The following is a 57671-nucleotide window of genomic DNA, read 5'->3' on the forward strand; positions in this document are numbered from 1 at the left end:
TAAAAATATCACATTCTACACCATAGATAGCATCGGGATTTACCGCTGTCGCTCCCAATTCTTTTACCACACGTTCCACATTCTGCTCATTAATATCAGCTACAATAAGATTCGCACCTTCTTGATGCAGATGTTTAGCCAGATAATAACCCACATGACCAAGTCCTTGAAGTGCCACAGTCTTCCCTTTCAGCTGTTCACTTCCCCAAACCTCTTTAGCACAGGCCTGTATGCCTTTTAATACTCCAAAAGCAGTGATTGGAGAAGGGTCGCCGCTGGATCCAGCTATCGCTCCTACGCCATTAACATGCTTGGTTTCCTGGCTCACAATGTCCATATCCTCTACACAGATCCCTACATCCTCCGCAGTGATGTAACGTCCATTGAGACTTTCAACAAATCGGCCGAAAGCTCTAAACAATGCCTCACTTTTATCTTTTCTTGGGTCGCCAATAATGACTGTTTTTCCTCCACCAAAATTAAGACCTGCTGCTGCATTTTTAAAAGTCATGCCACGCGCTAGTCGCAATGCATCGATAACAGCTTCTTCTTCACTGGTATAGGGCCACATTCGCGTCCCGCCCAATGCTGGCCCCAGCGTCGTATCATGAATCGCAATAATGGCCTTCAAACCGGATGCCTTATCCTGGCAAAAGACAAGCTGCTCATAGTCATAATGCTCCATAGAATTTATAATTTCCATACTGGTTCCTCCTTAGAATAATAATTTAAATTTTCTAACTTTTCCAAGTGAATTGCAAGAAACATGCCAATCAGATTTAATTCATCCTTATAGCAAAATCACTATACATCAAAGCACAGGCCTGACCAATGGCTCTGCAATATTTAGCATGCCTGCAAAATATTGCAGGCATGCTCTTGCAGATCCATAGCCAATACATCGCCTGTATTGCATCTTATCAATGGGAAATATTACGTTAACCGCAGGGAACGAATATAGAGTATAATTTACTTAACTGACTAAAATCTATAATGAGTAAGGATGAATAAATGAAAAGACAGCTACGATTGCCTCTTACGTTTATAGCTCTGCTGGTACTTGGCATGATCTTAACCTCTATGACAGCTAGTGCTGCTGCGTATGGTTTCCAGAGTCAGAAGATCGATGCAATTCGGGAATATCAAAACAAAAAACCCCTCAAGAATAAAGTGATCGTTGTTGATCCTGGACATGGAGGCAGTGATGCTGGTGCTATCGGTCCTAACAATGTTGCCGAAAAAAATGTTACTCTGGCAATTGCTCGCGATTTACGTGAATTACTTTCTGCCGGAGGAGCAACTGTCATTATGACTCGGACATCTGATCGGGATGTTGCCATAGACGGATCTTCAGACATTGACGAACTGCAAGCTCGCGTCGATATCGCCAACCAGGCAAATGCTGACTTGTTTGTCAGCATTCACACCGATGCATTTGCTGAACACGGAACTGGTACAACAACCTATTTCTGCCCAGGCAGTAACAGTGATCTTGCCCGTTTCGTTCAGGACAATATGGTGAGTCAGTTAAAGTTGTATGATCGAGGCTCTCAGCCAAGCGATTTTTATGTTCTCAAGAATACGAACATGCCAGCCATACTAACAGAAGCTGCTTTTATTTCTAATCCAAAAGAAGAAAAACTGCTTATCAATCGTGATTTTAATAAAAAGGTAGCTATGGGAATTTACAACGGGATTAAACAATATTTTATACAATAAAAAGGAACTTTAATAAGTTCCTTTTTATTGTATCGGAAGGGGAAATTAGTTTTCTGATCTTGAATGTTTGATCCAATTCGAAAGAAGACTCAGCCTCTTCATAAAATTGATAGGATGGTTCTGAAAGAATAGAAAAATAATCGGAATAATAAGCAGCGTAAACACGGTTGAACTTAATAAACCGCCAATTAGAACCCATGCCATACTGACTCTTGTCTCCGAGCCTTCTGTTAATGCTAATGCTGTGGGCAGCATACCAACAACCATGGTAATGGTCGTCATTAAAATTGGTTTTAATCTTGTTTTACCGGCTTCAATGATAGCATCAAAAGCCCCAACGCCTCGCTCCATTAGCGTTATTGTATAATCCAGGAGCAAGGTTCCATTTTTGGCAACCAAACCATCCATGACCAATATACCAATGAGAGAGTATAGATTGATGGTATTATTGGTAATCAGTAAGAATAACAGCGATCCTATCATCCCTAGCGGAAGAGAAAACATACGAATAAATGGAGTTAAAAGCGACTCGTATAGAACAGCTAGCAACATGTAAACTAATATAAGGGATAAGCCTAGTGCTTGAAACATTTGTCCAAAGGTATCACTCATACTATTTGCCTGGCCCGTATAGCGATAGCTAATACCGGTACCTAGATCTTTGGGGGTCAGTTTCTTTGTAATCTCTTGCAATACTTCATTTAAAGGGCGATCGGTTATATTGGCTTGTATTGTTATGGAACGCTGCTTATCTACCCGCTGCAGCATGACTGGCCCTGTACCTTCACGTAGAACAGCAATGTCTCCTAAGGATATTTGATGGTTGCCAGCCATAATCGGCAGTGACCGAATGTCCTGCATTGCAAAACCATCACTTCCTTTAATGCGAACTGTAATATCTGTATCTTGACCATCGTTAAATGGATCATTGGCATACACACCAGCCTGTTGTCCAGCAATTGCAGCATGAAAAACATTGGCAACTTCAGCTACTGAACTATTATAAAAATTTAATCTGTCACGATCAATCGTCATTTGGATTTCAGGCATCCCCTCTGTATAAGAACTACGGATGTCTTTTATTCCCTCTATTTGCGAAAGGATGCTTTGGGTTTGATAAGAAGACGCAACTAAATTATCCATATTAGAGCCCAGTAATTGTATTTGTATGGGAGCCCCGCCCCCTCCTCCTCCGCCTGAAACTCCAGCTACGGAAGATTGTGATTCATTCACTCTTACAATGACGTTGGGGAAATTTTGCTTTGCATAGGCTCGTACTTGATCAGTAATTTGCCAAACTGTCCGGTCACGCTCTTTGCGATCAACCAATTGCACACTAAGAGAACCATTGTTACTGGAAGGTCTGCCCGTACTGGACAGATAATTTGTTACTTCAGGAATGGTTGATAAATATTCTTCTAATTCTTTTACGACAAGATCTGACTGCTGAATGTTTTGGCCGACAGGCAGCTCTACTGAAACACGAAAACTGCCTTCATCTGTGCGGGGCATATATTCTGAACCAATAACCCCTAAGGGAATTAAGGAAATCGTTACAAAGAATAAAATCAGCACACTGGCAATGACTTTTTTACTATTACGTAAGCCCCAGCGTAAAACCGTCTCATATCTAGTAATTGCACCTTGTTCCATTCGATCCATAAAATTCCAGACTACACCGCGAGGCTCGGTCAATCCCCCCTTAAAAAGGCGCGAAGCAAGCATTGGGGTAAGGGTGAAAGATACAAGCATAGAAAATAAAGTGGCAAAAACAATTGTTAAGCCGAATTGGCGAAAAAATTGGCCCGTCATTCCTGTCATAAATGCGATCGGCATAAATACAACAACATCACAGAGTGTAATAGCAATCGCTGCCATACCAATCTCATTACGGCCATCTTCAGCCGCACTGACTGCATCTTTGCCCATTTTTAAGTGACGATGGATGTTTTCGAGTACAACAATAGAATCATCGACTAAAACACCAATGCAAAGAGCCATTCCCATTAACGACATCATATTGAAGGAAAACCCTGCAATATACATGATGAAAAATGTAGATATCATCGATGTAGGAATGGCAATTATTACGGCAATTGTAGATCGCCAGCCACGCAGAAAAAGATAGAGTATAAGCCCCGTAGTAAGTAAGCCTTCTATCAGGCTTCCAAAAGTATTATGTAAAGAATTGGTAACATATTTTGATGCATCTGTAACAACTGTAAATGTATAATCCGGATATTCTGTACGCAGTGTTTCCAATTGCTGTAGAGTAGATGTTACCGTATCGACAAGACTGGCATCACTATTTTTATAAACCGATAATGAAACTGCATCTGAGCCATTTACACGGCTATAACGACTGACTCGCTTATCTTTTTCTTGAATGGTTGCAACATCTTTCAATTGTACAGGAATGCTATCCCCATTGGTTACTTGCAACTTGGTGATTTCATCAGGGGTTTTATATTGAGCAAGCAAACGTACATCAGCTTGTGTCTTATCATTGAACACGCTGCCAGACGGCAGCAGGGTATTTTCACTTTTTATTTTGCTTACAATCTGGTTAATTGCAACATTGTAGAAACGAAGCTTATCTTTATCCAGCTCCACAGAAATTTCTTTATCTCTGCCACCATACAATTCAACTTCAGAAACCCCATCCCCTCGCTGCAAACGTTCTTTAAAAACAGAATCAGCTTTGGTGTAAATTTCAGCTAAAGGCTGATTGGATGTCACTGCAATTTCTAAAATCGTAGTAGCATTTATATCTCGTTTTACAACAACTGGTTCATCAACCCCATCTGGCAAACTTCGTCGTACCAAGTTCACCTGCTTTGTAGCATCAATAGAGGCAATATCTGCGTTTGCTGTGAAATCAAATTCTAATACAATATTAGCATTTTCTGGCCTGGCAGTAGATGTCATATGTTTTAAATGGGCAACGGAAGACAGCGAATCCTCTAGGGGCTTAATAACTTGTTGCTCCATTTCTTCTGTTCCTGCACCATCATAATGAACAGAAACAGTAACATAAGGAGTATTAAGGGCTGGCAGCAGTTCAACGCTAATACTCTGAAGACTATATAAACCAAGTACAACAAAGAATAAAATTATCATCGTAATGCCAATTGGTTTTTGTATGGATAATTTTGTAATATTCAAAATAACACTTCCTATCTGATTCGACTATTCTGCAAGATTATTTGGTGTAATAGCAGTACCTGTTTTGAGTTTTGCTAAATTACTAACAGCAATTGTCTCGCCCTCTTGCATGCCGCTGATAATTTCAATGCTCTTATCATTACGTAAACCTAATTGTACGATGCGTTCTTCCACTTGATTGCTGCTGTTCACAACAAAAATGCGATCTTTACCATTTAAGGACAAAACAGCTTCTTTTGGCACGAATAAGGTCTGTGACCTTAGGATTGTATTAATCTTGGTACGGGCAAACATTCCGCTTCGAATACTGTCTTCAGGCTTGTCAAGGATCATCCGAATGGTGAAGGCTTGCGTTTTACTATCTATGGATGGGCTGATGTAAATAATCTTTCCAGTAAATGACTTACCCAAAGATTCAATCTCAATAGTCGTAGGTAAGCCTAGAACCACTTGCCCGATATCTTGCTCTGATACGGAGCAGTCTATATAGATATTACTATTATCAACAATAGATAAAACGATCTGACCAGCTGATACGATGTTGCCTACTTCTGCCTGCCGGAAACCAATCATCCCGGATCGAGGTGCTCGCAGAGTAAGGTCATCTTTTTGATTCTTTAATGCATCAATAACACTTTGTGCTTTATCTCGACTGGCTCTTTTTGATTCAACTGAAGCTGCACTTCCTGACATGAGCTGTTTTGACCAGGATTCCATAACTGATTTGGATGAAATCAGCTGCTGTTCTGCATTATCAAGTACTTCTTTTGAAATAGCCCCTTGAGAATATAAAAGTTTATATCTTTCATATGTAGTTACACTGTGCTGATAATCCGATTGTGCTTTTTGGTAATTTGCCTCAAAAGCAGCGTTACTTTCAATAGCATCTGCATTCGCCTGGCGAAAACTTGCATTATTCTCCTCTATAGAAATATCAATATCACTGCTGTCTTGACTCAATAATACTTGCCCCGGCGTGACATGCTGTCCTAGCTGAACATTGATCTGAGTAATTTTCCCTGTATATTTTGCAGCAATATCAACTTGGGATTCAGGCACCGTTTGCCCTGTTAAGTCAATTGTCTTAGTCATATCTTTGCGCTGAATCGTCAAAACATCAACTAGCGGTTTCGTATCTTCGGAATGTTGTCCCTTGGCTGTATTTTTCGAATAAAGTCCTTGATAAGCTGAAAACAATAACGAAAAAGCTGTAATTGCAATAATAGCTACTATTTTTTTATTATTTGCTAAACGTTGTGCCACTTGTTTCACTCTCCTGTGAATTCTTTTCTACATTAAAAAATACAGTGATCATAAATGCAATAATTTGTAGTTTTTTTCGCATGAAGCCTCAAGTAATATAATAACAGAGTAATAGTTGCACATACAACTATTACTCTGTTATTATATTTAAGCCTTTGAGACCTCATTTCATTTTAATTGTAAGCATAACATGAAAATGTGACAAAACTATGACAAGTGTTTTGAACAGCTGCCGGGTAAAAACTTTTTAGTTACGCTGCTAAAAGTTTCTCAAACTAGATAAAACTGCAGTTTCAAGATTTTCTTATATTGGTTAGCACATCCGGTTTGTGAAACATAAACTATAGCAATGCTAAGAAGCTTTTCTGCCTATTATTGTTCCTTATACGTATCAGTTATGTGAAAGTCAAAGGAGGTTAATGATTCGTATGAACGATATCATTATTTTGAATGGATCTGACCCTGCTGGTGAAATCATATTAAATAAAAATAAAGTATACCGAGGCATTAATAAAGATTTCGTAGTAGAATATACTATTATTTATTATATATGCTTACAAAATGATTTATTGGGACGTTATATTATCAATACCAAAATTGCAGATGATTTTCTTTTGAAGTGATGTTTAACTAACAAATTGAAAAAAGACAGGGATGCGCTCAGCGTATCCCTAATAGTTCCATAGCCAGTTCACGCAGTTTATATTTTTGGATCTTGCCGCTGGCCGTTATCGGATAGTCTTCTACGAAGGCAATATACTTAGGTATCTTATAACGAGCTATGTTCTCTCGGCAATACTCCTTAAGTTCCTCTTCTGTAATTGAATTTCCTGGTTTTATTTGGATAAATGCCATGACTTCCTCTCCATATTTTTCACTAGGTACTCCTACAACTTGCACATCTTTCACTTTAGGGTGCGTATAAATAAATTCCTCAATTTCACGTGGATAGATATTTTCTCCGCCGCGGATAATCATATCTTTTAATCGTCCTGTAATTTTACAATAACCATTTTCATCCATGACTGCTAGATCTCCGGTGTGCAGCCAACCATCATTATCAATAGCTGCAGCAGTCGCTTCGATCATTTTATAATATCCCTTCATCGTGTTGTAACCTCGACAGCAAAGCTCGCCCTGTGTATTTACAGGTACTTCTTTTCCATTTTCCGGGTCAATTATTTTCACCTCTACATTAGGCAGAGCTCGCCCTACAGTAGTCACCCGCAATTCCAGCGGGTCATCGGTTCTAGTCATGGTAATGCCCGGCGAGGCTTCAGTCTGACCATATGTGATGGTGATTTCTCTAACTCCCATCTGATCTACAACTTTCTTCATTACCTCAATAGGACAAGGTGATCCAGCCATAATACCAGTCCGTAGAGACGAGGTATCATATTTGTTTTTTTCCATTTCTTCTAGCTCCATTATGAACATCGTAGGTACTCCATGAACGGCTGTGCAACGTTCTTTTTCAATTATTTCAAGCACTTTGATGGGATTGAACGCTACGATTGGAACCATTGTGGCACCAGATACTACACAAGCCATTGTTCCCAGTACACATCCAAAACAATGGAAAAAAGGAACAGGAATACATAATCGATCTTTTTCCGTGAAGTCCATACATTCTGCAAGACTGCAGGCATTGCCAATCAAGTTATTATGAGTGAGCATAACTCCTTTTGGAAAGCCTGTCGTCCCCGAAGTATACATCATACTAATCACATCATCCGAGTCTAGAGAATCTTCACGAACTGCCAGTTCCTCATCCGTTACTGTGCTTCCTATTTCAATTAGTTCATTCCAGGTAAACATACCAGGATAGATATTTTCATCAATTACTATAATATTTCTCAAAAACGGCAATTTCTGTGATTTAAGTTCTCCTGGTTTGCAGTTATGAAGCTCAGGGCAAAGTTGATACAGCATACTGATATAGTCTGAGCTCTTCGTCCCTTTAATTAAGATAAGGGTAGTCGTATCCGACTGTTTTAATAAATACTCTAATTCAAATATCTTATAATTCGTATTTACTGTTACTAATACGGCTCCCATTTTGGCACTGCCAAATTGAGTAATCACCCACTGAGGCACATTTGTAGCCCAGATGGCAATATGCTCTCCTTTTTGCACACCTAGTTTCATTAAACCTTTAGCAGCCTGATTGCAATCGTGACGGAAATCGTCGTAATTATGCCGTAAATTAAGATCAGAATACACTAAGGCTTCTGTCTTCGCATTTTCTTTTGCCCTCAAATCAATTAACTGGCCTATGGTAATCTTGCCAAAATTTCTCACTATTATCTCCCTCCAAAGCTAAGAATAAGTTCCTTCCATCTATAAAAAAACCCCATCCTAAATTCAGGATGAAGTTTTTTTCTCTTAGCATCCAAATTATTTAAGTTATATTATTCTATTCCACTTATTGTTTTATGTTAAATACTAATCAATATAAAAGAGCTGCCACTTTTCAAAAATCAGTGGCAGCTCTTTGCGCTTTCTTCAATTGTAATCGATCTCCAGAAAAAATGGGACACCAGGAAGCAACAACGCTTCCCTTTGGGATAAATCCAGAAGGAGGACTCCATCTTTCGCCGCGAGTATGCATCGCTACTAATTGCTCTACATTAACTCTACTGCAGAATTCTTTCACCCCAATTGACCGATACTCTTCTAATCGACTATCCACAGGAAAGAAAGCCACATCCAATTGCAAGCCTTCTAATTTATCCATTTCTTTTTCAAAAAGATTCTGAGCTAACACTTGATTATATTTATGGTCCCATTTCCAATGCCACCAATTTAAGTCACCAGCATGAAACAATCGCCATCCATCCACTTCAACTAAAAAAGAAACTCCCAGATCAGTAGAACCATAAGCTTTAACTTTCAAATCCCCATGAATACTTGTTTCGTAAGGTCGCAGCCAAACAATTTTTTCAGGACGAATACCTACATTACCAATATCATCACTTAGAAAAAACGCGGCTACCTGATCCTGCCATGTACTTATGATCGGATTAAAATGATCATGATGACTATGAGAAGAAAATACATGAAGAAGCTTTCTCTTTTGTAACAGTTTGGCAATGGTATCTGAAGTATCTTGATAATAATCAAAAACCAATGTATGTTGTGCAGTTTGTACAACAAAACCGCTATTTTCCAAATAAATTATATCCATTTGCAATGGCATCCTAATTTCCTCTCGTTTAATCCATAAGCAGCCTAGTTTTGCAACATTACTGCTTCTTTCCGTCCATTTATTTGATGTAACGATCAATTGCCTCCTGCAAATTCTTCAAGAACTTCTCCTGCTCGCCTTCTTGGACGGCATGAATCAGGCAGTGTTCCAGATGATCCTTAAGAATAAGCTTTGCAGTGTTATCAAGAGCTTTGCGCACAGCAGCAATCTGCAGCAATATTTCAGGGCAATCACGTTCTTCAACAGCCATCTGTTTCACGGCTCTAACATGACCTTCTATTCTAGCTAGTCTATTAATAATTTGCTTCTGATGAACATGTTTGTGGTTTTGCATAAAATACCCCTCCATGCTTTTTATTATATCTCTCATAGGGGGAATATCTCAAGAAAAATATAATATATGTTCTAAATCCTCTAATTTCAAAGGAAAAACAAACTTTTTGTAGAAGTTAAAACCTAGTTAATCAAGCCATAAAAGGAGTGCTAAATCTATGAAAAAGTTGATGATGTCAGTGGTATTACTTTGCCTATTCACTTTAGTAACTTCTAGTGTAAATGCTGGACCAGCCCCAAATCTATCAAGTATTCAGATTACGCACGTTGGTGCTGAAAATACGGATTGGATAGAAGTCCGAGACATCCCCAAAACAACCTTATATGGACAAAATTTTTATATGGCGGTTCGTTTTATTGGCTATCCTGATCCTAATCGCATTTTTTTATATCAAAATGGTAGTAAAATTCCAACAACTCTAGTTACCGAACCTTTTGCCAGAGAGGGCATTGGTAATCCTTATACTGGATGGGTATATCAATTTAAAGTCCCCATTTCCTATGGAAGTGGAACTATTGTAGTACAAGCTGACGGTATACGTGGCGGTACGTATTATAGCACTATTTATGGAGTTAAATCTGTATATCAACCTTAAGCTTATCAAAAGTAAAAGCTTAAGACTCTTTTGAAGAAACGACTTTCATGTGTTCTGTCTTTAAGCTTAAGGTCAATAGTAATCCCATAAAATAAATCAATGCACCAAAGCAATACGCAGATGCAAAACCTCCATGATACTCAATCATCCATCCTGCAAGCCCTGGACCTAGCATTTGTCCTACAGCATAAAAGGCAGAGATAAAACCAATTGCCGCTGAAATATACTTTTGAGGAACCTGATGGGATGCCTTCACTTGAATTAAAGCAAGGATTCCCCCTATGGATGATCCCCAAATGACAGCAGATACAATAAAACTCACCACGTTGTGAAACATAAGAGGAATAAGATCTCCGGCGATAGCCCAAAGCAAGGCTGTAATTAAGGTCCTTTGTGATCCTATTTTATCTGAAATTATTCCCCAAACCGGTCCTCCTGCAATGGCAAAAACTCCTGCTACTGCAAAAATGCCTCCCGCAATGTTATCAGGAATGCCAAGTTCTATCATATAAACAGTTTGATACAAAATTGGAATTAAATATCCTACTCCTACAAGAAAATACAGCCAGGCAATTTTAATCAATTCCTTATTGTGCAGCCATTTTGGTTTTTCCTCGCTGCTGTCTTTTTTATTTGTATGATTAGGATTCTTTAAAACCGGAATAGCAAGTATAATCACACCAAGAGAAACTGCCCCAAACAATAGCCATACTGCACGCCACCCCAGTTCAAGAAATTGTTTAACTATACTCGGAACCAAAATGCCATTTAAAAACATGCCAATTCCTGCCCCGCTCAATAAAATACTCTTTCGGATTTACACCAAATTTTTTCCTGCTTTTAACTAAAAAACTCTCACCTGCTAACATTCCTAATTGCGTTTTCATTCCTTGGAATGTCCATTGAAAGCCTTCTTCAAAGCAAAAAAACAAGTCAATATGAGGTGTCCGGGATATCCCCTGCACTTCCATTCTCTGCGAGAAATTCATATCCGCTGTTTTCAAAATTATATATTCTCCCAAATCCTTCACATACAGGACAATTTTCGTCCATTACATTTATCATTTCATATGGCTTCATCTGCATGTCAAACATTATCATCTCACCCTTTCAGAAATGTACTGCTAAACTTCCTATGAGCTATAACTAATTCAGGAGCCTTTAATCCTTATCTTAATTTCATGTAATTATTAATACTATGATAAGTAATTGATATTAATTATCATATAGATAGTAACAATCTTTACACTGAAAGTCAATAAGATAACGCAATGGATTTATACTTTGGCATTTGTATAGTTTGTATTCTCTTATTATAAGGTTTCCAGCTTTTTCACATATTTTTATTAAGAATGTACAAACTTTATAATAGCTGTTATTACTGTGTTTCCCAAAATTAGGTTAATAGAAAATGGAGGCTTATCAATGGCAAATCATGATACAAAAGCTTATCTTGTTGGGGCTGGTGTCGGTTCTCTGGCGGCCGCTGTTTATTTGATTCGAGATGGTTATTTCCCAGGAAAAAATATCCATATTTTCGAAGAAATGAACATTACAGGCGGAAGTTGCGATGGAACTGGTTCAGCAGGAAAGGGATATGTCCTGCGCGGAGGCAGAATGTTAAACGACGAAGCTTATGAATGCACTTGGGAACTTTTAAAGTTTATTCCTTCTATTACTGACCCTCAAATCTCTGTGAGAGATGAAATCATTGCTTTTGATAAAAAAGTACAAACCCATGCTAAAGCTAGGTTAGTCGATGAAAATGGCAAAATAATAGATGTCAGTTCTATGGGTTTTAGCAACAAAGACAGAATGGATTTAATGAAACTTACCATTAGTCCGGAAGATGCTCTTAAAACCTACACGATTGAACAATGTTTTTCACCTTCCTTCTTTAAAACCAATTTTTGGTACATGTGGGCTACTACTTTTGCTTTTCAGCCTTGGCACAGTGCTATCGAATTTAAGCGTTACCTCAATCGGTTCATGCACGAATTTCCTCGTATTCATACGTTAGCAGGCGTAACTCGAACCCCCTACAATCAGTATGATTCTATTATATTGCCCATTATAAAATGGCTTGGAGGACAAGATGTCCATTTTGAAATGAATTGCAAGGTAACAGATCTTGATTTTAAGCCGTCACAAGAGGAAAAAACAATTGAGCGTATCCACTACTTAGATGCAGGAAAGCAAAAAGAAATAACGGTTCATAATACTGACTTGGTTTTTGTTACAAATGGCTCTATGACAGAAGGCTATAGTCTCGGATCTATGACCTCAGCCCCTCGCCTTGGATCCAAAGGTGCATCTTTTACATTGTGGGAAAACATTGTAAGAAAACAGCCTGATTTGGGTTCTCCATCTGTCTTTTCAGATCATATTGATAAATCCTTGTGGGAATCCTTTACGGTCACTTGTAAAGATCCTATATTCTTTGATTTAATGGAAAAGTTCTCAGGTAATTCATACGGTACAGGCGCTCTAGTAACTTTTAAAGATTCCAATTGGTTTATGTCTATTGTCTTAGCCTATCAGCCGCATTTTATCAATCAGCCTGAGAATATTAAAGTCTTTTGGGGCTATTCTTTATTTCCTAACAACATTGGTAACTATATACCAAAAAAGATGTCTGAATGTACAGGTGAGGAAATATTAATTGAATTATGTTCTCATCTTAGATTCCACAAGCATATTCCCTTAATTCTTAAAACCTCTAACTGCATTCCCTGCATGATGCCATTTATAACCAGCCAGTTTATGCCACGGGTTAGAACAGACCGACCGGAAGTTATACCGAAAGGCTCAACCAATCTCGCTTTCCTAGGTCAATTCGCTGAAATGCCTGACGACGTTGTTTTTACTGTAGAATATTCTATTCGCTCAGCACAAATGGCCGTCTATTCTCTTCTCAAATTAAATAAGGAAGTTATACCTATCAACCAACATCAATATGATGTGAGAATATTATTCGACACTTTTATCACTTCCTTTCGATAAAAAAATGACTATGTAAGCAGATAATCTGCAATTACATAGTCATTTTAATTGTGTCTAACTATTTTAGCATCCTTAAACTTAAAAAGCGGAAACTGATCGTGAGCGTTGTTCATTTATTCTCCTAGTTCTTTAATATTTCAACTTTATTTATTTTATTATTAAGAATTACATCCTTATATTCGATTTTATCTTGGTACCTCCTGTATTCACTTAGCATACAATAGAGTAAGTCACAAGGCTAAGCATGAAAAAGGAGGAATACTTATGGGCTTCGGTGGTTTTGGTGGTAACGGACGCGGTGGTGGTAGCTTCATTATTATTATAGTGATCATTTTGCTATTCTTTTGTTGTTCCAATGATGATTGTTCCTCTAGTTGTTAATCAATTAAAAAAACTCATTCAACAAACTTCATCCCTCTTGCAACCACGTTACTATAAGCGTGGTTTTTTTTTGCTAAAAAACGTTCAACGAAACCCCATACTACAATCAATATTAATGATTTTTCTCCATGAAATTCAAAATCAATCAAAAAAATGGCACCTGCTGTATGCAGGTGCGGATAATTCTTAATGCAAATTATTAACGATTTTCTTGTCGATATCCTCTCACATGATTTACATAAAATATAGCAAGAGGAATGATAACGATGAAACAACTTCCCAAATACATCATCGGCAAACCAACTGAACTTGACAACATCCCTAGAAAAATGGCTCCACACCCCACACCCAAATCAAAAGCAGTCATTATTGTGCCATTTGCAACGCCACGCTGTAAAGCCCCTACTTTATTAATTGCCATTGTCAAGGCTGTTGGCTGGATTATACCAAAACCTACGCCAAATAAGACTGCAGACATCATAAATAAAACAATTCCATTTGCAAAGAATAGCGATAAAAAGGATGCTGCTAATGCAGCAAATCCGATTGACATAATCTTTACAGGACCTTGCTGATCAAGAATTTTCCCTGCATAGGGTCTGCTAAGAAAAAGAGCAGCAGCAAAGGCCAAAAAGTAGCTCCCTGGGTTTGCAATACCGATTTCTTTTCCGAAAAGCACAATGAAGGAAAGCACCCCGCTATATAACCCAGCTACAAAAAACATTATACTGGCAAAGGAAAAGACCTTGGGTTCAAATAAAATAATACTTTTCGTATTTGCCGATTTATTTACAGCCTGATGCTCAATCCCCCAAGCACATAAAAATCCAACTGCAGCAAAACAAAAACTGATAATAAATAATATAGAAAATCCAAATCGTTGCAATATTTCTAACCCCAGCAAAGGACCCACGGCCATAGCAACGGTATTAGACAATCCATAATAACCGATTCCTTCCCCACGCCTAACTGCCGGAACAAGATCCGTTGCTGTTGTTCCAGAGGCGGTGGTAGCAAATCCCCAGAATATCCCATGAATCCCTCTCAATATAAACAATAACACTAAACTTGTCACCCAATTGTATGCGAACATAGCCAAAGTCAAAAGAAGTAATGATAAGCGTAATATGGCTTTTCTCCCTAAGGTATCTAGTAAATGCCCAGCTAAAGGACGCGACAACACTGCTGCTAGAGCAAAAACGCCAAAAATATAGCCTACTATTTTAGTATCACCAGCAAGAACATCAGTGATAAATAAAGGCAGCGTCGGTAATAAACAGTAAAAACTCGTAAAGATAAACAAGTTGGACAAACAAAGTAAAAGAAAACTTTTCGTCCAAAGCTGAGGCGCTGCTGCTTCCTGTTTTATTATCATCCACTCCCCTCTTCCTATGGAAGATGCATGTATTCACAATATTTACTAAGAAGAATTTAATTCGCGGCTAATGGCTTATTCTCCTGCATTTTAACGATCTTTGCCTTTTCCTATGAATCATACCCAATCATTTTCGAAAAAATGGAAATAGAATACATTTAATTAGCGTTTCAAGGCAGGATTCATCTAGATTTTAACGAAATGGAAAATAAAAGTATCTGAGGGGATATTTTAAAGAAAATTTAAGGAGTGATTGTGTTGTTATATAGAAAGTATGGAAAGACAAATGAAATGGTTTCTGTTCTGGGATTTGGCTGTATGAGGCTTCCTATAATCGGCGGTGATCCTACTAACATTGATGAAGGACAATCAATAGCAATGATTCGCCATGCAATCGATGAAGGTGTAAATTATATAGATACCGCATATCCATATCATGGCAAAGGTATGGCTTATGGTGGAGCTAGCGAACCTTTTGTAGCAAAAGCATTGAAAGATGGCTATAGAGAACGTGTAAAATTAGCTACGAAACTTCCTAGCTGGCTAATCAAAACACGGGCTGATATGGATAAATACTTAAATGAACAATTAAAACGTCTTGAGACAGATACCATTGATTTTTATTTAGTCCACTCACTTAGTGCTTCTACATGGCCCATCCTAAAAGAAGCAGGAATTAGTGAGTTCTTGGATCAGGCAATTCAAGATGGCAGAATCAAACATGCAGGATTTTCATTTCATGAAAGAGTTGGCTTGTTCAAAGAAATCGTTGATTATTATGATTGGTCATTCTGCCAGATTCAATATAATTATTTAGATGAAAATTATCAGGCTGGCAAAGAAGGATTGGAGTACGCAGCCAAAAAGGGATTGGGCATTGCTATTATGGAACCACTGAGAGGTGGAAAAATTGCTGAAAATCTTCCCAATGATGCTCTTTCCCTTTTTAATCAGGCAGATCAAAAAAGGACGCCTGTTGAATGGGCACTGCGCTGGGTATGGAATCATCCTGAAGTATCAATTGCTTTAAGCGGCATGTCAGCTATGGAGCATGTTACAGAAAACCTTAAAATAGCTCAAGACGCTCATGCAAATTCATTAACCGAAAAGGAAATCAACATCATCAATCAAGTAAAGTCTATTTTTAAAGAACGAATAAAAGTTAATTGTACCGCTTGTGCCTATTGTATGCCTTGTCCTGCTGGCGTGAACATTCCGGGGTGTTTTACAATCCTCAATGATAATTTTATCTTTGGTGATAGTCCCGCAGTTAGAGAACGGCATAAATTTCTATATAATTTTCGCCTTGGATCACCAGCACATGCATCTAACTGTATAGAATGCGGTAAGTGTGAAAGCCATTGTCCTCAAAACATATCCATCCGCAAGGAATTACACACCGTTAAAGAATTATTTGAATCCGCTTAACCTTACTTAAGAATTAAATTACTACTAGAACAAGCAACTACGATAGCATTGGTCTGCTATTTTAGTTGCTTTTCTTTCTTCATATCATATCGATTTTAATACAAATATATTCATTTATAAAATTCATGATTGTAAGGATTTTAGGGTATCTTAAGATATTATAAAGAATCTTTAATGGAGGTCTTGCTATGACTAAAAATTTATCTAAGAACCAAATTCATGAACTAACTATGCTCGTTTTAAACCAACTGGATTTTCAAGAAGCAAATGAAACATCATCAGCTACGAATATAGCCGATGATGTTGTTCAAAAATATGCTGAAGTTTATGAAACTATTCAAAAAAAGAATACGCCACCGAAAGTCACAGTTTCTAATAATAAGTAAGCAAAAAAATAAATTGCTTCTCAACAGCCCCTCTGATTTCATCTGAGGGGGCTTCTGTTTTTACCCATAATAATATAGATAAATATATTATTTCATCTAGAAAGAAACTTTATATATATTCTAAATGAATTTCAAACAAAAGAATACGATATAAATTGTGTCCCCCATGTTATCAGCAATATCTAAGAAAGGAGTTTTTGAAATGTCAATATCAGCCGTAAATGCAAGCATGAATAATCAATATTTAACGAACTTTCAAAAAGCGAATAAAACCGCTATACCTAAGGAAATTCCAAAGTTTACAACAATAACGCCTCCAAACAAAACCTTTGATTTCAAAGGCTTAACGCTCAAGGAATAACAGCATTCCCCAATACTCTATTTATGAATATCGTTAATATATACTTCCATTAAAAAGGAAAGTGTATATTAGCGATATTTCTCTAGTAACTCTGCTGAAATTCTCCTCAAACTGGAAAACTATTCATTTGAATTCTATTTTTCCTTATATTTTATCATAAGCGATATCACTAATAGACAAATAAACATCCCCACAATCAGACCAATTCCAAAGTCGGCCAGATGAGTAATCATTTATTTAATCACCTCATTGCATTTTCCGTTATGCATGGCTTCCAAGATTCAACAACAATAATTTTTAGTCAAGGCAGAACGCTTCATTCTTTATGTGGATGCTTTGAGCCATAACTCGGTTATCTTTGCCAGATATATTCTAATTATAAAGAAAATGTATTACAGTTTTGTTACAATATTTTCACATCCATTATCTTTTATCCAATTGATCTTATTTTAATACATCAAAATCGCTCCTACACCTAAAACATGATTGCATAAAAAAAGGATTCTAGCATATCGCTAGAATCCTTGTATTTCCTCAAACCTCTCCGATGTTAAGTATTTATGTTGGCAAATCATTTTTAACTAGTTTTATATCCTTTTCCCTTTCTAGTCATTGGCGAAGACTAAGGAACAAGTTAAGGTATAGCTTATAACAGTCAAATCCTATTTACTATTACCTCGCATATTCTCTTTCTCCGCTTTTTTAACTACATTCTTGGCGTAAACCCTAGCGCGATTACCTACCTCCGAGGCTTTAGGTGAATATAGAGCAATCACTGCCTCTATTGACTGACTAGAATAACCTTGCTCTAACATCGTCTGCGCTATTTCACAATCAACTTTGGCGTTCACTTCACTTCCCACATTTCTTGCGATAAAAAGGTTTAGACGATATTGATATTCTTGCATTGCCAGACTCTCTTTATCTTGCTGCGATACTACTGCTGCATTGCCTTGCTCCTTAACAGAGGTTTGCCAAGGAGAGAGATCCAATCCTTTTACATCCGCTGCATTAACATCATAGAGCTTAGATTTATCACTAAATTTCGCCTCAGAAAAATCAGCATTAATTAAACTTACGTTTCTAAATTCATTAAGACTGCTTAAAGTAACCGCTCTAAAGTCAACGCCGTCTAAATTGCAGTCAGCAAAACGCCCATACGCAATTTCAGATTGTTTAAAATCCATATTCTCTAAAGTACTCTTTTCAAAAGTAACATTCGTAATTTTTGCTTTAGCTAACACAGATTCTTGCATTTCACAATCCTTAAATGCCACTGAGTACAAATCCGTATTTTCCAAAGAGGCATTCATAAATTTACAACCTTTCATTTGGCTCTCAATAATAGAAGCTTCATTAAAATTGGCGTGCCTAAAGTTAACATTTTCTCCATAAAACCAACTAATTTTTGATCCACTCAAATCAGCATCACTTAAGTTGACATCTTTAAATACATTTAAATCACTAAATTCAACATTCGCACTCTTAAAACTTGCATTTGCAAGGTTGCTCTCTTTAATACCTACGCCTTCGATTCTAACATGGGACAAATTCACTTTTTGCATTGCGCAGCCAGTAAAATCCACGGTAGATAAATCTGCCCTTTCAAAATTGCCACCAATCAAAAGACCATTTTTAAACTCACCTTGCTTAATTATTGTATCACTAAAATTAGCACCACTTAAATTACACTCTTCAAAATTAACACTTTCAAATTTCCTGCCAGATAAGTCAAGTCCACTTAGATCACAATATTTAAAATTAATTTGCAATCCATCCTGTTGTTCCTCAATGATTTGGTTAAAATCCTCTTGGGTCATTTTTTTAAAAATTCCCTCTCGTCCCATCTAACCTAAAACCTCCTTGCCTTCGTATCTCCATCATTCTACTTATTTATTAGACGAGCTTATAATCTTAGTGCAACACTATGTAAAACAATAAACCATTTCTCTCTTACCATAGTTGAGAGTAAGGGAGTAGGAGTTATACAAAAAGAAGGTAGTTACCTCCGCCTAGCTTAAGAATTCACTTACTCGAAAAAGCTAGTTTCCCTGTTTATATTCGCTATTGCACGATAATATCCTTGCAGTAGTGCCAGTCTTTTATTATATGAAATCACTCTCTCAATTCATTAGAACCCTTCAAATGAGGCAGAAGCTAACTTGGTTGCTAATGTAAAAGCAAATTAGCAACATTTCACTGTACTTAAGCTATCTTTAAGTAAAACAAAAAACACTACAGGACTCACGAAGCCTTGTAGTGTCTATATTCTTAAATGGTGGGGTTAGGCGGACTCGAACCGCAGACCTCTTCGATGTCAACGAAGCGCTCTAACCAACTGAGCTATAACCCCTTTATATTGCATATGTGCTGTATCAAAATACTATTCAGTAGAGCACTCTTTATATTATAGAGTATTCAAACTTGCTTTGCAAGTAGTTTTTATGTAGTTCTATTATGATCACAGCATTTACTCAAAAATCACTCTCATATTCTCGAATGATCTCTTGAAGGCGAATTAAATTATCAATAAGAGCTTCATTTGCATCTTCTCTTAATTCCTGAAGTAATGCAATAATAGCTTCATAGCTTGATTCGAGAGGCAGATCTCGTGTTTTTTTGATATCAATATCAATCTCTTCTAATATCATAATTTCCATGATTTCTTCCATTTTTTCTTTTCCTAGTCGTTTAACACTTTCTAAGGTACTTTTGAGTAAATCAGCCGTTTCCTCAGTAACTTCTTTAACGCTAAGAATGTAATCCTCTTCTGTACGCTCAATGGTATAAAAAAGGTTGCCTCGCTCATTTGATCCTTCAAATATAAATGGATCACCAAATTTTATGGCCTCTAGTATACGCTCTTCAACTTCTAAATAAATATCATCAAGACCCGTATGGCTCGTTTTTTCATCTCCAAAAGTTAAAGAATATTTTTTTCTTCCTTGTCCCACAATCGAATTTGTTTTGTCATTTTCAAAATCGCTCACTTGCATTCCTCCGTTACTGTCATTATTGTTTGAAATAACTAATGATAGTTCGACTGCAAGCTATATTATTCCTCTTTCTTAATTGTTAAATAAGAAAGATCTTCTAAACTTTAAAACTGTCTTTTGTTTGGGTATGCAATCAGTAATCATCATGCTTTTATTACTAATAATTTAGCTTAATAGTAATTTTCCTCCTATTGCCAATAAAACAAGACCTAATATTTGATTCCATCCATAACTGATTTGTGCTAAGCCGAATGCACCGAAGTGATCAATTAGTATGGCTGTTAATACTTGCCCCACAATGATTGCGGTTGTTGCATTGGCTGCTCCTACTTCTGGAATGCTGGCAGCTACAAGATAAATAATTCCCACGCCAACTACTCCTCCAAGATAAACATACCAAGGGGCCTCGGCAAATGCGGATAAATTACCCTTACCCATTTTCATTCCGAATAATAGCAATAGGATTAGAATTGTACCTGTAATATGCACAACGAAAGTGGTCTCAAGAAGACCAATAACTTTACTCAACCCTGCATTTAAAGCTCCCTGTACTGCCATGAGCACACCAGAAACGAAAGCCAATAACAATGCTAATGTATTCCCTGATATATCCAATCTATACACTCCTCAAGCTAAATCTGTTTCTTCTCTCTTAGAGTAGTATCTTATTTGGCTTATCTTTATATACCAGCTAATGAATCAAAAACGAAAAAACACTTTTAATTCTAAAAAAAATACAGGCTTTACGCCTGTTAATCTAAAATGTATACAATTACTTTCTTTCTGCCAAATTGCATTGCCTCACCATGGCTATCAAAGGCTAGATCAATCTTATTCCCCTTTATAGCACCGCCGATATCATCTGCGATTGCGTGGCCATAGCCAGGAATGAATAACCTCGTTCCAAGGGGAATTACATTAGGATCAACAGCTACGATTCCTTTACGTACTAAATTACCACCATATGTATGATTGGAGTTTCCAGCATCATAAGCACTATATGCAGATGCACTCATATTCAAGGATCTGCTATACCTGCTTGGATTGCCATCAGCACTGCCAGGACGACCTAAACACAGTAAAGTCTCTTTACCAACAACTCCATCAGCCAGTAAGCCGTTGCTAATTTGAAAATCTTTAATTGCCTTTAACGTTGCCTTCCCAAAAACACCATCAACTTCATCGAAGTAGAAACCTTTTTCTAAAAGTGACTTTTGAACCATTTGTACATCTTCACCGCGCATGCCAAACTTGATTAGTTTGTCCCCAGGTGCGGCAAAAACGACAGCACTACTCAGCAGCATGCACAGAACTAATGCAACTGCTACATAAACCTTTTTCATTTGTCCACCTCTCTTTTATAACGATTCGGAGGTTATTGATTACGCACACAATGCAATAACAAAAAACTCCTAACGTTCAGCCTCCGGGGTTAGCTGTCGGGATAGGGAAAAGAGAGATCGAAGAACACGCCCCTCCGTTTTAACGGATTATCCCCTGTGTTTATACTGGTTCCCCCGTACCTATAAGGATTCGGCATTATAGATATAATACTATATTTTATGCAAATAGTCAAAATTAGTGTTCAAATTCCTAGTAAATCTGCCATTTGTTTAGTTACGATACCTGTAATCTCCATATTATGTTCTGCTTGATATGCTTCAACGGCTTGTTTTGTAACAGTTCCAAAGATACCATCAGCTCGGCTATTTAAATAACCTAATTCTTTTAGTTTCATTTGTAATACGGATACATCTGACCCCGTTAATTGATGTTTAAGAGTACGTTCTACTTTTATTTTACGTCCTTCAATCCGCACAGGAGTGCCGATGGGTACCCATTCAAATAATTCTTCTACATCTTTGTTGCGCATACGGATACAGCCATGACTGGCAAACTGCCCAATAGACCAAGGTTTATTTGTTCCATGTATCCCATATATTCCCCATGGTACATTAAGTCCAATCCAGCGGGTACCAAAGCCTGTACCCCAGTTGTAATCTTTCCATACTACATTCCACTCTCCGATAGGTGTAGGAGTTTTATTTTTACCTACAGCAATTCGATATTTTTTATGTAAATTCCCATCACTATACACTTCTAATATCCTTTGGGATATTTTAATAACTACACTGACTGTTCCAGAAGGCGCAGTCAGTGTTTGATTCTCAATCGCTGCTAATTCTTTCTCATCCATATATTCAAATCCTACCATTCCAAAAATAAGACTCATTAATAATAGAATGGCAACGCTGTAAAATATCTGTTGTCGCCTGATCTTTACGATTGTCACACCATTCCCTCCTTACTAAAACACTCTCTAAAAATATATGTATTCAAGGAAGAAAATAGTATAATAGTATTTATACACTGTTAAATTCAACAAAATGGAGGTATTTACTTTTGACTACTATAAAACTATATCACGAAAATGCTTATACCAAAGATTTTACTGCCAACATTACTAAGATAACGTCTCTGCCTAATGCTAAATGGGCTGTAACTCTTGATCGTACTGCTTTTTATCCAACTTCTGGCGGTCAGCCTTTTGATAAAGGCATGCTTGATGATCTACCTGTTATTGATGTGCAAGAAGATGGTGAAGATATTATTCACATCATAGAAGCATGTCCTGTTATGGGTAAGGTAGAAGGACATATCCAATGGCAGAGACGCTTTGATCATATGCAGCAGCATAGTGGTCAACACCTTTTATCTGGCGCATTTTATTCTGTATTACAAGCAAATACAGTTAGTTTTCACTTAGGCACTGAATCCAGCCAAATTGATTTAGATATTGAAGACATAACCCCTGAAAACCTAGTGGAAGTAGAAATATTAGCCAATCAAATTGTTTTTTCTACAAAGGCTTTACATACTCATTGGCTAAATCAGGACACGATTCATTCTTTTCCTTTACGCAAAGCACCTGCAAAAGATTTTGCTGAAATTCGTTTAGTCGAAATCGCTGATTTTGACTATTCAGCTTGCTGTGGCACTCATGTCACTAATACAGGTGAAATTGGATTGATTAAAATACGCAATTGGGAGCGGAAGAATAATGGAGTGCGAATCGATTTTATGTGTGGTTGGCGTGCCCTTGGAGATTATCAACAAAAAAATTCAATCCTTCAACAAGTATCAAATCGTCTGTCGCTCCCTGCCTCTGGGATTCTCCAAGGAATCGAAAAACAGTTATTAAAGACAGAAGAGATCAGTAAAGAATTGATCAGCGTAAAACAAGAATTTTATCGTAATCTTGCTACTACTCTATCCCAGCAGGGAGAAATCATTGGTCATAACAAGCTGATTGTTCATACCCTTACCAATATTACTCCTAATGAAATCAACAATATTGCCAAAGAGCTAGTTAACAAGCCCCATACGATTGCCTGTATTGGTGGAATCAATGCAGATGAAACAAAGGTTCATCTTATCTTTTCAGCCTCACCGGATGTTCCCCTCTCTATGAACCACGAATTAAAGAATATCTTGCCTCTTATTGATGGCAAAGGTGGTGGCAGCGCACAATCTGCTCAAGGAGGCGGCAGTAATGTTGATCAACTACCTACTGCGCTTACCTTGGCAGCAGATCATATCAAAGAACAATTATACCTTCTATAAAAAACAGCCCTAGCTTGTACAACCTTTGCAGGTCACAAACTAGAGCTGTTTTTTTAATTCAGCACATATACTTTTACTTTTTGAATGCCATAATCAAGAGCATCTTGACGATCATCAAAGACTAAATCAATACGATTTCCTTTAATGGCACTTCCTTGATCTTCTGCAACAGCTTCACCATAACCTTCAATCCATAACTTCGTTCCCATGGGAATTACTCGTGGATCTACAGCTGCTACTCCTGAGCGCACCTTGCTTCCTACATAAGTCTTAGTATCCCATTTACCATTGTCTAATGTCCCTGGTGCATACGCTGTGGCTGTCATATTTAGAACCTTTTTATAATTCTGCGGAGCCGCTGTTAAAGAATCGCTTTCATTAACAGCTTTAGGAGCTATAATCTGATTATTAAAGAATGTAGCAATCGCTGTTAATTCTTTTTCATAAGGAGCTACTCTGCTTATAATCTGTTGCCCCATTTGCTCACGCAAAGCATTTTGAACCGTTTGATTTACGTTAACTTGTTCTAATATATTACTGCCAGTGTTGATTTGGTTAGACTGATTTACAGCAGTTTTCGCCAATGTCTCAATTACCTGTTGCTTATTGCCTTGTTCCCATTGATCTTTCAATACTAATAATTGTTGTATTCGATCGACGTTGGCCTGCTGCGCTGCGATTTGCGCCAATTGGTCATTTAATGATGCGGCATGGGCAGGCACTATGGGAGAAAAAAACTGAACTACCACAACTGCTGCAATACTCGCAATTATTTTTTTCATTTGTAATCCCCTTTCGAAAATGCATACATGGGTAAATCCTATCTATATGTCATTTTACCATACAGTTTACATAATTAGTAACGGTAATTACTACCTAATAAAAAAGAAGCGGCTTATAAACCGCTTCTTTTTCTAACTTTTATTCTACTTTTAATACCTTTACTTTGCTAGTTGAAATAAGGTTTCGGTCAGCACATCAATTCCGGACATGATTTCATCGATTGCAGTATGCTCTTCGCCATTGTGGCTAACGCCATTTTGCGACGGAACAAAAATCATTCCAGCAGGTGCCAGGTGCGATAGATTCATCGCATCATGCCCAGCTTGACTATGTATAACTTGATGAGGCACCTTCTTTTCCATGCATACTTTTTTAACAAGACTTATGATATCTTTATTCATGTTTACTGGCTTTTCTGCAGACAGCAACATGATAGAGACCCCTATTTCCTGCCCTTCTGCGATGGTACTAATGGCATCCTTAATATCCTGCAAACATTCAATAATACTTTCATGATTGACACCACGAATATCTACCCACATTTCTACCACGCCAGGAATCACATTGATAGACCCAGGGTGTACGTTGAGCATCCCTACGGTAGCTACTGTACCGTATTTTGATTGTTCTGCGCCAATTTCGTGTATTGCCAGTACAATCATAGACGCGCTGACTAATGCATCTCGTCTTTCTTCCATAGGGGTAGAACCGGAATGCGCAGCCACCCCTTCTACTCTAATTTTAAGTCGTGTCGGAGCAGCAATTGCTTCCACAATACCAATCGTTTTTTGTTCCTTTTCTAAAACTCGTCCTTGCTCAATATGAAGTTCAACAAAGGCTTTTATTTCCTCCGCCTGCCTTGCAGCCTCGCCAATACGCTCTATATCGAGATGGTTTTGCGCTATTGCCTCTGCAAAGCTTAATCCCGATTGATCTTTGGCTTTGCTCCATTCAGAAACATTTGCTAAACCAACCATAGCTTTGCTGCCTACTGTAGCAAAGCCAAAACGGCTTGATTCTTCACAAGCAAATATAACTAATTCTAGAGGATGGGCTAGTCCCCCTTTATCTTTTAAACGACTGATAGCTACTAAACCACCAATCACACCAGTTACGCCGTCGTATTTTCCACCCTCTGGTACGGTATCTAAATGTGATCCTGTAATCACAGCCGGCAGTGAATCATCCCTACCTTCTAGTCGTCCAATTATATTCCCAATCTGATCCATTCTGATCTTAAGACCAACCTGCTCCATCAAACTGATTACATACTTCTGTGCCTCTACAGCGGTTTCTGTAAAGGCTAAGCGCGTTATGCCCCGTGACCCTTTACCAAAATGGGCAATCTTCTCTATTTCATTCATTACCCATTCTTTATTTCTGTCCATTAGCATCGCCCCTTTTTGAAGTCTCTCAGCTTTTTGTTCATAATAAACAAGTATTAGACTCTTTCTAAATTGGCTATATCGTAGGTATTTTCCTGCTTAAAAAGATATTTTCCATGGGCAAATGTCTACTTCGCCTTTGAAATGAAGTGCTTGAGCGCACCTCACTTAATTATATAAGAGAGAAATGATAACGGCCAACAAGCTTGCAGCCCCCAATATACCACCAATTGTAAGGGCGGTTTTATTTAGTTTCCTCATATCCTGCCGATGATGAGCACGCTTTCCCATTCCTTTAGCCATCACTTAACCCCCTTATATAATTTTATTTCTGACTTACATCTTGAATTTAAATTTATTTTGACAATGCTTACAAGTGATCTCTTCACTATTTACGGCTTTACACATTGGCAATTCAATCATCAATCCACAATAGGGGCATATAATCTGTACCTCATTTTGCACCTTGCACTCTCGCTTTTTGTACATACTAAGCCCTCCTTCATATTTTATTACATAATATGAAGAAACATGCAAAATTGTTAAATCCTAAGCGTATGATAAATATAATTCCCTATATTCAGACTATTTCCTGCTAAAATAAAAATCGCGGACTATAATCCGCGATTTTATTTTCGTATTGCTATGAAGCTAATGAATCTAATATCTTGCGTAATTTAACAACATGAGTTTGCTCTTCAGCTTTTAATGTTGTAAAGATTCTTCTAGCATCCTCAAATTTGGATTTGCTCGCTAATTCATCATAAAATAAAATAGAATCTTTTTCTGCCTGAATAGCCATTTGCAAAATCTCTGGAATCGTGGTAACTTCTGCAATTTTAACTTCAGCATTTTCAGCGGTTGGAAAGATATGTCCATCTGCTAGTACAGTCAGGTACCGGGAAGTTTCTGCATCAAATAAATATTCATCAGAAGCTGCCTCTTTATTCTCGTTTACCTTAGCAAAAATTTTTGTAAATGTTTCAAAATGAATAATTTCTTCGTTTTTCAATAGACAGAATAAATCCTTATGAGCATCTTCTGTTGCCCTTTCAAAAGCTTGTTGGTAAAAATCACGCCCTCTTTCTTCTATTGCCATCGCAATTCGTAATCCTTCTAGATCACTAAATAATTTTACGTCCATTTCGTTACCCCCTAAATAAAAATACAGCTTATCCTAAGTTCATTATTTCCACAATATAAAAAAAATTCCTGCAAAACTATAAGAAATACCCCGCTTATTCTCGTATGTCAATTATAAAAATTTAAAACTTATTTAATAATAATTATCATTTACATTTTACCTGACACATGTTACCATATAATTATATATTACATGTACAAGGAGGAATCCCAAATGACTAAACGTAATAATGTTGTAAAATTTGGTGGTAATCCAGTCACACTAATAGGCACAGAAATTAAAGTTGGTGATAAAGCTCCTGATTTTACAGTGTTGAATCCTGATTTATCTTCTCTATCTCTTAAGGATACACAAGGTCAGGTACGAGTTATTAGTGTTGTACCTTCCATTGATACATCCGTTTGTGATATACAAACTCGCTGGTTCAATGAAGAGGCTGCGAAAATTGATGGCTTAACCGTGTTATCCATCAGCGTCGATTTACCCTTTGCCTTAAAGAAATATTGTGCAGCTCAAGGTATTGATACCATTAAAACTCTTTCTGACCATAGGGAGCTTGATTTCGGACTAAAATATGGATTTGTCATTGAAGAATTACGCCTTTTATCCCGTGGAACTGTTGTGATTGATAAAGATGATATTGTACGACATGTAGAATATGTTGCTAATATAGGTGACCAGCCCCATTATGATCAAGTAATGGCTGTTGTAAAACAATATTTATAATAATATCCAGGCTCACTAAAAAATTCCCTTATCAATTTGATAAGGGAATTTTTGATATAAAGAAAGACATTACACCATTAGATGATATTGCGTTTGTATTTTGCATATGCAATTTTCAGCTCTTCTACTTTACCGTACATTTCAATCTGAAGAGCCGATGCAGTATCATAATCACCTGCTGCCACAGCATCATTTACTCGCGTAAAAATGGATTTTTGTGCAACAGTATCTTTAGCCAATTCTAAGCGCAAAGAATTTACCTTATCCCATAAATATAGATCATAGTCTACGGCACTGTCAGCATCATGCAAAGGCTTAGCTGCTTTTACGATAGCAAGATTTTCAGGAATAATTCTCTTCAGTAATTCCGTCGACCAGCGAATTAATGCCCCTGCTACGAAAGCATCCAAAATTTCTTGACGAAGAATATTTCCGGCTTTAATAACTTCTGTTTTCGCAGGAAACTTCTTTAAGTTTTCCATGTTTTCCCAGACAGTTGCTGGAGGTTTACCAAATAAACGATTCCGCTCATCTTCTTCATAATCTTCAAAAACATCATGCTCACTGCGATAAGCGCGATCTGTTTCAAGATAAAAGCCAGGAGTTCCTGCTTCTTTCGATAATTCAGCTAATATTTCTTTTGTATTCTTGCCAGATGCAACAACAGCTTTAACACCATCAAGCATACTCAAATAGATTGCTGATAACGCAACATACGTATTCGTATATGGGTTAGCTGCGCGAACTTCAAAACGAGTCGCTAATGGATTGTTAACATCCCGCACAAGTCCAGCAAGAATTGTCCGGTTACGGGAAGGTATCTCTGGAGTATGTCCAAGAGAAGTTACAATGCAAACTGGTGCTTCAAAACCTGGTTTCAAACGATTCAAGGCATCATTCGTAGCAGTAATAAATGGGTTAATCGCCTCATAATTTTTCAATAATCCCATAAGAGAGCCATAACCAACAGCACTCATAAAGTCTTCTTTCATATTGGTAGGAGCAAATAGATTAATGAGTTTTCCTGATTTCATTTTAGCTGCAAAACCAACATGCGTATGTTCACCATTACCAGCAACACCAATAATTGGTTTCGCTTTAAAAGTGACCTCAAGACCATTGGCTCTAAATACTTCTTTTACTACAATACGAGCTTGCAGTTCATTGTCTGCAGCTTGCAGGGCATCAGCAAAACGCCAGTCAATTTCCAGCTGCTCGCAAACATGAGTCAGATTACCAGCTTCATCAATGGTGGCTTTAATACCACCAACTTCTTTATGCCCCATTTCGGTTTTTAAACCGTAATTATCCAGCATTACAATGGTTTGCTCTAACGCTGTACGCACAGAACCGCGAGTACGCTGCCAGTATTGCTCCTGCATGGTTTGGGAGGCGGAGAGTTCAGCAACCTCAGCTTTATCAACAGGAGTCTTTACCCAGAACTCAAGCTCAGTACCGGAAGTAAAAATAATATCTTCAATTTCTTCACCATTGATATGCTCAAGACCAGCTACTTTAGGGTATTTTTTGAATAAACTAATTAGCTCACTTTTTATGTAACTGAGACTATCAGCCAAAATTGCACGAGAATCAACACGTAAACCATTGTGAACAAGGAACGCTGGAATACGAAGGGTACCAACGGGCTTTCCCTTTACTTCATCAATGTAATTATAATTATAATCAACAAACCAATTTACATTGGAATCAGCAGGCATATCTACTTTAGCGTTATTCAACGTAGCAATACCTGTAAGTACTACCGATGAACCATCTGTTTGCACTGCACTGCCTTGGAAGAACTCATCCATATCTTTAAGGAATAATTCCATAGGAATCTTTTCATCAGTATCATTACCTGCAAGATCAATACCTACTAAGGAAACAAATTTAATTTCGGAATGCTCTTTTAATAATTCAATCAACTCATTCTTACCATATTTTCCAGCCGGAATTACATAAAGCAATTCATTTACCATTTCAATCACCTCTTAAATATTATAAATATAATTGTACTTTGCTATACCTATGATAGATTCTAAAGTAATTATATCCTCCTTATTGAAAACTTTTTCTTTATTTAATCTATTATACTATTAATAGTAAAAATTACAAAGATTATACTGATGAATATTTTATATAATGATTTACCTCAACAAACTCTCAGATCTGAATGCACAAAATTAAAAGCCTGGCTGCGTAAGCCAGGCTTTTAATTTATATATATTATATATTGAATAATAGATCCCCGTAAGTTGGCATTGGCCATACATCTTTGTCTACCAGAGTCTCAAGTGTATCAACAACTTCTCGTAGAGCTGCCATTTTTTCAAATACATCAAATCGGAATAATGATGCTTGGTCATAAGTGTCTCCATGAGCATTTGAAGCCTTCTCTACAGTTTCTTCAAGAACAGCAATATGTTTCTTTAATGATGCTGTCAACGAAGATACTTCTGTTAGCAATTCAGTTTGAGCTGTCAAATCCACTGTTACACCTGTAGCTTTAATTGTATTTATTGAAACCGCAATGTTTGTGGCGAACTTGATAACAGAAGGAAGTATTTGTCTCTTAGCCATTTCTATCATTGTTAAAGCTTCAACGTTAATCGTTTTGATATAATTTTCAAGAGCAATTTCATAACGGGACTCCATTTCAACTTTGCTCAATACAGCATGTTTTTCCATGACTGCTATGTTCTTTTCAGAAATAAGAGCTTTAATGGATTCTACTGTAGTTCTTAAATTTAAAAGTCCTCTCTTTTCAGCTTCAACAACCCATTCATCTGAATATCCATTGCCATTAAATACCACTCTTTTATGATTGGTAACATATTCAGTAATAATTGTTTTTACTTCGGCACTTGCATCTGCAGCATTTTCTAATCGATCTGCAACTTCGTTTAGCACTTCCGCCACAATCGTATTTAAGGTTATATTGGGTTCAGCGATAGAAGCTGAAGATGGACACATTCTAAATTCAAACTTATTGCCAGTGAACGCAAATGGGGAAGTTCTGTTTCTGTCTGTTGCATCTTTGGGTAACGGCGGCAGTGTAGTAACACCGATTTCCATATTACCACCATTTTTAGAGCTTGTGGCTCCACCATTTTCAATCTGCTCTAAAATATCCTGTAATTGCTCTCCTAGGAATATTGATATGATAGCTGGAGGAGCTTCGTTCGCACCTAGTCTATGATCATTTCCTGGATTTGCAGCTGATACTCTTAATAAATCGGCATATACATCAACAGCCTTGATAACAGAGCATAAGAATACAAGAAATTGCTGATTGTCATGAGGAGTACGACCCGGCTCCAATAAATTCACTCCATCGTCGGTTCCCATAGACCAGTTATTATGTTTACCCGAACCATTAATGCCAGCAAACGGCTTTTCGTGCAATAAACATACAAGATCATGTCGTAAAGCAACCTTCTTCATAATATCCATAGTAAGCTGGTTGTGATCTGTTGCTATATTTGTAGTCGTAAATATTGGAGCTAACTCATGTTGCGCAGGAGCAACTTCGTTATGTTTCGACTTGGCTGCAATTCCAAGTTTCCAAAGTTCTTCATCCAGTTCCTTCATATAGGCAGATATTTTTTCTTTAATTGAACCGAAATAGTGATCTTCTAATTCTTGCCCCTTTGGAGGTTTCGCACCAAAAAGTGTTCTTCCTGTAAATATTAAGTCTTTTCTTTTTTCATATGTTTTCTTATCAATAATAAAGTATTCTTGCTCTGGTCCAACAGTTGTAATAACTCGATTCGTTGTTGTATTTCCAAGAGCTCTTAATACACGTAATGCTTGCTTACCTAAGGCTTCCATTGAGCGCAATAACGGAGTTTTTTTATCTAAAGCCTCTCCAGTATAAGAGCAAAAGGCTGTTGGTATACATAATGAATTGTCTTTTACAAATGCAGGTGATGTGCAATCCCACGCAGTATATCCTCTGGCTTCAAACGTAGCTCTAAGACCACCGGATGGGAATGAAGAAGCATCTGGTTCTCCCTTAATTAATTCTTTTCCCGAAAACTCCATGATCGCTTTACCATCAGAAGTTGGCGATATGAATGCATCATGTTTTTCAGCAGTAATACCTGTCATTGGTTGGAACCAATGAGTGAAATGGGTTGCACCTTTTTCAAGAGCCCAGTCTTTCATCGCATTAGCTACTACATCTGCCACTACTGGATCTAAAGGAAGTCCCTCTTCAATTGTCTTCTTTAAAGCTTTATATGTGGCTTTAGGAAGACTCTCCTTCATAACTGCATCATTAAATACGTTTGAACCGAAAATTTGACCTAAGTTGCTCATCTACAAAAACCCCTCTCAATTTTTCATATCGCATTACTGATTATTTCTAAATAAAACTTGCATTATAACCTGCTAAAAAGATGACAGATTGAATATTTTTTTATTGCAGCAGCATATTTGCTGCAAAAAAAAACAGACCCCTCCACTTGTTCAGTGGTAGGAGTCATCGTTGACTCATAATTTTCATTTATATTAATATTATAGCACAAAAATGATTTTTGTCTAGCTATAAAATCGTCATCTTTAAAAAATACGAATATTGTCTTCAGAAAAATGTAAGTGGGCATCTGTTGCAGCAACTACCTCCTCTAATGTGGTGCTTTCGGCAATTTCAATTAAATGCAGCCCATCTTTATAAACGGCAATAACCGCCATATCAGTAATAATTAAATCAACTTCAGCTTGAGCTGTGAGCGGTAAAGAACACTGCTTTACAATTTTAGCAGTTCCATCTTTATTAATATGTTCCATGGCAATGATAATTTTTTTTGCACCGACGACTAAGTCCATAGCTCCACCCATGCCTGAAATTCTTTTTCCCGGAACCATCCAATTGGCTAAATTACCTTGTTCATCTACTTCTAAAGCCCCTAATACGGTGGTATCAACATGACCGCCTCGAATAATAGCAAATGACATGGCACTATCAAAACAACATCCATTCTCTTGAATCGTCACTGGTTTTCCTCCAGCATTCACGAGATCCTTATCTGCCAATTCCGCTTGTGGCTCCGGTCCAATTCCCAAGAATCCGTTTTCAGAGTGTAAAACAATAGAAACTCCGTGAGATAGATAATTTGCTACTAGAGTCGGCATGCCAATACCCAAATTAACAACATCGCCATCATGCAGTTCTTTAGCCACTCGTTTAGCGATACGAATGCGTTTATCCATTTGAGTCATAAAGCTACCTCCCTTTGACCAAAAGATCGACAAAAATTCCTGGAGTTATCACATTATCAGGTTCAATTGTTCCTTCCGCTATGACTTCTTCCACTTCAACAATAACAGTCTTAGCAGCCATAGCCATAATGGGGTTAAAATTTCTAGCCGAAAAACGGTAAATCAGATTTCCATGGCAATCAGCTTTATATGCTTTTAATAATGCAAAATCTGCTTTTAAAGGCTCTTCCAGCAAATAGGTTCTATCTGCTACCACGATTTTGGATTTTCCTTCTTCTACTATTGTCCCAACCCCTGTAGGAGTCAATACTCCCCCTAGGCCGGAACCTCCAGCACGAATTTGTTCCGCAAGAGTTCCTTGAGGAGTTAAGACAATTTTCAACTCCCCCTCTTCCATACATCTGCCACTTTCAGGATGCCCGCCAATATACGATGTATACAATGTGGACATTTGCTTACTATCTTGCAGTTTACCTACACCGACTCCTGGAAAAGCACTATCATTTGTTATGACCGTTAAATTTTTCGTGCCTTTCTCTACCAACGCCTGCACTAATCCGTCAGGCGTTCCAACACCTAAAAACCCGCCAATCATAATACACATTCCTTCGGAAATATCCTTCACAGCTTCGTTTGCAGTACAAATCTTTACCATAGATCACCTTCCACCTCCTAATAAGCCATCCATCATTTCATAATCAATAACGCAGAATTCGCCTCTTTTACATCGGTCTTTCTTCCCACTGATGAAATCGATGATAATGATTTATCACCGCTTAACATTCCTGCTAAGCCTACTGTTGTATCATGATGATAACCGCCGCACACTTCACAAGGTGCTTCCGGATCTACATAATGCTTTGGCTCTGTATAGGTTGTAAACACGCCTTCATAATTTCGCAGTACGGTTTTACTAGCATTTTGAGAAACTAAATATTGAGGCATAACCGGGATCTTGCCACCACCTCCTGGCGCATCAACAACGTAAGTAGGAACGGCTAATCCTGAAGTATGCCCTCTTAAATATTCAATCGCCTGAATTCCCGAACTAATGGGTGTTCTAAAATGCTGTATACCTTGTGACATATCACATTGATAAATATAATAAGGTTTTACTCTTATCTTTAATAATTGCTGCATCAGTTTTTTTATTAATTCTGGGCAATCGTTAACCCCTTTTAAGAGAACCGCTTGATTGCCAAGAGGTATTCCAGCATCAGCTAAAGAAGCACAAGCCATACTGGCAGCCTCTGTTATTTCTTTAGGATGATTAAAATGGACATTCACATAAATTGGATGATATTTTTTTAGAATTGTGCATAGTGCAGGAGTAATTCTTTGCGGCAAAACTACAGGTGTACGAGTGCCAAAACGGATAATTTCTACGTGCTTTATTTGCCGTAATTCTTTTAGAATGTATTCAATTAGTTCATCGCTAATTAGAAAAGCATCACCGCCAGATAAAATAACATCTCTGACTACTGGCGTTTCTCTTATATATTGAATACAGTTGTCAATTTGTTGTTTCGTACGTGCTTGATCACAGACTCCGGCAATCCGCCTTCTGGTACAATGACGGCAATACATAGAACATTGATCCGTGACTAAAAACAGTACCCGGTCAGGATATCGATGAGTAAGTCCCGTAACAGGTGAATCCTGATCTTCGTGCAAAGGATCAGCCATATCAAATTGCCCAAACTGCAGTTCCATTGCTGTTGGAATTGCTTGTTTACGCACAGGACAATTCACATTTTCAACATCAATTAGCGTTGCATAATAAGGGGTGATTGCCATTCTTAGACTTTGCAGGCAACTTAAAATTCCTTCTTCTTCTTTTTGGATTAATGGAATAACCTGCCTTAGCATGGAAAGTGAAGTAATGCGATTCGCTACCTGCCATCGCCAATCTTGCCATTCTTCTTCTGTTACATTGGTCCACAAAGGAATATCATGATAATCACGCATTTTATAAACTCCCTTCGCCAATTGACTCCATTCTTTTTTTCTATAAACTTACTCTTAATGGAATCAGATTTGTATCAAACTAGATTCTTGCTCAAGTCTACTTTTTCCAAAGCGATTACTTTTGTTTTTCTAGAAAACTTATACCCTAGATATGTTGCTAAGAAAATAGGAATACCCACATAGGACACAGCTAGTCCATACCAGTCTACTTCTCCGCCTAAAAAGGCATTATAATTTTGTCCAATGATTACGATACCGCAAAGTACCATCGCAAATAGAGGTCCAAAGGGGAACCATTTTGCCTTATATTTAAGTTGAGATAAATCAAGTCCTTGCCGGATAAATGCTTGACGGAAACGATAGTGACTAATGGCAATACCCAGCCAGGCAATGAAACCAATCATTCCCGTAATGTTAAGCAGCCATGTATAAGCAGTACCTTCCCCAACTAATGAGGAAAGAAAGGCTAAAAATCCAATTGCAGAAGTAGCATAAAGAGAATTAGTTGGAACACCGCGTTTGTTGACTTTGCCAAAGATCCGGGGAGCTTTGCCTTCTTTTGCCATAGCGTACAACATACGAGTTGAGGCATACAATCCTGAATTCGCACAAGATAGCACGGATGTGAGAATGATTGCATTCATTAGGGATGCTGCTGCCGCAAATCCAGCACGGCTGAATACTAGAGTAAAGGGACTGACAGCAACATTTTCCACGTCACCTTTTAATAAGTTTTCATCCGTATAGGGCAGGATAAAACCAATAATAATTAAAGCACCAATATAAAAAAGGAGAATGCGCCAAAATACCGTATTAATTGCTTTTGGTACATCTCTTTCAGGATTTTCACTTTCGCCAGCAGCAATACCAACCAGTTCAGTGCCTTGAAAAGAAAAACCAGCAATCATAAAGATCGCCAATATTGCGCTGAATCCACCAACAAAAGGTGCCTCTTGAATTTGCCAATTGGAGAACCCTGGTGAAGCCCCCCCACCAATCCCTAAAATCATCAATGTACCTACCACTAAAAAGATAATAACGGTTATTACCTTAGCACCTGCAAACCAATATTCACTTTCACCATACGCTCTTGTTGATAAGTAATTAAGGGCAAATAATATGACCAAAAAGAGTCCACTCCAATAATAACCAGGAATATCAGGGAGCCAAAATTTCATTATAATGGCACCTGCTACTAATTCTACTGCAATACAGGTTGCCCAGTTTAACCAATAGTTCCAACCGATTGCAAAGCCTAACGCCGGATCAACAAACCTTGCTGCATAGGTTCCGAAAGATCCTGGAACGGGTAAGTAGGTTGCCATTTCTCCTAAACTAGTCATTAGAAAATAAACCATAATCCCAATGACGCCATAGGCTACCAGCGCGCCACCAGGACCGGCAGTACTGACTGATGCACCACTTGCCAAAAATAACCCCGTGCCGATAGCACCACCAAGTGCTATCATATTCATGTGACGGGCTTTTAAACTTCGCTTTAATTCCTCTTTGCCTCCAACACCTGTCTCCTCCCTAAGGCTTTGGATTTTCCCTGTCTCCAGGTCGGCATTCATGAAATTCACTCCTTTTTTAAATGAATATTTGGAATTTTTAATTAATTATTTGACCGTGGTGCCAGTCAGCCAGAACTTTAAATCTTATTATTAAGAATTGCAATAACCATGCCAACAGCAGCAGTATCAACAATATTCGCTTATCTATTATGGATGAATACCAAGTTTTTTCTTAATATGACTAATCTTCGGCACTAGAATGACAATGATGAGCGATACTATTACACTTTACAACCTATTTTATATTTGCTGAAAATTCGGCAAACCGCCGAAAAATGAGCAGAAGCCACAAAGATTCAGCAGTATTGTAACTACTAAATTTTTATGGCTTCTGCTATCTTTTATTTAACGAAAGCTTTATATTAATTTAATTACCTTCACTGGGCTAATCCTAGAATTCTTCTGGCTTGTTCGGGAGTAGCAACTGGCCGACCTATTTCTTTTCCAATCCTTGCTATACGCTCCACTAGTTGAAAGTTACCATCAGATAATACACCTTTTGTATAATACACATTATCTTCAAAGCCAACGCGCACATGTCCGCCCATAACAATCGCCATCATCCCAAGAGACAACTCACTACGTCCAATCCCCGCCACTGTCCAAGTCGACCCTGCAGGTATGGACTCTATTAGATGCAGCAAATGTCTTGCTTCCCCTGGTATACCACCAGGAACCCCCATTACAAAATCAAAATGAAGAGGCAACTGCAAAATTTTCTTTTGCACTAAACGCAGCGCATTATAAATCATCCCCACTTCGAATACTTCAATTTCAGGTTTTACTCCCTGGGCCACCATTGCTTTTGCAAATATTTCAACCATGGGCATAGGATTGGAAAATATTTCTTCGCCAAAATTAACTGTACCTGTAGTCAATGTTGCCATCTCAGGCTTTAATTCTACAGGCTGCAAGCGTTCCTCAGCTGTCATCCATGACGCTCCGCCTGTGGATGTTTGAATAATTACGTTACTATTTTCTTTGATCAGTGCAATGGTTCCTTGAAAGATCTCCTTCGCTTGGGTAGCCTTTCCGTCTTCATCTCTAACATGCAGATGAATAATGGAAGCTCCTTTTTCAGCACATCGTATTGCCTCATTGGCAATTTCTCTAGGAGTAAGGGGCAGATTTGGATTATCTTGACGAGTTGCTTCTGCACCTACGGGGGCAACGGTAATGATAAGCGGCTCCAAATTATACACCCCTTTGCTTTTCTTTAGGAACGACACAAGTTCCGCTAGCGATACAAACTACAACGGGATCCGCTAATACAGATGCTGCTGATTCATGCTGAGCAGCCTGATCTAATGAAATAACTTTTGTGGCGATAAATTCCATTCGTCGTGATGTATTACCAATCTTTATAATCTTGCCCCGCGCCTCGATAAAATCGCCTGCATAAACAGGGGCTGTAAATTCCACATTGTCATATGCAACAAATAGTCCTTCATCACCATCGCTACGAATTAATAATTCAGTTGCTACATCACCAAATAAATCTAACATTCGGGACCCATTTACTAATCCTCCTGCATAATGAGTGTCATGCTCGCTCATTCGCACCCGTATTAAAACGTCTTCCATGCTCTCCTCTCCTTATGACTCTTATTAGCTAAAAATCAACCCGTCTCCTTGCTGCTATCCCACACATTCTTGCGTTTTACTTCCTGGACAAGAAACGACGCAACATGCTCTGCATAGGTATTGGAACTAAAGCCAGCGTCATACCCTAACTCTTTTGCTAATTCATGGCTAATTCGCGGTCCCCCCACTACTAAAGTTACTTTATCCCGCAAACCTTCCGCTTCCAGCATATCTACGAGTCTTGTCAAATTTGTAATATGAATATTTTTTTGCGTTACAACCTGAGATATTAAAATAGCATCTGCTTGAATTTCATAGACTTTATGAATAACTTCCTCACAAGCCACTTGTGCTCCCATATTTACAGCATTAATTTCATGATAGCTTTCTAAACCTTTATGTCCATTAAAACCTTTTATGTTCATAATGGCATCAATCCCAACAGTGTGAGCATCACTTTCAATACAAGCTCCCACTACATTGAGTTTTCGGTTTAGATGAGTACGAATAAAGTCATCAATTTCTTTTTTGGACAATACCTCTAATGCAACTTCTGGAACCGTAATCCCAACAATATTTACTCCATGACTGCATTTCCCATAAACAATGAAAAAACTAAATGTATCGCTAATCCCTTCAGCATGAGCAACTGCTGCCTCTTCTAGTCCCATACTAGCAGTCAACTGCCTAGCTGCTTCTTTTGCTGCATTTGATAAAGGAATCGGCAGGGTGAAGGACAGCTGCACCATGCCGTCATTTAAGGTATCACCATAAGGTTTAACATGATTTACATCAACCATTGCTGTTTCCTCCTTTTAACATGAGAGGAATAAAAGGATTGAGATAACTGCATTCCTTTACAATGACTCCCTGCAACCCTCTGCCACCTTCAGAAGTTCGCGAGATGTCAGCAAAATAGCCTAATGCCAGTGCTTGCATCAGTCCTATGTCAGCAATATCTTCCAATAAGTTAACTGCCTTTTCCAATACTTCCTGAGCTCTTTGCTGAATAAATCCTCCTTCACGAAAATAAATTTCATCGGCGATTCCTCGCAAATTATTAAAAACATATTTAGCAGACTCAATACTTAAAAATCGGTCATGAATAAGAGGGGTATGAATGGCTTCTGTTAATATACCTAAAAGATGCAAACTCTGCCCTGTCATGATGGAACAAACATTGAACAGAGTATCTTGCACATGTCCTTTAAAAATATTTCCTGTCATATATTTAGTCGGTGGCATATATTTAATGGGGCTCTTTGGGAAAACCGCTCTTACTAATTGTGCTTGTGCCAATTCATACATAAAACCATTAGGGGTTTGCGGATCGATTTCAAAAGCATGCCCAAGACCGAGCTGCTCGGAGGTCATATTACACCGAAAAGCAAACTGTTCATTTATTAATTCAGAGGCTAAAACCGTATGACCACTTTCAATGGCATCTGCTGTAGTTAAGTAATTGTCTTCCCCTGTGTTGATAATAATACCAGCATAACCATTGATTAACCTAGAAAAGTACTGATCTACAAAAGTACGCTTCATATTAATGTCCCGAAAAATAATTCCATACATGGAGTCATTGAGCATCACATCCAAACGTTCTAATGCCCCCATCACTGCAATTTCGGGCATACAAAGCCCTGAGCAATAATTAGTCAAATAAATGTAACGATTGACTTCTTTTCCTACTTCGTCTAAAGCCTGCCGTAAAATCTGAAAATTAGCCTGGGTCGCATATGTACCACCAAAGCCTGTGGTAGTTGGTCCATAGGGAACATAGTCTAGTAAACTTTGCCCTGTAGTGCGAATAACGGCAATGATGTCAGCTCCTTGCCGAGCAGCAGCCTGCGCTTGAATCGCATCCTCATGCACATTACCAGTAGCCACAATAACATATAACATAGGTTCCTGTCCCTTGCCTAAACTTGCAATCCATGCTTCTCTTTCTTGACGACGCTCTTTAATTTTCGCTAAGGAACGGATAGCCAATTGCAAGGCTGCATCTTCAATTTCGCCTTCTGGAGTTCTGGGTAATTCTAGTAAATGAATCGTTTTATTTACTATACACTCTGCCAACTGCTGAGATGATAATTTTGTATGAATCATCCCATTCACGAACCAATACATGACTCCTTTACCTAATACACCTGCATTATGCAATTCTTCAACGATTCCATTTACTAATGGTACTCCTGCCTGATCAACTCCATCAATCCCTAGTAATCTTAAAACAGATCGTTCTACTGCCACTGTACTGTGAGCATCAATATGCTCTTGTACCTGATCTACAATTTGTTTTGCATATTTTCGACCGCGATCAATAACCTCCTGGCTCAAATTAAGTTTTTTCAATACAATCCCCTCCTAACAAGGAGTCATCTTTTTTATTCCTTCTAAGCAGTCCATATATTTTCAGTTTATACTGTATGGTTTGACGAGGAATACCTAAAGATAATGCTGCTTTTGATATATTTCCTTCACTTCTTTCTAAAGCGTGAAGGAGAGCACTTCTTTCAACAGTCCCCAATATTTCCGGCAGGCTCTTACCGTTCAATTGACAATATATTTCACGACTATGATCATCATCATAGTTGCGCAAATGTTCTGGAATATGTTCGATTTCAATGATATGACCGGATACGATATTCATAGCGTGCTCAATGGCATGCTGCAATTCTCTAACATTTCCTGGCCAAGAGTATTTTAAAAATGCCTGATCTACTTCTTCACTTATTTTTTGCACTGAACGACCAATTTTCGCATTATACACCATAATAAAATGTTCTACCAAGGCAGCAATGTCACTTTTGCGTTCTCGTAAAGAAGGTACTTGTAACGCTACCACATTCAATCGATAATATAAATCAATGCGCAATTCCTTTTTACGTACTGCTTCTTGGGGATCTACATTGGTACAGGCAATGACCCTAGTATCTACCTCTCTTACCTTATTATCACCTAAGCGGCGTAAGGTTCCATCTTGCAGAACTCTAAGCAGTTTACTTTGCAATTCCATCGGCATAGAATTGATTTCATCTAAAAATAGAGTTCCTCTATCAGCGAGCTCAAACAATCCTGGACGATCTTCCGCTCCTGTAAAACTTCCTTTTACCGTTCCAAATAAAATACTTTCTAACAGCGTTGCAGGAAAAGCTGCACAGTTTTGCGCCACGAAGGGTCCGTCCTTGCGAGAAGATGCATTATGGATGGACTGTACTACCAGTTCTTTTCCTGCGCCTGTTTCACCAATTACCAACACAGGAGAAGAAGTCGATGCCACTCTTTGACTGACTACTTTAAGCTTAACCATTAGGTCATGACTGCCAATAATATCGTTAAATGTGTATTTTGCAAAACTAATTTCAGTCTTCTTTGCTTTTTTGAAGTTGGTTGACTTTTTATCTAATAGTACAGCCTGCAGATCCATCACTCGATCTGACATCTCTTTAATTTTCGTTATATCTCGAGACAAATCACAAGCACCCACTAATATCCCCTCTCTATATAGTGGAAAAGTAGAGTAATGAATCGTAATAATTCGCCCTGTCCTGCTTACGATGGTTTGCTGCTGATCCAATACTGGCTTGCCAGTAGCCAATACCTCCATCAAACTGCTTGTTTCAAGGGTCAATGAAGGATATACCTGAAGAACATGCTTTCCCATAACTTCAGTAGCCTGCAATCCTTCCACTTCAGCCGCTGTCTGGTTGTAATAAATTGTTATTCCCTCACAATTGATTACATGTACTGCCTGATCAAGACGATCTAACACTAAATCAAGACAGCTATCGCTGCCGTCTAATTCATTGAGCAATCTACTCCCCCCAATACCGAGTACTAGAATTTTCTCTCTTGTACCACATCCATTACAGGTATAGGCGCTAATGCTGCGCCCATCTTCTGAAGCAAAACACCTGGGTCAATTCCTTTGCCTCCTGGATAGGTTGGATTTATCGTTACCCCTAATAAAGAAATCGGCTGTACAGCCTGAACCTGTATATTACGAGCTCTTAGCTGCCGCCATAAACCAACTGTAATGAAAATTTTACTACCATCCTGAACCACTACGATAGGAATCCGTTGTTTCTTTAGCAAAGCCTGAGCTAACCCATCTCCCATCGCTCCTTTAATAATAAGAACAGAACAATCGTCCTCCAATATTGTTAGCCACTGCGTAATACTTAAGAGAGAGGTACTCACAAAATATTCCTGACATTGATTATGACCAATCACCAGCACTTTAGCCTTTGAATGATGATATAGTTTAAGATAATCATCGTTGGATTTTGGTATCGTTAATTGCTCTACGCGACATGTAGTGATATGAAGTAATTCCTCTACATCACGGCTTAAGGTTGCTCCAGTAGCTAAAACAACTTGGCTGCTAACTAAAGGATCAGCAGAACTTTGCCGGTCAAAGGCCCCATCAATTAGTGTGCACCTTGTTCCCCAGCGAGTTAAACATTGTAATAATTGCCTTACATCTTCATTTTTGCTTGGTCCCGCCAAAACTACCTGATTCACAGACTTTGCTTTCAAAATAACCACATTACCAAGAGGCGTGCAAATATCTGTTTGCTGGAGATAATCCCATAGGTTCGGGTCTATAATAACCTTTTCAGCAGTAGCCACTATTGTTTGAGGCTGCACAACAATTGAAGGTTTCGCTAAATGAGTCAAAGCATCAAAGCTTTCTCCATCCCTCCCAATTGATGTCAGTCCTAAGGCTATGCCTTGTGCATATAAAGCTTTTTGCATATAATTCAAAGTTACTGTCTTGCCTACATTTTTCGCCATACCAATAATCGTTAAAGCCTTAGGAGTTTCTATTAAAAATTCATTCCAATTTAACATCATCTTCAAGCATAAAGCTCATGAAATACTTGCCAGAGAATGGGACTTTCTCGTACTGTTTCTAAGGCAACGATTGCATGATTTCGGCAATAACCATTACCCACTAACATAGTTACGTCTTTGCCTATGCCTTCAGCCCCGAGAGCAGCACCTGTAAAGCTGGTCGCCATGCTAAAGAAATATACAGTTCCTCTATCTTTTGTAGCCATAATAGAGGCCATTTCAGTATTAGGTATATTAACGCAATTGATTGTGACATCTACCATCTGACCGTTCGTAACCTCAGACACAGCTTTCATTACTTGCAGCGGATCTGTAGCATCTACTTGCAATACTTCATCGGCATAGCCTAGATGCCGCATTCTATCACAACTGCCTTTACTTGAACCTATGCCAATCACCCTGCCAGTTACTCCTGCTCTCTTCTTCGCCTCATACAAACAAAGCATACCCGATTTGCCACCGCCGCCAATGATGAGTACATTTTGCCCTGGTCGTACTAGATGAGCAGTTTGTGCTGGTGCACCTGCTACATCCAAGATAGCCAAGGCTAAGGATGGGGACATATCTGAAGGTAAGACTGCATAGATACCGCTGCTGAATAAAATAGCCAGGGCATCAACTTCAACCTGCTCTTTTTCAATATAAATTTTTCTAATTTTCCGAATTTTCAATGGAGTTAATGATAAAGAAACTAACGTAGCAATTCGGTCTCCCACCTTTACAGGCGTTTTCCCTGTCCATGCAGATCCAATTTTACTTACCGTTCCCATTAGCATTCCACCGGAGCCAGTAATGGGATTATGATGTTTCCCCCGCTTTTCCACAATATCAAGCATCATTCGCTCCATAACAGCTATATCGTTCTGGGCATCTTTTTTGATCTGCGTAAAACTTGCCGCATCAATATTTAAGGTATCAACTTCAATTAGCAGCTCATTATCATAGATTTCCATAGTATTATCAATTTTCCATGCAGGCTGAGGCAAAACACCTTGAGGCTCTATTACTCGATGAGTACCGTAAGGACAACCTATTTTTGTCATATTAATTACCCTCCAATATATTCTATTTTTTGAAATATAATCCTCTTTTACTATTTTTAACTCAGCAGGCTCAAACAGGCTAAATTTTAGATAGGGATTATTGAACTCACCTCCAACTATCAAATTACTAATGCAAAGCATTGTTTCTCTAACAGACTACTATGCAAATTACGTTCCAACCTAAGACAGTTGCTCACCCCGCGATTTCCCTCTATATCTATTCTTACACGAATTAATAATGCCTAAAATTCGGCATACTTTAAATGTTTTGTAAGAAATACGCATAGACCAAGCGCCCAAAAATCAGCATCAATCTGCCAAATTTTGGGCGCTTATCATAGATATTTTTATTCTTTTTCTTGAGCAGCTGCTATTTCTGCAACATTTGCTGCATCTAACATATTTACTGCTTCCTCTTGAGGAAGTTCTTGTACATTTTTAAGCTTCCTTTCTATAGTGCGAGACTTTCTGGCAGCTACATCAATGGAGTTACTAGCCTCTTGCAGTTTTTTATGGGTTTTATCTAATAAATCGCCAAATTTACCAAATTCGGTTTTTACAACACTAAGCAGTGACCAGACTTCTGAACTGCGTTTTTCAACTGCAAGCGTTCTAAAACCCATTTGCAAGCTATTAAGCAACGCAGATAGGGTCGTAGGGCCTGCAATGATTACCTTGTAATTTCGCATAATAGTATCACACAGCCCTGGACGCCGCAACACTTCAGCATATAATCCTTCAATTGGCAAAAATAAAATTGCAAACTCTGTAGTATGGGGAACACAGACGTATTTATTGGCAATATCTTTCGCTTCGCTTTTAATTCGATTTTCTAAAGCCTTGGCTGCTTCTTCTGCTAAGACAGCATTGGCTTGATCTTGAGCCTCTAATAATCGTTGATAATCTTCTTGGGGAAATTTCGCATCAATTGGCAGCCAGACAATGCTTTCCTCTGTATCACGACCAGGAAGTTTAATCGCAAATTCTACTCTATCATTGCTTCCTGGCTTCGTTGCAACGTTTTTAGCATACTGTTCAATGGTTAGAATTTGCTCTAATAAATTCTCTAATTGAATTTCGCCCCATATACCACGAGTTTTGACATTGGATAATACTCTTTTTAGATCACCAACGCCAGAGGCCAGAGTCTGCATTTCACCTAGCCCTCTATGTACCATTTCTAACCTTTCGCTAACCAACTTAAAACTCTCTCCCAAACGCTTTTCTAACGTCTGATTTAATTTCTCATCCACCGTTTTTCTCATCTCTTCAAGTTTGCTGCCATTCTCTTCACGAAGCACCCGCAATTGTTTTTCTACCGTTTCACGCATACGCTCTAACTTTTGTTCATTCATTTGAGTCAGTCCCTGTAATTGCTGAGAGAATGTCTCTAATTGCGTTAATTGCACGGTAGTATTTTCATTCATCCGTTTCAAAATTGATTCATTTAACTTACTAAGTGTATTCGCTACTTCTTCTCGCAATGCTCTGGCGACAAGATTATTTTCTCCTCGGTTCTTGGCCATTTCATCATTTACAGTTCGTTCTACTCTTTCGATTGCCTTTTCTATACCTATCAGATGGGCAGCAAGCTCCTGCTGCTGATTCTTTCCAAGTCGAAACAGTACTGTAATGAGAAGAAAAATAATAATTCCATTAAGACCAAACATTAGCATTATCATCACCGTTGACAAAATAAATCCTCCAACTATTTTATTATTTTACTAAGAACATTATATAAAATTTGATTCAGGGAACAATATTTTAGGAACCCATTTTCTAAATGTACTTCTTGGGTAAGCTATAGGCGGGGAGGTGATAGTATGGAAAAACGTCAAAATGAATCTTGTAAAGAAAATAAAAACAAATCCCAAAAGGCCTCTACAGAATTTGCCAAAGAAATTTGCCCTAAAGATAAGAACGAGAATAAAAACAAGTAAAATAAGAGGGTGGTCAAACCACCCTCTTATTTTTTTTGCACGGCTTTCCCCACACTGTCTCTTCCTGCACATCCATCACTATCTTTACTTTAAGATATTCGTTACATGCTGAAATAGATTGCTATTATCTTTGATTTTTTGTTCATTTCCTAAGACACACAAGTAATTTTCTTTCATGGCATTCTCCATTAAGTCAGCCAAATTAGAAATATCTTCTTGCCTAGTTGCTAAGATTTCATCTCTCTCTTGTTGAATCATAGACTGAGAAATATTCCGAATATAATTGTTAGTTGCTCGCTCCCCTTTTTGCGATGGAGTCAAAGGCGTATCCAACTGGCTCATGGTACCAATTACATACTTGGTCATCTCTCTTTGATCAACAGAGAAATTACGCAGATAATTTGCGGTCTCATCATATACAGTTAACGTCTCTTTTAAATTTGGATCCCGGTACGAGCCAAGCACCATATTTCCATTACGTTCTAATCTTGCAAAACCGCCATAAGCTCCCCCTTGAACACGTACCCGCGTCCACAAGTAATCATAACGCAAAATGGTTTCCAGCACTTTTAAGCTTCCATGATAGGAATATCCTAACTTACGGAAATTTGCTCCTTTAACCACATACTGTACTTTGCCGGACGTCATGAGTCCTTCATTGTAATGACTATTTTCAAAATGATATACAGCAGGTTTTTCTTTAGTTGACACTAAGCAGGAGTGAAATTCGGAAAATGCTTTTTGAAATTCACTATAATTCTCGTCTTCTACAGTTACACTTACCAATAAGTTTTCTTTATTAAAAATAAAACCAGCTACCGTTTCAAGATTCTTATAAACTTCTTCTGACTTTGCTGCAAAGTCTTTTTCTAATGCAGCTACAAAATCATAAAAGGCTAACATTCCTACTTCATTATACTGTGCAATAGGAGAAAAATAGGATAATACACGATTCGTCGCCAGTTGCTGTCCGCGGCGGAATAAATTCATATCCCAATTGGATTTTATTTCTTGAATCAGTTCCTTCATTCGTTTACTGTTGTCAAAGCGGCTATGGGCAATAATCTGCTCTGTCAGTCTTAATAATTGAGGCAGCTTCTCTACTAAGGATTTGCCTTTGATTATAAATTTGGGTAAGTATTTTGAATCATTAGCATTTTCTGTGAAAACTGCTACATCAAAAACAATACCGCCTGTATTCTTGTTAATTTCATTGGATAGCGCAGAGTATTCATATTGTTTTGTAGAAACCTTTCCTAAGATCTCTGACAATAAGTACATATAGGGTAGATATTGTTGAGGCACCAGGCATGTATCAAAATACATGTTCACATAAGCAATGGCATTGGTGCGAAGTGGGTGAAGCAATACAGGTATTCCTAATTCTTGTTTCTCCACTACTATCAATTCTTCTGATTTTACCTCTATATCTTGCCGAGTGAGCAGAGGAATGGTCGCTAAGGCTTCTGGTGAATCGGCTGTTTCTTGTAATGTTTTTAAACGCTGTGTTTGTTCTACCAGCTTATTAATTTCAATATCAGACAGAGATGCCTTATATTCAGCCAGGTATTTGCGTAGTTCTTTATCTTTTTCTTCTGCCAGGCCATGCTTGGGTTTTAAGATAACCAAAGCTTGATGATTATTATTGAGCAAATGCTGCTCAATCAACTGCTCAAAGTAATTGGTTTTTAGTGCTGCTTTTATTTTTACTAAATCATCTTCATACCCTAAATGTATGAAAGGACTTGCGTCATACAACCAGCTATCCATACATTTAATATTATAGACAAGTCCTTTAGGACGAGTACCATAATTTGCTTCCCGTAGTGTAAATTCAAAAATGTTAATGCATGCTTCAATTAATTCTTTATCAATTCCTTCTCTTACCAGTCTTCCCAGCTCTTCATCTACAACTTGAATAAACTTCGCTTTTTCATTTTCATTGGCACCCGTAATAACAATCCCGAAGGTAGGCTGCAGTATGCTTTTCACAAAAGTTCCTACTACATCTTTACCAATCTCCGCTTCGATCAAGGCATTTCGCAAAGGTGCAGCTGGAGTTTCCAGAAGTAGATACTCTAAGATTTGAAAAGCTAGACAGATTTCAGAATTAGTCGCTTTCCCCAATACGAAATTTCTGCTTAAAAACGTTTTATCTTCTATATTCTCACTAGGAGCAATCGAATATTCAAAAACATTTTCTACTTTTTCTTTAAATGCAGGCTGTAAAGCAATTTGGGAATTTACTTCAACTTTTTCAAAATTACTTAAATATGCTTCATCTAAAAACTTCAGATTATCAAGTATATCTAAATCTCCATATAAGAAGATATATCCATTGGAGGGATGGTAATATTTCTTATGAAAATCTATAAATTTTTCTTGCGTCAGCTCTGGAATAAACTCAGGATCACCACCTGATTCTACACCATAGGCCGTATCAGGAAACAAAGATTCAAAATTTTTCTTTTCTAAAATTGCATCAGGTGAAGAAAAGACACCCTTCATCTCATTGTATACTACGCCTTTATAAGTGATTTCATCCGCTGGATTCTCCAACTCATAATGCCAGCCTTCCTGCATTAACGTCTCTGGAGAATTATATATATTCGGATAAAAAACTGCATCCAAATATACATCCATTAAATTACGAAAATCCTTAACATTACGACTTGCCACGGGATACATGGTCTTATCAGGAAATGTCATGGCATTTAGATAGGTATTCAAAGATCCTTTTACTAATTCAACAAAAGGTTCCTTCATAGGGAATTTACGAGAGCCGCACAATACAGAATGCTCAACAATATGAGCAACTCCTGTACTATCTTCCGGAGGTGTGCGAAAGGTAACGGAGAAAACTTTGTTATCATCATCATTTTGTAAATATAACAATCGCGCGCCGCTTTTTTCATGATAGAATATCCTGGCAAGCGAACTTATTTCATCAATTTTTTCTTCCTCTTCTAAACGAAAGCCATGATATAAATTTCCTTTTATTAAATCCATTCCATTACCTCTTTTCAAAAAATTTCATTCTTATACCATATTCGCTATTGTAGGAACAACGTCCTGCAATATGGGCTTTTTAGAACACGATTCAAGATTCCATGTCAATACTATATGCAAAATGGATTAAAAGATTGACGCTAGCAGAGTAAAATGAGAAAATATACTATATGTCCATGATATTATAGAGCTTGAAAGGATGTTCAAATTGGAAAAATTAATTTATTACTCTTCCATGCTAGGCGGCATATTACTATCTGTTACTCTCATTTGGGTGGCAATCTATAATTTTAGAATTTCCCAAACTAAAAAGGCAAGTTTATTTCTTCTCTCTGGATTATCTCTCGGAATCCTACTTATTTATAATATCCTATTTCCACAATAAAAATTTATTTAAATTACCAACCTTTAATCTTAAATATTTTGGAACCAAATATAGATTGCAGTGCATCTCCAAACAAATGGGAAATTCCTCCTAAGAATACATAAGGCGCAGCCCCTTTAATACATAAAAAAGGAATTGATAAGACAGCACATCCTAATAATGTATGACAAAACCCCCTATGACTCATAAAACCTACAAAAATATTTAATCGACCAAGCATCGATCTGTGGTGGTCAATATCCGGCAGTATACTGCCAATCACTATAAATAAAATATCCATCGGCTGCATTGCAAATTCCAGACTAAAAAAAAGTCCTATAATAATATGTATTGCCCAATTGAAAATAATCACCTATTTCATTGTGTACTATGACTTATGCTGTATCGTTTCGTGTAAATTTTTCAAAAAAACAATTACGAACATTCGTTTGTATTTTTATAGTAAAGCAAACATTCGTTCTTGTAAAGAGAATTTCAAAACTTTTTCAATGAACTACTGGGAGGGAACACGATGGATATGATTAAAAACATGGCATTTTTAGACTATTTATTTGATGGAATCTATTTAGTTGACAAAGAAGGGGCTATTTTGTTCGCTAACCAATCAGCAGAAAAAATAAGCGGTTATAGTGCATCTGAGGTCATGGGGCTTAAGTACAACGAAAATATCCTACAAGAAGCTCCCAATAAAAATGAGCCATCTACTTTAGAAAATTCTATTCTTTGTGAAAAAACAGTCTACCTGCGTCATAAAGATCACTCTTTGATCCCAATTACAATTCGTTTGATTCCCCTGCTAAATGATCACGGTCTAAGCACTGTCACATTGATAGCTTTTACCAAAACTATCTTTATCGAAAATGTGAATCAAGTAAAAGATTTAGCTCGCAAAGCGTTTGTCGACACTCTTACAGGGCTTCCTAATAAAGAATATCTCGATAGTAAACTAAAAAGTTTAATGACATCTACAGAAATTCAAAATAATAATACTTTGGGCCTGTTCTTTGTTAAACTCGATAATCTTAAACAAATTAATGATATTCATGGTACATTAGCAGGAGACATGACGCTAAAGGCTGTCGCAAAAATTTTATTTGAAAATAAGCAACATCCCAACAATATTATATGCCGATGGGATAGCAGTCTATTTTTCATCCTAACTAATTTCGATAAGAAATTCCTCATGCTAAATTGGGCTACCAAAGTAAAAAACTTGCTGCAAGCATTAACCGTCCCTGGTTATAATACTCTTTCGCCAATGATCTATATCAGCGGAGTCATCACTCCACTAGGAGAAAATTTGGATGTTCTTTATATTGCCTTAGATGAAGAGTTAAAAAACAGTTATCACTCAGGCAGCAATATCAGCATTCGCGATCTTCCAACTATCTAATCGTCATTTATAAAGCGCCTGACCACGTTGTGGCAGGCGCTTATGATTTATTCTTTATTTTCTTCAAACATCCCTGTAACGAAGAATGTGCCTCGAGTTTTTGCCAACAGTTGATTTTGGCTATCTACAATCTCACTTTCTGCTACCATTGTATTTTTCCCATTATGAATGACTTTTCCTATGGCTTTTATAGCGGCTTGAGTTGCTGCTCCTTTAATAAAATTCATATTCATTTCAAGGGTCACCACTTTTTTTCCGGTAGTCGCACATGCAATTCCCATAGCTGAATCAGCTAAAGAAGCTAAGGCACCACCATGAGCGATATTATACAGGTTTGTATGTTTACCAGCAAGCACAGGCATACAAAGTTCTACCTTACCTTCTTCCACATGCATAATGGAAATATCTAATAACTTGATATATGGGTTTTCATCATATATCGTAACGAGGTTCTCCTTTAACCACTCTGTAGTTTTTTTCATATTGATTGCTCCCAACGTTTCTCAAAATTCTATTGCTTCTTAGCGGATTCAAATTCACTATATAGTATGATTAGCCAATATGAATCGTATTACCTATTGTAAAAATTCTCTATAAACCTATAACTTCCTTCTTGACTGTCACCTGCCCCTTCTACTTTCTTCAACTTAACAACTGAAATGTTCATATAAAAAACTAAAAGCCCTCGCAGATTGTGCGAGAGCTTTTATATCACGATACTTTTTGAATCAGAACTCTATTTACACGCATAAAATCAGCTTCCGTAATAATAAAGTCATATCCTTTATAAGAAATTTTTCGATTTACCTCAAGAGGCAGCTCCGTTCTTGCACAAATCCAGCCACCAAGAGTATCTACATCTTCTGTTGGAAGCTGTAAGTCAAAAAAGTCATTAAATTCCTCTATGAGAATACGTCCATCTACTAAATGAGCATCTTTCTCATGAGTTTCAATTAGGGGACGTTCATCATCAAACTCATCATGCATTTCCCCTACGATTTCTTCTAGAATATCCTTTACGGTAACGAGTCCAGCAGTTCCACCATATTCATCTATAGCAATTGCTATCTGTGCCTTATTTTTCTGCAGAAGTTTTAAAACAGAACTAATCTGCATAGATTCAGGTACAGCGAGCACATTTCTCGTAATACTTTCCAAATCAGGCTTAGCAGCCAATGCAAGTGGCGATAAAAGATCTTTGATATGAATAAAGCCAATAATATTATCTTTATTTGAATCACATACAGGATATCGTGTTTTCCCTTCCTGTATAGCGACTTCCAGGTTATCCTCATAAGACTTTCTGATGTCCAGGCATATCATATCTGTACGTGGAATCATTACCTCACGAGCATGTCTTTCTGCAAAGTCAAATATATTATCCATTAAGGTTAATTCCGTCTGATTTATAAAACCTTGCCTGTGACTCTCTTCCATAAGGATACGTATTTCTCCTTCTGTATGGGCAGATTCACTATCTGTTGCAGGCTCAACACCTAATAATTTCAGAAATTGATTAGCCGTTCCATTCATAAACCAAATAAAAGGATACATGATCTTATAAAAGGCAATTAAAGGGGGTGCCGCCCACATTGTAACTTGCTCTGCCTTTTGAATTGCCATTGATTTCGGTGCCAATTCTCCCAAAATAATATGCAGAGAAGTAATTACAGAAAAGGCAATCACAAAAGAAATGGTTGCAATGATTTCTTGCGATAAACCAAATGCTAAAAGCAGTGGGGCAATTATGCTGGCAACCGCCGGTTCACCTACCCAGCCTAACCCAAGAGAAGCTAATGTAATCCCTAACTGACATGCCGACAAATAAGCATCCAAATTTTTGGTTAATCGCTGCGCAAATTTCGCTCTAACATTTCCCTCTGAGATCAACGTTTCTATCCGAGTACTTCGAACCTTAACCATAGCAAATTCTGCTGCAACAAAGAATCCATTTAGCATAACCAAGCCTAAAACTAAAATTGTATTAAACAGTATAGACGCAGGGTCCAATAAATATCCCTATTATCCCTCATCCATTGGGGAAATAGGACACCTCCTCTATTATATATATTGTAACATTATACCACATTTTTTTAATTATTAAAAATAGATCTAGCCTCTGTTCGATTAATACTACACTCCATTAGAGCAATATATCATAATTTCCTTAGAAATCCTCTATGTATCTTCTTATATTGCGTATTTTTCCCTTTAAAGATATTAAATATCGCGATCTTTGAAATACAAAAAAAACTTCGCATAAATACGAAGTTCCAAATTACGTGGTGCCGAGGACCGGAATCGAACCGGTACGGAGATTTCTCTCCGACGGATTTTAAGTCCGTTGCGTCTGCCAGTTCCGCCACCCCGGCATAAATCAATATGCCAAACTGTTTAAGGCAGTATATAAAACTTTGAGTTGGAGGCGGCACCCAGATTTGAACTGGGGATAAAGGTTTTGCAGACCTCTGCCTTACCACTTGGCTATGCCGCCTTTAATGGAGCGGGAAACGAGATTCGAACTCGCGACCCTCGCCTTGGCAAGGCGATGCTCTACCACTGAGCTATTCCCGCATTTAAATGGTGCCTCAGGACAGAATCGAACTGTCGACACGAGGATTTTCAGTCCTCTGCTCTACCGACTGAGCTACCGAGGCATTTAAAATTGAATGGCGACCCAGATCGGATTTGAACCGACGACCTCCGCCGTGACAGGGCGGCATTCTAACCGCTAAACTACTGGGCCACTGTATAGTCACAATGTCTATTGTACTACATTACATCTGGCGTGTCAACCATTTTTTTGAATGCCTGCATGGATTTCATTTTTTACCAGCAACATTCCTTAGCCACAGATATTATTATAGCACACAACCTTTTATTGTCAAGTACTTTCGTAAATTAGATTTTCTTACTGCCCTAAAACTTTCTTAATTGTTTCAATGACTTGAATATTATCAAAAGGCTTTACAATAAAATCTGATGCACCGGCATTAATCGCATCCGTAATAATCGATCTTTGCCCAAGCGCAGTTACCATTACAATTCTAACCAAAGGATTTTCCTCAAAAATATGTTTGACTGCTTCTATTCCATCCATTTTAGGCATGGTAATATCCATCGTTATTAGATCCGGTTTATGATGCCGATAAAGTTGCACCGCTTCCATGCCATCCCCAGCTTCACCAACTATCTCATGACCATTGTCAATCAATACTTTTTTTAGCATCATGCGCATAAAAGCAGAATCATCACAGACTAATATTCTTGCCACTTAAATTCAAACCTCCTACAATTAACAACTATCATATCTAGTTTTTTCTTTACATAACTCCATCTTAATTTAATTGTATTCTTATCTTTTCCAATTCTGTTGCCAAATGATTTGCAACAAGCTTTTGTAAGTCAGCTAAATCTTTTGTATCAAAAATAGCTAATATGATTGGGGTTCCCTTTATACGCGTCTCTCCAAAAAATTCATCTCTAAATACGTTGTAATAAATAGTTAGATTACTTTCCAAGTCAAAATCACTATAATCAACGATGATATAAGAGCCATTAATCACTTTTACAGGTTCATCTGGTTTTATAAATAACTCAAAGCCGAGTAAAGTTTGAGGCAGGTCTTCTATGTATGACCAATCCATTATTTTCTTTTCATGAACGATACTCTCTACATTTTCTCTAGTGAAAAAACTTAATTGGGATAAGACGCCTTTGAGTCGCTGAATTAATAATTTTTCTAGTTGCTGTAAATCTCCAACAATAAAATTCACATCAAAATATTCAATTAGACCAATCACTACACGAGCAAAATATTCTTTTGTCGCTTGATCATATAACACGGAAAAGCTTTTATGTTCTCCTTTATTTTGGTACGTAAATATACAATACTGTGTATCACGTTTCTCCAACTCAACTTGTAGTGTAAATTTTCCAAACTCCTTCGGTAATTTCTTTAGTAATTCCCATTCGTCTACTTCTGCTATGATTTTTTCCATATATAACAATACCTTTCACTCTGGACTACTGTTACATATTCTGTATTCATACTTAAAAACCTGCTGCTTTATCACCAAATATAATAAAAATGAATATCATGTGATAACTCAATCAAATCGATTAGGAGGGAAATCTATGAAACGCAGCATAAAGATCATAACAATACTATTACTGGTACTCTTCATGACTGCCTGCAGCCAAAGTCCGGCTACACACGATACAGCAAGCAACGGTCCTGCTTGGGCACCAGCAGTATCACCATTGCCTCAAGAAACAGTTGTCAAAGTGGGCATGAAACAAGTTGTATCTGATGCAGGCATACTGATTGGCACGGCTAAGAACTATTACAAAGATCTAGGCATTAAAATCGAACCGGTACAATTCAATACTGGACAGGAAATGATCAACCAATTAGCTGCTGGCCAACTAGATGTGGGCGCTACCGTTACATCTTCAGGATTATTTAACGCCATGTCTCGTGATATTCCTATAAAAATCGTTGCTGATAAAGGCATCAACCTTCCCGGACAAGGTTATTATCGGCTAGTAATCCGCAAAGATCTAACAGATACAATAAAAGATTATAAAGATCTGCGAAATAAAAAAATTGCCATTGTTGGTACGGCCTCTCTTGATGAAATTGCGTTATCTAGAGTGCTACAAAAAGGAGCCTTAACTACGAATGACGTTGATATTCAGGTAATCCGTTCTTTTCCTGATATGCTGGTATCCTTCGGTAATAAAAGCATTGATGCAGCTATGATCATCGAACCTTTTGTCACTCTTAGCATAAACAAAGATTTGGCTGATCCCTGGAAAGACCCCGTGGATTATGACCCCGATGCCCAAACAGCCTTGTTAGTCTATGGAACAAGTATGACAAAAAACCCCGCTGTAGCTAACCGTTTTATGACTGCTTACATACAGTCATTGAGAGACTACAATGATGGTTTTGTTAAAAATAAAAATAGAACAGAGATCATTGATATTCTCTGTAAGTACTCAGTAATTAAAGACCCTGCCTTATATGAAAAAATGTTTCCCACAGGCTTAAATCCGAATGGGTATGTTCGCACAAAAGGCATTCTCTTGGATTTGGATTGGTACAAGGAAAATAACTTATTACAATCAGATATAAAGTATGAAGATGCCGTAGATAATCAATATGTCGATTTTGCAGTAAAGACCTTAGGAACATATCAATAATATAAACCTTAGCGCTTGGAGATGATAGCATGATTAAGCAAGAATATTCTTCGTTACTCATTCGAATACTGTCCATATTATCCCCATTGAGCATTCTCATTCTCTGGGAGGTCATGGCTCGTGTTCATATTATTGATACCCGTTTATTATCCAGCCCCAGCCTAATACTACATGCTTTCATTCCGCTTCTGTTGTCTGGTGAGTTATTATATAACACTGCCGTTAGTGTACAACGGGTGATATGGGGTTTTCTAGCTGGTTCTGCCCCCGGCATAGTATTGGGTATTGGCATGGGTTTATCTCCTTTAATCCGTTCAGCTTTTGAACCGATGATTGCTGCCACATACCCGATTCCCAAACTAGCTCTAATGCCCCTAATTTTATTAGTGTTTGGGCTGGGCGAAACTTCTAAAATTTTCACAATTGCAATTGGTGTTTTTTATTTAGTTGTAATCAACACCATGGCCGGGGTATTAAGCATTGATAAAATTTATTTAGATGTAGCACAAAATTTTGGCGCCAGCCGTAAAAACTTTTATCTTACCGTTGCTCTTCCCGGTGCTCTTCCGATGATTTTTGCAGGGTTAAAACTCGGCATGGGTATGGCTTTAATTCTAATTGTAGCAGCCGAACTTTCTGCCGCAAAAGCCGGGGTCGGCTGGATGATATGGCGAGCCTATGACATGTTTGCTATCGAGCAAATGTTTATAGCACTCATCACACTATCCCTTCTTGGCTATGTATTTTCTTTACTCCTTGATATGTTGGAAAATTGGGTTCTTCCATGGAAAAAACAAGTCTAATAAAGGAGATGCATATAATGGCCTATGAGAAAGAAAGCATCTCAGTCACAAATCTTAGTAAAATTTTCAATACGAATTCTGGTCAAATCACAGCCTTACAAGATATTTCACTATCCATCGGCGAGGGAGAATTTTTCTGCATTGTAGGACCCAGCGGTTGTGGTAAAACAACGCTGCTTCGCATACTAGCAGGGTTGGATAGTTCTTCTGGCGGCACTATCACTATCAAGCCAACCAATATAGATCGTCCTGTCAATTCTATGGTTTTTCAAGAACAATCGATATTCCCTTGGATGACAGTGATCGATAATGTTTCATACGGATTACGCATGCGCAATATACCCAAAAAGGAACGGTATGAAATAGCCAGACATTATATAGAAATGATTGGTCTTAGTAAATTTACTCATGCCTATCCCTCCCAATTATCGGGTGGTATGAAGCAGCGGGTCAGCGTAGCCCGCGCTTTTGCTAACGATCCTGAAATCCTATTAATGGATGAACCCTTCGGAGCGCTGGATGAACAAAATCGCATCCTCCTGCAGCATGAATTATTAAGAATCTGGGAAGAAACAAGGAAAACGACGGTTTTCATCACCCATAGTATCGATGAAGCATTATGCTTAGGAGATCGAATCATGGTAATGAGTGCCAATCCAGGCATGATTAAAACAATCGTTACTAACGATCTCCCCCGGCCTCGAAAGATATCTGAAATACGCACTTCACTACAATACAATCAGTTATTCCAGTCCATTTGGCTGATTCTAAGAGATGAAGTAACAAATAGTAAAAATAATTCTTT

Annotated in this window: 53 protein-coding genes, 6 tRNA genes and 1 riboswitch (2 of these 60 cut by a window edge); of the genes, 13 read left to right on the forward strand and 46 right to left on the reverse strand. The window is 37.8% G+C overall.

The features are described from left to right. On the reverse strand, positions 1 to 703 hold the 5' portion of the coding sequence (locus tag FR7_RS13625) for a Glu/Leu/Phe/Val family dehydrogenase (RefSeq protein WP_007935266.1). It extends 380 nt beyond the left edge of the window; only the first 703 of its 1083 coding nucleotides appear in the window; the start codon lies at positions 701 to 703; the stop codon falls past the left edge of the window. Between the two features lie 308 nt (positions 704 to 1011). Here FR7_RS13625 and FR7_RS13630 point away from each other — a divergent pair, with 308 nt between their 5' ends. Next, positions 1012 to 1719 carry an N-acetylmuramoyl-L-alanine amidase family protein gene (locus FR7_RS13630; protein ID WP_007935267.1) on the forward strand — a complete coding sequence of 236 codons (708 nt, stop codon included), beginning with the start codon at positions 1012 to 1014 and terminating at the stop codon, positions 1717 to 1719. A gap of 45 nt (positions 1720 to 1764) precedes the next feature. On the opposite strand, the gene FR7_RS13635 is transcribed toward FR7_RS13630, so the two are convergent. Both FR7_RS13635 and FR7_RS13640 read right to left on the reverse strand, forming a co-directional pair. Beyond that, entirely contained in the window at positions 1765 to 4884 is a 3120-nt protein-coding gene (locus tag FR7_RS13635; protein WP_007935269.1) for an efflux RND transporter permease subunit, read from the reverse strand. Between the two features lie 24 nt (positions 4885 to 4908). Beyond that, positions 4909 to 6147, reverse strand: coding sequence for an efflux RND transporter periplasmic adaptor subunit (locus FR7_RS13640; protein WP_007935271.1), 1239 nt, complete (start codon positions 6145 to 6147; stop codon positions 4909 to 4911). A gap of 428 nt (positions 6148 to 6575) precedes the next feature. Here FR7_RS13640 and FR7_RS13645 point away from each other — a divergent pair, with 428 nt between their 5' ends. Next, positions 6576 to 6770 (forward strand): hypothetical protein, encoded by a 195-nt coding sequence (locus FR7_RS13645; RefSeq protein WP_007935273.1) that lies wholly within the window; start codon positions 6576 to 6578, stop codon positions 6768 to 6770. A 37-nt stretch (positions 6771 to 6807) separates the two neighbouring features. On the opposite strand, the gene FR7_RS13650 is transcribed toward FR7_RS13645, so the two are convergent. The 3 genes from FR7_RS13650 to FR7_RS13660 form a co-directional block, all read right to left on the reverse strand. After that, positions 6808 to 8448 (reverse strand): AMP-binding protein, encoded by a 1641-nt coding sequence (locus FR7_RS13650; protein ID WP_007935283.1) that lies wholly within the window; start codon positions 8446 to 8448, stop codon positions 6808 to 6810. A 172-nt stretch (positions 8449 to 8620) separates the two neighbouring features. Then, positions 8621 to 9334: an MBL fold metallo-hydrolase gene (locus tag FR7_RS13655; RefSeq protein WP_237714859.1), complete on the reverse strand. Its 714-nt coding sequence runs from the start codon at positions 9332 to 9334 to the stop codon at positions 8621 to 8623. 79 nt (positions 9335 to 9413) lie between these two features. Continuing rightward, a complete protein-coding gene (locus FR7_RS13660) occupies positions 9414 to 9689 on the reverse strand; it encodes a metal-sensing transcriptional repressor (RefSeq protein WP_007935287.1) in 276 nt (91 codons plus the stop codon). A gap of 157 nt (positions 9690 to 9846) precedes the next feature. Here FR7_RS13660 and FR7_RS13665 point away from each other — a divergent pair, with 157 nt between their 5' ends. Next, positions 9847 to 10284: a hypothetical protein gene (locus tag FR7_RS13665; protein WP_007935289.1), complete on the forward strand. Its 438-nt coding sequence runs from the start codon at positions 9847 to 9849 to the stop codon at positions 10282 to 10284. A 19-nt stretch (positions 10285 to 10303) separates the two neighbouring features. Here the strand turns inward: FR7_RS13665 and FR7_RS13670 are convergent, their stop codons facing one another. Then, positions 10304 to 11062: an MFS transporter gene (locus FR7_RS13670; protein WP_007935291.1), complete on the reverse strand. Its 759-nt coding sequence runs from the start codon at positions 11060 to 11062 to the stop codon at positions 10304 to 10306. Beyond that, on the reverse strand, positions 11025 to 11288 hold the full coding sequence (locus FR7_RS23675; RefSeq protein WP_017531284.1) for a hypothetical protein: 264 nt from the start codon (positions 11286 to 11288) through the stop codon (positions 11025 to 11027). The genes FR7_RS13670 and FR7_RS23675 overlap by 38 nt, the downstream gene beginning before the upstream one ends. 421 nt (positions 11289 to 11709) lie before the next feature. Here FR7_RS23675 and FR7_RS13680 point away from each other — a divergent pair, with 421 nt between their 5' ends. Next, positions 11710 to 13287, forward strand: a complete 1578-nt coding sequence (locus tag FR7_RS13680) for an oleate hydratase (protein ID WP_007935294.1) — start codon at positions 11710 to 11712, stop codon at positions 13285 to 13287. Positions 13288 to 13682: 395 nt separating this feature from the next. Here FR7_RS13680 and FR7_RS24480 read toward each other — a convergent pair whose 3' ends face one another. Then, positions 13683 to 13817, reverse strand: coding sequence for a hypothetical protein (locus FR7_RS24480; RefSeq protein ID WP_017531285.1), 135 nt, complete (start codon positions 13815 to 13817; stop codon positions 13683 to 13685). Positions 13818 to 13867: 50 nt separating this feature from the next. After that, the gene (locus tag FR7_RS13685; protein WP_007935299.1) at positions 13868 to 15043 is read right to left on the reverse strand and encodes an MFS transporter; all 1176 of its coding nucleotides are present in this window, start codon (positions 15041 to 15043) and stop codon (positions 13868 to 13870) included. 255 nt (positions 15044 to 15298) lie between these two features. Between FR7_RS13685 and FR7_RS13690 the strand changes: the two genes are divergently transcribed. The 3 genes from FR7_RS13690 to FR7_RS23895 all read left to right on the forward strand — a co-directional run bounded on the left by FR7_RS13690 (position 15299) and on the right by FR7_RS23895 (position 17218). Next, positions 15299 to 16471 (forward strand): aldo/keto reductase, encoded by a 1173-nt coding sequence (locus FR7_RS13690; protein WP_007935301.1) that lies wholly within the window; start codon positions 15299 to 15301, stop codon positions 16469 to 16471. Between the two features lie 188 nt (positions 16472 to 16659). Further along, complete coding sequence (locus FR7_RS13695; RefSeq protein ID WP_007935303.1) at positions 16660 to 16857, forward strand: hypothetical protein; 198 nt, start codon at positions 16660 to 16662, stop codon at positions 16855 to 16857. 202 nt (positions 16858 to 17059) lie between these two features. Next, entirely contained in the window at positions 17060 to 17218 is a 159-nt protein-coding gene (locus tag FR7_RS23895) for a hypothetical protein (protein ID WP_007935304.1), read from the forward strand. 662 nt (positions 17219 to 17880) lie between these two features. On the opposite strand, the gene FR7_RS13700 is transcribed toward FR7_RS23895, so the two are convergent. The 6 genes from FR7_RS13700 to FR7_RS13725 all read right to left on the reverse strand — a co-directional run bounded on the left by FR7_RS13700 (position 17881) and on the right by FR7_RS13725 (position 22507). Beyond that, complete coding sequence (locus FR7_RS13700; RefSeq protein WP_237769526.1) at positions 17881 to 19038, reverse strand: pentapeptide repeat-containing protein; 1158 nt, start codon at positions 19036 to 19038, stop codon at positions 17881 to 17883. Positions 19039 to 19494: 456 nt separating this feature from the next. Next, a tRNA-Val gene (locus tag FR7_RS13705) sits at positions 19495 to 19571 on the reverse strand. A gap of 121 nt (positions 19572 to 19692) precedes the next feature. Further along, positions 19693 to 20208 (reverse strand): hypothetical protein, encoded by a 516-nt coding sequence (locus FR7_RS13710; protein ID WP_007935310.1) that lies wholly within the window; start codon positions 20206 to 20208, stop codon positions 19693 to 19695. 171 nt (positions 20209 to 20379) lie between these two features. Beyond that, positions 20380 to 20829, reverse strand: a complete 450-nt coding sequence (locus FR7_RS13715; RefSeq protein ID WP_007935312.1) for a DMT family transporter — start codon at positions 20827 to 20829, stop codon at positions 20380 to 20382. 137 nt (positions 20830 to 20966) lie between these two features. Continuing rightward, the gene (locus FR7_RS13720) at positions 20967 to 21557 is read right to left on the reverse strand and encodes a 3D domain-containing protein (RefSeq protein WP_007935314.1); all 591 of its coding nucleotides are present in this window, start codon (positions 21555 to 21557) and stop codon (positions 20967 to 20969) included. Between the two features lie 64 nt (positions 21558 to 21621). Beyond that, positions 21622 to 21763: riboswitch (cyclic di-AMP (ydaO/yuaA leader) on the reverse strand. A 36-nt stretch (positions 21764 to 21799) separates the two neighbouring features. After that, on the reverse strand, positions 21800 to 22507 hold the full coding sequence (locus FR7_RS13725) for a L,D-transpeptidase family protein (RefSeq protein WP_007935315.1): 708 nt from the start codon (positions 22505 to 22507) through the stop codon (positions 21800 to 21802). A gap of 110 nt (positions 22508 to 22617) precedes the next feature. On the opposite strand from FR7_RS13725, the gene FR7_RS13730 reads away from it, so the two are divergent. Beyond that, positions 22618 to 23838, forward strand: a complete 1221-nt coding sequence (locus FR7_RS13730) for an alanyl-tRNA editing protein (RefSeq protein ID WP_007935316.1) — start codon at positions 22618 to 22620, stop codon at positions 23836 to 23838. 53 nt (positions 23839 to 23891) lie between these two features. On the opposite strand, the gene FR7_RS13735 is transcribed toward FR7_RS13730, so the two are convergent. From FR7_RS13735 to FR7_RS13745, 5 genes are all read right to left on the reverse strand, one after another. Next, the gene (locus tag FR7_RS13735) at positions 23892 to 24620 is read right to left on the reverse strand and encodes a 3D domain-containing protein (RefSeq protein WP_007935317.1); all 729 of its coding nucleotides are present in this window, start codon (positions 24618 to 24620) and stop codon (positions 23892 to 23894) included. Between the two features lie 159 nt (positions 24621 to 24779). Beyond that, positions 24780 to 26009 (reverse strand): Zn-dependent hydrolase, encoded by a 1230-nt coding sequence (locus FR7_RS13740; RefSeq protein WP_007935320.1) that lies wholly within the window; start codon positions 26007 to 26009, stop codon positions 24780 to 24782. Positions 26010 to 26174: 165 nt separating this feature from the next. Continuing rightward, on the reverse strand, positions 26175 to 26309 hold the full coding sequence (locus tag FR7_RS23260; protein WP_007935321.1) for a DUF2970 domain-containing protein: 135 nt from the start codon (positions 26307 to 26309) through the stop codon (positions 26175 to 26177). Between the two features lie 33 nt (positions 26310 to 26342). Further along, on the reverse strand, positions 26343 to 26495 hold the full coding sequence (locus tag FR7_RS23900; protein WP_007935323.1) for a hypothetical protein: 153 nt from the start codon (positions 26493 to 26495) through the stop codon (positions 26343 to 26345). Between the two features lie 154 nt (positions 26496 to 26649). Then, entirely contained in the window at positions 26650 to 27150 is a 501-nt protein-coding gene (locus tag FR7_RS13745; protein WP_007935325.1) for a ferritin family protein, read from the reverse strand. A gap of 213 nt (positions 27151 to 27363) precedes the next feature. Here FR7_RS13745 and tpx point away from each other — a divergent pair, with 213 nt between their 5' ends. Next, positions 27364 to 27876 carry a thiol peroxidase gene (tpx, locus tag FR7_RS13750; RefSeq protein WP_007935327.1) on the forward strand — a complete coding sequence of 171 codons (513 nt, stop codon included), beginning with the start codon at positions 27364 to 27366 and terminating at the stop codon, positions 27874 to 27876. Positions 27877 to 27953: 77 nt separating this feature from the next. Here tpx and FR7_RS13755 read toward each other — a convergent pair whose 3' ends face one another. The 16 genes from FR7_RS13755 to FR7_RS13830 form a co-directional block, all read right to left on the reverse strand. Then, positions 27954 to 29855 (reverse strand): type I glutamate--ammonia ligase, encoded by a 1902-nt coding sequence (locus tag FR7_RS13755; protein WP_007935329.1) that lies wholly within the window; start codon positions 29853 to 29855, stop codon positions 27954 to 27956. Between the two features lie 247 nt (positions 29856 to 30102). Further along, entirely contained in the window at positions 30103 to 32196 is a 2094-nt protein-coding gene (locus tag FR7_RS13760; protein ID WP_007935332.1) for a glutamine synthetase III family protein, read from the reverse strand. Positions 32197 to 32439: 243 nt separating this feature from the next. Then, a complete protein-coding gene (locus FR7_RS13765) occupies positions 32440 to 33099 on the reverse strand; it encodes a 3-oxoacid CoA-transferase subunit B (RefSeq protein ID WP_007935335.1) in 660 nt (219 codons plus the stop codon). 4 nt (positions 33100 to 33103) lie between these two features. Beyond that, the gene (locus tag FR7_RS13770) at positions 33104 to 33754 is read right to left on the reverse strand and encodes a CoA transferase subunit A (protein WP_007935337.1); all 651 of its coding nucleotides are present in this window, start codon (positions 33752 to 33754) and stop codon (positions 33104 to 33106) included. Positions 33755 to 33786: 32 nt separating this feature from the next. Continuing rightward, a complete protein-coding gene (kamA, locus tag FR7_RS13775; RefSeq protein WP_007935339.1) occupies positions 33787 to 35067 on the reverse strand; it encodes a lysine 2,3-aminomutase in 1281 nt (426 codons plus the stop codon). 74 nt (positions 35068 to 35141) lie between these two features. Next, entirely contained in the window at positions 35142 to 36641 is a 1500-nt protein-coding gene (locus FR7_RS13780) for an amino acid permease (RefSeq protein WP_007935341.1), read from the reverse strand. Positions 36642 to 37018: 377 nt separating this feature from the next. Continuing rightward, positions 37019 to 37834: a 3-keto-5-aminohexanoate cleavage enzyme gene (gene kce, locus FR7_RS13785; RefSeq protein WP_007935342.1), complete on the reverse strand. Its 816-nt coding sequence runs from the start codon at positions 37832 to 37834 to the stop codon at positions 37019 to 37021. A 1-nt stretch (position 37835) separates the two neighbouring features. Continuing rightward, positions 37836 to 38225 carry a 3-aminobutyryl-CoA ammonia lyase gene (kal, locus tag FR7_RS13790; protein WP_007935343.1) on the reverse strand — a complete coding sequence of 130 codons (390 nt, stop codon included), beginning with the start codon at positions 38223 to 38225 and terminating at the stop codon, positions 37836 to 37838. 35 nt (positions 38226 to 38260) lie between these two features. Beyond that, positions 38261 to 39025 carry a lysine 5,6-aminomutase subunit beta gene (gene kamE, locus FR7_RS13795; protein ID WP_007935344.1) on the reverse strand — a complete coding sequence of 255 codons (765 nt, stop codon included), beginning with the start codon at positions 39023 to 39025 and terminating at the stop codon, positions 38261 to 38263. Then, entirely contained in the window at positions 39018 to 40580 is a 1563-nt protein-coding gene (kamD, locus tag FR7_RS13800) for a lysine 5,6-aminomutase subunit alpha (RefSeq protein WP_007935345.1), read from the reverse strand. Before kamD ends, kamE begins: the two co-directional genes overlap by 8 nt. Then, complete coding sequence (locus tag FR7_RS13805) at positions 40567 to 42042, reverse strand: sigma-54 interaction domain-containing protein (protein ID WP_007935346.1); 1476 nt, start codon at positions 42040 to 42042, stop codon at positions 40567 to 40569. The genes kamD and FR7_RS13805 overlap by 14 nt, the downstream gene beginning before the upstream one ends. Positions 42043 to 42065: 23 nt before the next feature. Next, positions 42066 to 43085 carry a lysine 5,6-aminomutase reactivase subunit KamB gene (gene kamB / locus FR7_RS13810; RefSeq protein ID WP_237714865.1) on the reverse strand — a complete coding sequence of 340 codons (1020 nt, stop codon included), beginning with the start codon at positions 43083 to 43085 and terminating at the stop codon, positions 42066 to 42068. A 2-nt stretch (positions 43086 to 43087) separates the two neighbouring features. After that, positions 43088 to 44128 carry an L-erythro-3,5-diaminohexanoate dehydrogenase gene (kdd, locus tag FR7_RS13815; protein WP_007935348.1) on the reverse strand — a complete coding sequence of 347 codons (1041 nt, stop codon included), beginning with the start codon at positions 44126 to 44128 and terminating at the stop codon, positions 43088 to 43090. Between the two features lie 347 nt (positions 44129 to 44475). Beyond that, positions 44476 to 45813: a DNA recombination protein RmuC gene (locus tag FR7_RS13820; protein WP_237714866.1), complete on the reverse strand. Its 1338-nt coding sequence runs from the start codon at positions 45811 to 45813 to the stop codon at positions 44476 to 44478. Between the two features lie 339 nt (positions 45814 to 46152). After that, positions 46153 to 49077: an insulinase family protein gene (locus tag FR7_RS13825; RefSeq protein WP_007935353.1), complete on the reverse strand. Its 2925-nt coding sequence runs from the start codon at positions 49075 to 49077 to the stop codon at positions 46153 to 46155. Between the two features lie 398 nt (positions 49078 to 49475). Continuing rightward, complete coding sequence (locus FR7_RS13830) at positions 49476 to 49814, reverse strand: metal-dependent hydrolase (RefSeq protein ID WP_237715575.1); 339 nt, start codon at positions 49812 to 49814, stop codon at positions 49476 to 49478. A 159-nt stretch (positions 49815 to 49973) separates the two neighbouring features. Between FR7_RS13830 and FR7_RS13835 the strand changes: the two genes are divergently transcribed. After that, on the forward strand, positions 49974 to 50855 hold the full coding sequence (locus FR7_RS13835; RefSeq protein ID WP_007935362.1) for a GGDEF domain-containing protein: 882 nt from the start codon (positions 49974 to 49976) through the stop codon (positions 50853 to 50855). Between the two features lie 47 nt (positions 50856 to 50902). On the opposite strand, the gene FR7_RS13840 is transcribed toward FR7_RS13835, so the two are convergent. The 9 genes from FR7_RS13840 to FR7_RS13880 form a co-directional block, all read right to left on the reverse strand. Beyond that, on the reverse strand, positions 50903 to 51337 hold the full coding sequence (locus FR7_RS13840) for a PaaI family thioesterase (RefSeq protein WP_007935363.1): 435 nt from the start codon (positions 51335 to 51337) through the stop codon (positions 50903 to 50905). Between the two features lie 229 nt (positions 51338 to 51566). Continuing rightward, on the reverse strand, positions 51567 to 52865 hold the full coding sequence (locus tag FR7_RS13845; RefSeq protein ID WP_017531330.1) for a hemolysin family protein: 1299 nt from the start codon (positions 52863 to 52865) through the stop codon (positions 51567 to 51569). A 273-nt stretch (positions 52866 to 53138) separates the two neighbouring features. Continuing rightward, positions 53139 to 53227 (reverse strand) — tRNA-Leu (locus FR7_RS13850). Between the two features lie 48 nt (positions 53228 to 53275). Beyond that, positions 53276 to 53349 (reverse strand) — tRNA-Cys (locus FR7_RS13855). A gap of 5 nt (positions 53350 to 53354) precedes the next feature. Beyond that, positions 53355 to 53429, reverse strand: a tRNA-Gly gene (locus FR7_RS13860). A 7-nt stretch (positions 53430 to 53436) separates the two neighbouring features. After that, positions 53437 to 53512 (reverse strand) — tRNA-Phe (locus tag FR7_RS13865). A gap of 13 nt (positions 53513 to 53525) precedes the next feature. Then, positions 53526 to 53601, reverse strand: a tRNA-Asp gene (locus FR7_RS13870). 165 nt (positions 53602 to 53766) lie between these two features. Continuing rightward, the gene (locus FR7_RS13875; protein WP_007935366.1) at positions 53767 to 54129 is read right to left on the reverse strand and encodes a response regulator; all 363 of its coding nucleotides are present in this window, start codon (positions 54127 to 54129) and stop codon (positions 53767 to 53769) included. Between the two features lie 64 nt (positions 54130 to 54193). Beyond that, positions 54194 to 54856: a hypothetical protein gene (locus FR7_RS13880; RefSeq protein ID WP_007935367.1), complete on the reverse strand. Its 663-nt coding sequence runs from the start codon at positions 54854 to 54856 to the stop codon at positions 54194 to 54196. A 136-nt stretch (positions 54857 to 54992) separates the two neighbouring features. Here FR7_RS13880 and FR7_RS13885 point away from each other — a divergent pair, with 136 nt between their 5' ends. The 3 genes in view from FR7_RS13885 to FR7_RS13895 are tightly spaced (at most 29 nt apart) and all read left to right on the forward strand, a layout consistent with a single transcriptional unit that may run on beyond the window. Beyond that, on the forward strand, positions 54993 to 56063 hold the full coding sequence (locus FR7_RS13885; protein ID WP_007935369.1) for an ABC transporter substrate-binding protein: 1071 nt from the start codon (positions 54993 to 54995) through the stop codon (positions 56061 to 56063). Positions 56064 to 56092: 29 nt separating this feature from the next. Further along, complete coding sequence (locus FR7_RS13890) at positions 56093 to 56866, forward strand: ABC transporter permease (protein ID WP_007935370.1); 774 nt, start codon at positions 56093 to 56095, stop codon at positions 56864 to 56866. A 17-nt stretch (positions 56867 to 56883) separates the two neighbouring features. Beyond that, positions 56884 to 57671, forward strand: partial view of an ABC transporter ATP-binding protein gene (locus FR7_RS13895; RefSeq protein WP_007935372.1) — the 5' portion only. 7 nt of this gene lie beyond the right edge of the window; the window shows 788 of its 795 coding nt (coding positions 1–788); it begins with the start codon at positions 56884 to 56886; its stop codon lies beyond the right edge, outside the window.

It is taken from the genome of Pelosinus fermentans DSM 17108 (assembly GCF_000271485.2).
Lineage (GTDB): Bacteria > Bacillota > Negativicutes > DSM-13327 > DSM-13327 > Pelosinus > Pelosinus fermentans.

What these genes read in the sequence shown, in the direction of transcription:
- FR7_RS13630 (WP_007935267.1), top strand. Translation starts at nt 1,012, where the DNA reads ATGAAAAGACAGCTACGATTGCCTCTTACGTTTATAGCTCTGCTGGTA.
- FR7_RS13645 (WP_007935273.1), top strand. Translation starts at nt 6,576, where the DNA reads ATGAACGATATCATTATTTTGAATGGATCTGACCCTGCTGGTGAAATC.
- FR7_RS13655 (WP_237714859.1), bottom strand. Translation starts at nt 9,334, where the DNA reads ATGGATATAATTTATTTGGAAAATAGCGGTTTTGTTGTACAAACTGCA.
- FR7_RS13660 (WP_007935287.1), bottom strand. Translation starts at nt 9,689, where the DNA reads ATGCAAAACCACAAACATGTTCATCAGAAGCAAATTATTAATAGACTA.
- FR7_RS13665 (WP_007935289.1), top strand. Translation starts at nt 9,847, where the DNA reads ATGAAAAAGTTGATGATGTCAGTGGTATTACTTTGCCTATTCACTTTA.
- FR7_RS13670 (WP_007935291.1), bottom strand. Translation starts at nt 11,062, where the DNA reads ATGTTTTTAAATGGCATTTTGGTTCCGAGTATAGTTAAACAATTTCTT.
- FR7_RS13680 (WP_007935294.1), top strand. Translation starts at nt 11,710, where the DNA reads ATGGCAAATCATGATACAAAAGCTTATCTTGTTGGGGCTGGTGTCGGT.
- FR7_RS13685 (WP_007935299.1), bottom strand. Translation starts at nt 15,043, where the DNA reads ATGATAATAAAACAGGAAGCAGCAGCGCCTCAGCTTTGGACGAAAAGT.
- FR7_RS13695 (WP_007935303.1), top strand. Translation starts at nt 16,660, where the DNA reads ATGACTAAAAATTTATCTAAGAACCAAATTCATGAACTAACTATGCTC.
- FR7_RS23895 (WP_007935304.1), top strand. Translation starts at nt 17,060, where the DNA reads ATGTCAATATCAGCCGTAAATGCAAGCATGAATAATCAATATTTAACG.
- FR7_RS13700 (WP_237769526.1), bottom strand. Translation starts at nt 19,038, where the DNA reads ATGACCCAAGAGGATTTTAACCAAATCATTGAGGAACAACAGGATGGA.
- FR7_RS13720 (WP_007935314.1), bottom strand. Translation starts at nt 21,557, where the DNA reads ATGAAAAAGGTTTATGTAGCAGTTGCATTAGTTCTGTGCATGCTGCTG.
- FR7_RS13735 (WP_007935317.1), bottom strand. Translation starts at nt 24,620, where the DNA reads ATGAAAAAAATAATTGCGAGTATTGCAGCAGTTGTGGTAGTTCAGTTT.
- FR7_RS13740 (WP_007935320.1), bottom strand. Translation starts at nt 26,009, where the DNA reads ATGGACAGAAATAAAGAATGGGTAATGAATGAAATAGAGAAGATTGCC.
- FR7_RS23260 (WP_007935321.1), bottom strand. Translation starts at nt 26,309, where the DNA reads ATGGCTAAAGGAATGGGAAAGCGTGCTCATCATCGGCAGGATATGAGG.
- FR7_RS23900 (WP_007935323.1), bottom strand. Translation starts at nt 26,495, where the DNA reads ATGTACAAAAAGCGAGAGTGCAAGGTGCAAAATGAGGTACAGATTATA.
- FR7_RS13745 (WP_007935325.1), bottom strand. Translation starts at nt 27,150, where the DNA reads ATGGACGTAAAATTATTTAGTGATCTAGAAGGATTACGAATTGCGATG.
- tpx (WP_007935327.1), top strand. Translation starts at nt 27,364, where the DNA reads ATGACTAAACGTAATAATGTTGTAAAATTTGGTGGTAATCCAGTCACA.
- FR7_RS13755 (WP_007935329.1), bottom strand. Translation starts at nt 29,855, where the DNA reads ATGGTAAATGAATTGCTTTATGTAATTCCGGCTGGAAAATATGGTAAG.
- FR7_RS13760 (WP_007935332.1), bottom strand. Translation starts at nt 32,196, where the DNA reads ATGAGCAACTTAGGTCAAATTTTCGGTTCAAACGTATTTAATGATGCA.
- FR7_RS13765 (WP_007935335.1), bottom strand. Translation starts at nt 33,099, where the DNA reads ATGACTCAAATGGATAAACGCATTCGTATCGCTAAACGAGTGGCTAAA.
- FR7_RS13770 (WP_007935337.1), bottom strand. Translation starts at nt 33,754, where the DNA reads ATGGTAAAGATTTGTACTGCAAACGAAGCTGTGAAGGATATTTCCGAA.
- kamA (WP_007935339.1), bottom strand. Translation starts at nt 35,067, where the DNA reads ATGCGTGATTATCATGATATTCCTTTGTGGACCAATGTAACAGAAGAA.
- FR7_RS13780 (WP_007935341.1), bottom strand. Translation starts at nt 36,641, where the DNA reads ATGAATGCCGACCTGGAGACAGGGAAAATCCAAAGCCTTAGGGAGGAG.
- kal (WP_007935343.1), bottom strand. Translation starts at nt 38,225, where the DNA reads ATGGAAGACGTTTTAATACGGGTGCGAATGAGCGAGCATGACACTCAT.
- kamE (WP_007935344.1), bottom strand. Translation starts at nt 39,025, where the DNA reads ATGGTTGATGTAAATCATGTTAAACCTTATGGTGATACCTTAAATGAC.
- kamB (WP_237714865.1), bottom strand. Translation starts at nt 43,085, where the DNA reads ATGATGTTAAATTGGAATGAATTTTTAATAGAAACTCCTAAGGCTTTA.
- kdd (WP_007935348.1), bottom strand. Translation starts at nt 44,128, where the DNA reads ATGACAAAAATAGGTTGTCCTTACGGTACTCATCGAGTAATAGAGCCT.
- FR7_RS13825 (WP_007935353.1), bottom strand. Translation starts at nt 49,077, where the DNA reads ATGGATTTAATAAAAGGAAATTTATATCATGGCTTTCGTTTAGAAGAG.
- FR7_RS13835 (WP_007935362.1), top strand. Translation starts at nt 49,974, where the DNA reads ATGGATATGATTAAAAACATGGCATTTTTAGACTATTTATTTGATGGA.
- FR7_RS13840 (WP_007935363.1), bottom strand. Translation starts at nt 51,337, where the DNA reads ATGAAAAAAACTACAGAGTGGTTAAAGGAGAACCTCGTTACGATATAT.
- FR7_RS13880 (WP_007935367.1), bottom strand. Translation starts at nt 54,856, where the DNA reads ATGGAAAAAATCATAGCAGAAGTAGACGAATGGGAATTACTAAAGAAA.
- FR7_RS13885 (WP_007935369.1), top strand. Translation starts at nt 54,993, where the DNA reads ATGAAACGCAGCATAAAGATCATAACAATACTATTACTGGTACTCTTC.
- FR7_RS13890 (WP_007935370.1), top strand. Translation starts at nt 56,093, where the DNA reads ATGATTAAGCAAGAATATTCTTCGTTACTCATTCGAATACTGTCCATA.